The organism is Flagellimonas aequoris (genome assembly GCF_003584165.1).
GTDB lineage: Bacteria > Bacteroidota > Bacteroidia > Flavobacteriales > Flavobacteriaceae > Flagellimonas > Flagellimonas aequoris.
In genome coordinates, this window is sequence record NZ_QXFJ01000011.1 from 1 (window position 1) to 57,671 (window position 57,671).

General features: G+C 40.7%; 58 protein-coding genes (1 of these 58 running past the window's edge). 7 read left to right on the forward strand and 51 right to left on the reverse strand.

Translation table 11 applies throughout. From position 1 onward, the window contains the following. From D2U88_RS04630 to D2U88_RS04690, 13 genes are all read right to left on the reverse strand, one after another. The coding region (locus D2U88_RS04630) for a hypothetical protein (protein WP_147378526.1) at nucleotides 1-1,148 on the reverse strand (1,148 nt) is incomplete at its 3' end. A 320-nt stretch (nucleotides 1,149-1,468) separates the two neighbouring features. Then, a complete protein-coding gene (atpG, locus tag D2U88_RS04635; protein ID WP_119639144.1) occupies nucleotides 1,469-2,329 on the reverse strand; it encodes an ATP synthase F1 subunit gamma in 861 nt (286 codons plus the stop codon). A gap of 80 nt (nucleotides 2,330-2,409) precedes the next feature. Further along, a complete protein-coding gene (gene atpA, locus D2U88_RS04640) occupies nucleotides 2,410-3,990 on the reverse strand; it encodes a F0F1 ATP synthase subunit alpha (RefSeq protein WP_119639145.1) in 1,581 nt (526 codons plus the stop codon). Between the two features lie 2 nt (nucleotides 3,991-3,992). After that, a complete protein-coding gene (gene atpH, locus D2U88_RS04645) occupies nucleotides 3,993-4,532 on the reverse strand; it encodes an ATP synthase F1 subunit delta (protein WP_119639146.1) in 540 nt (179 codons plus the stop codon). Between the two features lie 4 nt (nucleotides 4,533-4,536). Beyond that, entirely contained in the window at nucleotides 4,537-5,037 is a 501-nt protein-coding gene (locus D2U88_RS04650) for a F0F1 ATP synthase subunit B (RefSeq protein ID WP_119639147.1), read from the reverse strand. Nucleotides 5,038-5,133: 96 nt separating this feature from the next. Further along, complete coding sequence (gene atpE / locus D2U88_RS04655) at nucleotides 5,134-5,325, reverse strand: ATP synthase F0 subunit C (RefSeq protein ID WP_182859102.1); 192 nt, start codon at nucleotides 5,323-5,325, stop codon at nucleotides 5,134-5,136. A gap of 32 nt (nucleotides 5,326-5,357) precedes the next feature. Continuing rightward, a complete protein-coding gene (atpB, locus tag D2U88_RS04660; RefSeq protein ID WP_119639149.1) occupies nucleotides 5,358-6,497 on the reverse strand; it encodes a F0F1 ATP synthase subunit A in 1,140 nt (379 codons plus the stop codon). A 119-nt stretch (nucleotides 6,498-6,616) separates the two neighbouring features. After that, nucleotides 6,617-6,856, reverse strand: coding sequence for a DUF6168 family protein (locus D2U88_RS19900; RefSeq protein WP_147378527.1), 240 nt, complete (start codon nucleotides 6,854-6,856; stop codon nucleotides 6,617-6,619). A 146-nt stretch (nucleotides 6,857-7,002) separates the two neighbouring features. Beyond that, nucleotides 7,003-7,236 (reverse strand): AtpZ/AtpI family protein, encoded by a 234-nt coding sequence (locus D2U88_RS04670; RefSeq protein WP_119639151.1) that lies wholly within the window; start codon nucleotides 7,234-7,236, stop codon nucleotides 7,003-7,005. Beyond that, nucleotides 7,214-7,642 carry a bactofilin family protein gene (locus tag D2U88_RS04675; RefSeq protein WP_119639152.1) on the reverse strand — a complete coding sequence of 143 codons (429 nt, stop codon included), beginning with the start codon at nucleotides 7,640-7,642 and terminating at the stop codon, nucleotides 7,214-7,216. Before D2U88_RS04675 ends, D2U88_RS04670 begins: the two co-directional genes overlap by 23 nt. Nucleotides 7,643-7,648: 6 nt before the next feature. Further along, nucleotides 7,649-10,171 carry a type IX secretion system periplasmic lipoprotein PorW/SprE gene (gene porW, locus D2U88_RS04680; protein WP_119639153.1) on the reverse strand — a complete coding sequence of 841 codons (2,523 nt, stop codon included), beginning with the start codon at nucleotides 10,169-10,171 and terminating at the stop codon, nucleotides 7,649-7,651. Nucleotides 10,172-10,303: 132 nt separating this feature from the next. Continuing rightward, the gene (locus D2U88_RS04685) at nucleotides 10,304-10,999 is read right to left on the reverse strand and encodes an ABC transporter ATP-binding protein (RefSeq protein ID WP_119639154.1); all 696 of its coding nucleotides are present in this window, start codon (nucleotides 10,997-10,999) and stop codon (nucleotides 10,304-10,306) included. A 26-nt stretch (nucleotides 11,000-11,025) separates the two neighbouring features. Further along, complete coding sequence (locus D2U88_RS04690) at nucleotides 11,026-12,495, reverse strand: DUF5687 family protein (protein ID WP_119639155.1); 1,470 nt, start codon at nucleotides 12,493-12,495, stop codon at nucleotides 11,026-11,028. A gap of 117 nt (nucleotides 12,496-12,612) precedes the next feature. On the opposite strand from D2U88_RS04690, the gene D2U88_RS04695 reads away from it, so the two are divergent. After that, complete coding sequence (locus tag D2U88_RS04695) at nucleotides 12,613-13,659, forward strand: ferredoxin--NADP reductase (protein ID WP_119639156.1); 1,047 nt, start codon at nucleotides 12,613-12,615, stop codon at nucleotides 13,657-13,659. Here D2U88_RS04695 and D2U88_RS04700 read toward each other — a convergent pair. Beyond that, on the reverse strand, nucleotides 13,656-14,438 hold the full coding sequence (locus D2U88_RS04700; protein ID WP_119639157.1) for a patatin-like phospholipase family protein: 783 nt from the start codon (nucleotides 14,436-14,438) through the stop codon (nucleotides 13,656-13,658). The two genes, D2U88_RS04695 and D2U88_RS04700, sit on opposite strands and share 4 nt — an antisense overlap. Nucleotides 14,439-14,600: 162 nt before the next feature. On the opposite strand from D2U88_RS04700, the gene D2U88_RS04705 reads away from it, so the two are divergent. The 3 genes from D2U88_RS04705 (at nucleotide 14,601) to arsS (ending at nucleotide 17,003) form a co-directional block, all read left to right on the forward strand. After that, nucleotides 14,601-15,158 carry a fasciclin domain-containing protein gene (locus D2U88_RS04705; RefSeq protein ID WP_119639158.1) on the forward strand — a complete coding sequence of 186 codons (558 nt, stop codon included), beginning with the start codon at nucleotides 14,601-14,603 and terminating at the stop codon, nucleotides 15,156-15,158. Nucleotides 15,159-15,476: 318 nt separating this feature from the next. Further along, nucleotides 15,477-15,812: an arsenosugar biosynthesis-associated peroxidase-like protein gene (locus tag D2U88_RS04710; RefSeq protein ID WP_119639159.1), complete on the forward strand. Its 336-nt coding sequence runs from the start codon at nucleotides 15,477-15,479 to the stop codon at nucleotides 15,810-15,812. A 102-nt stretch (nucleotides 15,813-15,914) separates the two neighbouring features. Next, nucleotides 15,915-17,003, forward strand: coding sequence for an arsenosugar biosynthesis radical SAM (seleno)protein ArsS (gene arsS / locus D2U88_RS04715; protein ID WP_119639160.1), 1,089 nt, complete (start codon nucleotides 15,915-15,917; stop codon nucleotides 17,001-17,003). Nucleotides 17,004-17,106: 103 nt separating this feature from the next. On the opposite strand, the gene D2U88_RS04720 is transcribed toward arsS, so the two are convergent. Further along, entirely contained in the window at nucleotides 17,107-17,394 is a 288-nt protein-coding gene (locus D2U88_RS04720) for a hypothetical protein (RefSeq protein WP_119639161.1), read from the reverse strand. Continuing rightward, nucleotides 17,395-18,318, reverse strand: coding sequence for a hypothetical protein (locus D2U88_RS04725; RefSeq protein WP_119639162.1), 924 nt, complete (start codon nucleotides 18,316-18,318; stop codon nucleotides 17,395-17,397). 397 nt (nucleotides 18,319-18,715) lie between these two features. Between D2U88_RS04725 and D2U88_RS04730 the strand changes: the two genes are divergently transcribed. Further along, nucleotides 18,716-19,333 carry a TetR/AcrR family transcriptional regulator gene (locus tag D2U88_RS04730; RefSeq protein WP_119639163.1) on the forward strand — a complete coding sequence of 206 codons (618 nt, stop codon included), beginning with the start codon at nucleotides 18,716-18,718 and terminating at the stop codon, nucleotides 19,331-19,333. Here D2U88_RS04730 and D2U88_RS04735 read toward each other — a convergent pair. From D2U88_RS04735 to D2U88_RS04745, 3 genes are read right to left on the reverse strand one after another with little or no spacing between them, the layout of a single operon-like run. Next, a complete protein-coding gene (locus D2U88_RS04735) occupies nucleotides 19,330-20,379 on the reverse strand; it encodes a glycosyltransferase family 9 protein (protein WP_119639164.1) in 1,050 nt (349 codons plus the stop codon). The genes D2U88_RS04730 and D2U88_RS04735 overlap by 4 nt on opposite strands. Continuing rightward, the gene (locus tag D2U88_RS04740; RefSeq protein ID WP_119639165.1) at nucleotides 20,363-20,968 is read right to left on the reverse strand and encodes a DUF4254 domain-containing protein; all 606 of its coding nucleotides are present in this window, start codon (nucleotides 20,966-20,968) and stop codon (nucleotides 20,363-20,365) included. Before D2U88_RS04740 ends, D2U88_RS04735 begins: the two co-directional genes overlap by 17 nt. A 36-nt stretch (nucleotides 20,969-21,004) precedes the next feature. Next, nucleotides 21,005-21,937: a DUF6427 family protein gene (locus tag D2U88_RS04745; protein WP_119639166.1), complete on the reverse strand. Its 933-nt coding sequence runs from the start codon at nucleotides 21,935-21,937 to the stop codon at nucleotides 21,005-21,007. 39 nt (nucleotides 21,938-21,976) lie between these two features. Here D2U88_RS04745 and D2U88_RS04750 point away from each other — a divergent pair, with 39 nt between their 5' ends. Beyond that, entirely contained in the window at nucleotides 21,977-22,198 is a 222-nt protein-coding gene (locus D2U88_RS04750) for a DUF6341 family protein (protein WP_119639167.1), read from the forward strand. On the opposite strand, the gene purD is transcribed toward D2U88_RS04750, so the two are convergent. The 8 genes from purD to D2U88_RS04790 form a co-directional block, all read right to left on the reverse strand. Continuing rightward, nucleotides 22,193-23,464, reverse strand: a complete 1,272-nt coding sequence (purD, locus tag D2U88_RS04755; RefSeq protein ID WP_119639168.1) for a phosphoribosylamine--glycine ligase — start codon at nucleotides 23,462-23,464, stop codon at nucleotides 22,193-22,195. The genes D2U88_RS04750 and purD overlap by 6 nt on opposite strands. Nucleotides 23,465-23,610: 146 nt before the next feature. Continuing rightward, entirely contained in the window at nucleotides 23,611-24,582 is a 972-nt protein-coding gene (locus tag D2U88_RS04760) for a UDP-glucuronic acid decarboxylase family protein (protein WP_119639169.1), read from the reverse strand. A 4-nt stretch (nucleotides 24,583-24,586) separates the two neighbouring features. After that, on the reverse strand, nucleotides 24,587-25,957 hold the full coding sequence (locus D2U88_RS04765; RefSeq protein WP_119639170.1) for a sugar transferase: 1,371 nt from the start codon (nucleotides 25,955-25,957) through the stop codon (nucleotides 24,587-24,589). An 11-nt stretch (nucleotides 25,958-25,968) separates the two neighbouring features. Beyond that, nucleotides 25,969-27,231 (reverse strand): glycosyltransferase family 4 protein, encoded by a 1,263-nt coding sequence (locus tag D2U88_RS04770; protein WP_119639171.1) that lies wholly within the window; start codon nucleotides 27,229-27,231, stop codon nucleotides 25,969-25,971. Then, nucleotides 27,228-28,427: an L-2-hydroxyglutarate oxidase gene (gene lhgO / locus D2U88_RS04775; protein ID WP_235855724.1), complete on the reverse strand. Its 1,200-nt coding sequence runs from the start codon at nucleotides 28,425-28,427 to the stop codon at nucleotides 27,228-27,230. Before lhgO ends, D2U88_RS04770 begins: the two co-directional genes overlap by 4 nt. Then, nucleotides 28,424-29,521: a DegT/DnrJ/EryC1/StrS family aminotransferase gene (locus D2U88_RS04780; protein WP_119639172.1), complete on the reverse strand. Its 1,098-nt coding sequence runs from the start codon at nucleotides 29,519-29,521 to the stop codon at nucleotides 28,424-28,426. Before D2U88_RS04780 ends, lhgO begins: the two co-directional genes overlap by 4 nt. Continuing rightward, nucleotides 29,518-30,252, reverse strand: coding sequence for a formyltransferase family protein (locus tag D2U88_RS04785; RefSeq protein WP_119639173.1), 735 nt, complete (start codon nucleotides 30,250-30,252; stop codon nucleotides 29,518-29,520). The genes D2U88_RS04780 and D2U88_RS04785 overlap by 4 nt, the downstream gene beginning before the upstream one ends. Nucleotide 30,253: 1 nt before the next feature. Then, complete coding sequence (locus D2U88_RS04790) at nucleotides 30,254-31,279, reverse strand: Gfo/Idh/MocA family protein (RefSeq protein ID WP_119639174.1); 1,026 nt, start codon at nucleotides 31,277-31,279, stop codon at nucleotides 30,254-30,256. 81 nt (nucleotides 31,280-31,360) lie between these two features. Between D2U88_RS04790 and D2U88_RS04795 the strand changes: the two genes are divergently transcribed. Beyond that, nucleotides 31,361-31,777, forward strand: coding sequence for an ankyrin repeat domain-containing protein (locus D2U88_RS04795; RefSeq protein ID WP_182859103.1), 417 nt, complete (start codon nucleotides 31,361-31,363; stop codon nucleotides 31,775-31,777). Nucleotides 31,778-31,787: 10 nt separating this feature from the next. Here D2U88_RS04795 and D2U88_RS04800 read toward each other — a convergent pair whose 3' ends face one another. The 24 genes from D2U88_RS04800 to D2U88_RS04915 form a co-directional block, all read right to left on the reverse strand. Then, the gene (locus tag D2U88_RS04800; protein WP_119639176.1) at nucleotides 31,788-33,176 is read right to left on the reverse strand and encodes a phenylacetate--CoA ligase family protein; all 1,389 of its coding nucleotides are present in this window, start codon (nucleotides 33,174-33,176) and stop codon (nucleotides 31,788-31,790) included. Between the two features lie 57 nt (nucleotides 33,177-33,233). Next, on the reverse strand, nucleotides 33,234-34,313 hold the full coding sequence (wecB, locus tag D2U88_RS04805; RefSeq protein WP_119639177.1) for a non-hydrolyzing UDP-N-acetylglucosamine 2-epimerase: 1,080 nt from the start codon (nucleotides 34,311-34,313) through the stop codon (nucleotides 33,234-33,236). A 15-nt stretch (nucleotides 34,314-34,328) separates the two neighbouring features. Continuing rightward, entirely contained in the window at nucleotides 34,329-35,444 is a 1,116-nt protein-coding gene (locus tag D2U88_RS04810; protein WP_119639178.1) for a glycosyltransferase, read from the reverse strand. A 28-nt stretch (nucleotides 35,445-35,472) separates the two neighbouring features. Next, the gene (locus D2U88_RS19390) at nucleotides 35,473-35,889 is read right to left on the reverse strand and encodes a hypothetical protein (RefSeq protein WP_147378528.1); all 417 of its coding nucleotides are present in this window, start codon (nucleotides 35,887-35,889) and stop codon (nucleotides 35,473-35,475) included. An 860-nt stretch (nucleotides 35,890-36,749) separates the two neighbouring features. Then, a complete protein-coding gene (locus D2U88_RS04820) occupies nucleotides 36,750-37,781 on the reverse strand; it encodes an O-antigen ligase family protein (protein WP_147833602.1) in 1,032 nt (343 codons plus the stop codon). Between the two features lie 288 nt (nucleotides 37,782-38,069). Then, a complete protein-coding gene (locus D2U88_RS04825; protein WP_147378530.1) occupies nucleotides 38,070-39,476 on the reverse strand; it encodes a hypothetical protein in 1,407 nt (468 codons plus the stop codon). A 43-nt stretch (nucleotides 39,477-39,519) separates the two neighbouring features. Continuing rightward, nucleotides 39,520-40,887 carry an MBOAT family O-acyltransferase gene (locus D2U88_RS04830; RefSeq protein ID WP_220473483.1) on the reverse strand — a complete coding sequence of 456 codons (1,368 nt, stop codon included), beginning with the start codon at nucleotides 40,885-40,887 and terminating at the stop codon, nucleotides 39,520-39,522. Between the two features lie 141 nt (nucleotides 40,888-41,028). Continuing rightward, complete coding sequence (locus D2U88_RS04835; RefSeq protein WP_119639183.1) at nucleotides 41,029-42,144, reverse strand: N-acetyl sugar amidotransferase; 1,116 nt, start codon at nucleotides 42,142-42,144, stop codon at nucleotides 41,029-41,031. A 16-nt stretch (nucleotides 42,145-42,160) separates the two neighbouring features. Then, nucleotides 42,161-42,916: an AglZ/HisF2 family acetamidino modification protein gene (locus tag D2U88_RS04840; RefSeq protein ID WP_119639184.1), complete on the reverse strand. Its 756-nt coding sequence runs from the start codon at nucleotides 42,914-42,916 to the stop codon at nucleotides 42,161-42,163. After that, nucleotides 42,917-43,525, reverse strand: a complete 609-nt coding sequence (gene hisH, locus D2U88_RS04845; protein ID WP_119639185.1) for an imidazole glycerol phosphate synthase subunit HisH — start codon at nucleotides 43,523-43,525, stop codon at nucleotides 42,917-42,919. A gap of 5 nt (nucleotides 43,526-43,530) precedes the next feature. Then, on the reverse strand, nucleotides 43,531-44,799 hold the full coding sequence (locus tag D2U88_RS04850; RefSeq protein WP_119639186.1) for a lipopolysaccharide biosynthesis protein: 1,269 nt from the start codon (nucleotides 44,797-44,799) through the stop codon (nucleotides 43,531-43,533). A gap of 4 nt (nucleotides 44,800-44,803) precedes the next feature. Then, nucleotides 44,804-45,715 carry a hypothetical protein gene (locus D2U88_RS04855; protein ID WP_119639187.1) on the reverse strand — a complete coding sequence of 304 codons (912 nt, stop codon included), beginning with the start codon at nucleotides 45,713-45,715 and terminating at the stop codon, nucleotides 44,804-44,806. Nucleotides 45,716-45,717: 2 nt separating this feature from the next. Further along, nucleotides 45,718-47,133, reverse strand: coding sequence for an MBOAT family O-acyltransferase (locus tag D2U88_RS04860; protein WP_119639188.1), 1,416 nt, complete (start codon nucleotides 47,131-47,133; stop codon nucleotides 45,718-45,720). 27 nt (nucleotides 47,134-47,160) lie between these two features. Next, nucleotides 47,161-48,111, reverse strand: coding sequence for a Gfo/Idh/MocA family protein (locus tag D2U88_RS04865; RefSeq protein WP_119639189.1), 951 nt, complete (start codon nucleotides 48,109-48,111; stop codon nucleotides 47,161-47,163). After that, nucleotides 48,108-49,202: a DegT/DnrJ/EryC1/StrS family aminotransferase gene (locus tag D2U88_RS04870; RefSeq protein WP_119639190.1), complete on the reverse strand. Its 1,095-nt coding sequence runs from the start codon at nucleotides 49,200-49,202 to the stop codon at nucleotides 48,108-48,110. Before D2U88_RS04870 ends, D2U88_RS04865 begins: the two co-directional genes overlap by 4 nt. Further along, on the reverse strand, nucleotides 49,192-49,782 hold the full coding sequence (locus D2U88_RS04875) for an acyltransferase (RefSeq protein WP_119639191.1): 591 nt from the start codon (nucleotides 49,780-49,782) through the stop codon (nucleotides 49,192-49,194). The genes D2U88_RS04870 and D2U88_RS04875 overlap by 11 nt, the downstream gene beginning before the upstream one ends. 62 nt (nucleotides 49,783-49,844) lie before the next feature. Next, nucleotides 49,845-50,378 carry a dTDP-4-dehydrorhamnose 3,5-epimerase gene (gene rfbC, locus D2U88_RS04880; protein ID WP_417935271.1) on the reverse strand — a complete coding sequence of 178 codons (534 nt, stop codon included), beginning with the start codon at nucleotides 50,376-50,378 and terminating at the stop codon, nucleotides 49,845-49,847. After that, nucleotides 50,378-51,247: a glucose-1-phosphate thymidylyltransferase RfbA gene (rfbA, locus tag D2U88_RS04885; RefSeq protein WP_119639193.1), complete on the reverse strand. Its 870-nt coding sequence runs from the start codon at nucleotides 51,245-51,247 to the stop codon at nucleotides 50,378-50,380. The genes rfbC and rfbA overlap by 1 nt, the downstream gene beginning before the upstream one ends. Nucleotides 51,248-51,253: 6 nt before the next feature. Continuing rightward, a complete protein-coding gene (rfbB, locus tag D2U88_RS04890) occupies nucleotides 51,254-52,315 on the reverse strand; it encodes a dTDP-glucose 4,6-dehydratase (RefSeq protein WP_119639194.1) in 1,062 nt (353 codons plus the stop codon). A 29-nt stretch (nucleotides 52,316-52,344) separates the two neighbouring features. Then, nucleotides 52,345-53,121, reverse strand: a complete 777-nt coding sequence (gene rfbD, locus D2U88_RS04895) for a dTDP-4-dehydrorhamnose reductase (protein ID WP_119639195.1) — start codon at nucleotides 53,119-53,121, stop codon at nucleotides 52,345-52,347. Between the two features lie 11 nt (nucleotides 53,122-53,132). After that, nucleotides 53,133-53,987 (reverse strand): hypothetical protein, encoded by an 855-nt coding sequence (locus D2U88_RS04900; RefSeq protein WP_235855729.1) that lies wholly within the window; start codon nucleotides 53,985-53,987, stop codon nucleotides 53,133-53,135. Nucleotides 53,988-54,146: 159 nt separating this feature from the next. Further along, on the reverse strand, nucleotides 54,147-55,835 hold the full coding sequence (locus tag D2U88_RS04905; RefSeq protein ID WP_119639197.1) for a DUF6909 family protein: 1,689 nt from the start codon (nucleotides 55,833-55,835) through the stop codon (nucleotides 54,147-54,149). 51 nt (nucleotides 55,836-55,886) lie between these two features. Continuing rightward, nucleotides 55,887-57,386: a GH3 auxin-responsive promoter family protein gene (locus D2U88_RS04910; protein WP_119639198.1), complete on the reverse strand. Its 1,500-nt coding sequence runs from the start codon at nucleotides 57,384-57,386 to the stop codon at nucleotides 55,887-55,889. Beyond that, a protein-coding gene (locus D2U88_RS04915) for a M23 family metallopeptidase (protein ID WP_119639199.1) crosses the window boundary here: on the reverse strand, nucleotides 57,387-57,671 show its 3' portion. It continues 585 nt past the right edge of the window; 285 of the gene's 870 nt are visible here — the last part of the coding sequence; the start codon falls outside the window, past its right edge; the stop codon is at nucleotides 57,387-57,389.

A 57,671-nucleotide genomic window follows, 5' to 3' on the forward strand; every position in this document is an offset into this window, starting at 1 on the left:
AGTTCCGCATCATAAATGATCTCTTCCTCAAAATCCACTTCTCCGTTATCCATCCATGCGCTTATGCTCTCCTTCCCAAATGCTTTTGCCTTTGCGGAGTTGGACTGATCTTGCAGGTACTGCTTCAGGTCCTCGACTTCACCGGAGTCCCTGTGCTGGAAATACCATACGAACTGTTGGGGCGTTAGGGAGAGGTCGTGTCCCAGGGAAAGGTGGTTCTTGGCCTTGAACATGGCCAGGTTGGTGACCCCGTTGTCGATCAGGTATCCGTCCACGATGTTCTTGATGTTGGAGTCGGAATTGTAATATCCCCTTTCTGCTTGGGACAGCTTTCCACTGGCAAATTCCTTGAGCTGAAATTCGTAGAGGGAGACATTTGTGGGCGCGGTGATGATATAGGGGTCCTCGAACCCGGCCCCGCCACCGTTGCCGCCCTCCCCATTTCCCAGATCAGGTTCCCCGGGAATGCCGCTACCGGATCCCCCAATCAAACAGACCATGGATTCCTTGTAGAAGAGCCGGTCGTCGCCCGTGAGCTGTGCCTCCAAAATGCACATCTCCCCTGCGGGGTGATCGGTCCCCCCAAAGTGGCACCATAATTCCACCACGTCATAGCAAGTGTCGTTCTTTTCAACAATGCCAACATCCAGTCTTTCCAGGTCCAAGGAGAACAGTTCCCTTCTCCCCTCAAAGGAAAAGGAGCCGTGTTCGGCAAGGGCACGGATACCATCCTTTAGGTGGTACCTGACCAGAAAAGCCTGCAGGTTGCCCGATGGATTCCGCTGTAGCACCAGGTTCTCGAAGAAACTGCCATCGTTGCGGTCCCTTTTTATCGGAAAAGTATAGGATGTCACATCATCGTGCGTAATGACCTTTACCATGGAAGTGTCCACGGTAAAACCATAAAGATCGGAACCCATGTTTTTGGAAGTCGTTGTCCCGCCCATTGATGACAAGCGGGAAATCGCCGTACGAACAGGTTCGTCATTCAGATCCTGCAGTGACATCTGTTCCAGTGAGATATCTAATGGAATGGAGTCCTGTTCTTTTGGGTCGTCCTCTTGGGGCGGTGTCTCCCCAGGGCTACATGCGTTCAACAGAAGAAGGAACATCAGCAGCCCGATGGGGTACAAGCATAGTCTTTTCATGCCTTGTCAGGTTAAGTTATCAAACAGTAAGGTAGTTGTGGGGTACAACATACAAGCCTGGCCCGAGATCGATCAGGGAACAGGGACATTAAAAAATTGGTGTATGGGGTATATTGCTACGGAAAGCAAGGACAATATAGCTTTTTATAATGAAAAATCCTTTGTTTTGTAAAATATCCTGATATTTTCACAGGGAAGAGGTACAAAAACTGAAAGAAAACGAAAAGGCCACCCGAAGGTAGCCTTATCTGTTTTATGCTTTCTTGGAATTATCCGTTCAAAGCCTCGGCATATGAATATTTGGCCTCATTACTATCGGCCTAATTGTTCAACGCCTCGGCTCCACCAACAATTTCCAAAATCTCGTTGGTAATAGCAGCCTGTCGTGCCTTGTTATAGGTCAATTTCAATTGGTTCCTAAGTTCTTTGGCGTTGTCAGTAGCCTTGTGCATGGCCGTCATACGGGCACCGTGCTCGCTGGCAAAAGAATCCCTGATGGCCTTGTACAATTGGGTCTTCAAGGATTTGGGGATCAATTGTTTTACAATTTCCACTTTAGATGGCTCGAAAATATAGTCGGCAGCTTTAGAAGCATCGCCTTCCATACTTACAATGGGCAAAAATTGCTCGGACATCACAATTTGGGTAGCGGCATTCTTGAATTTGTTGTATACCAATTCAATCTTGTCGTAATTCCCAACGGTGAATTGCTCCATCAAAAACTCGGCGATTTCGGCAACATGGTCAAAAGTCAAATCATCGAACACTTTGCTGTGGTTGGCCACAATGGTGTTCTTTTTGCGAAGGATGTCGTTTCCTTTTTTACCTATGGACAGGAAATCCACTTGCTTGCCGGCATAGGTTTCGGCAACCAACGTATTGCATTGTTTGATGATGTTGGAATTGAATGCTCCACAAAGCCCTCTGTTTGAGGTGATGGCTACCACCAAAACTTTGTTTACGGCCCTATTTTCGGCAAAAACGCTACCTCCATCGCCGTCCAAGCTGGCGCTCAGACCTTGAAGAAGTTCCGTTAGCTTATCCGCATAGGGGCGCATGGCCGTGATGGCATCCTGGGCCTTTTTCAACTTTGCGGCAGACACCATTTTCATGGCACTGGTAATCTGCATCGTTGAGCCGATGGATGAAATCCTATTCCGTATTTCCTTTAGATTCGCCATATAATTTTAGTAACTAGGTTCTAGTAGTTAGTATTGAGTTCGTGTTGATTTACTCTATACTAACCACTAAATACTTTAGACTAATTTTTGTACTTACTTGAAAGATCCTTACAAACAGCGGTCAAGGTATCGGTTACCTCATCGGTCAATTTGCCGGCCTTAAGGGCATCCAATACATCCCTGTGCTTGGCGTTCAAGAACTCCAAGAAGTCTTTTTCAAATTCTTTTACCTTGTTCACAGGAACATCCCTCAACAAGTTTTTGGAACCTGCAAAGATGATGGCCACCTGATCTTCTACGGTGTAAGGATCGTTCTGACCTTGTTTCAAGATCTCCACGTTCCTACGTCCTTTTTCGATTACGTTCAAGGTAGCGGCATCCAAATCGGAACCGAATTTGGCAAAAGCTTCCAATTCACGGAACTGGGCCTGGTCCAGTTTCAAGGTACCGGCCACTTTTTTCATGGACTTGATCTGTGCCGAACCACCCACACGGGATACGGAGATACCCACGTTGATCGCAGGACGAACCCCTTGGTTGAACAAATCCTGCTCCAAGAAGATCTGACCATCGGTAATGGAGATCACGTTGGTAGGGATATAGGCAGAAACGTCACCTGCTTGGGTTTCGATAATTGGAAGAGCGGTCAACGATCCACCACCTTTTACTTTAGATTTCAAAGATTCGGGAAGGTCGTTCATGTTCTTGGCAATATCGTCATCGGCAATAACCTTGGCGGCACGTTCCAACAATCTGGAGTGAAGGTAGAAAACGTCACCAGGATATGCTTCACGACCTGGAGGTCTTCTCAACAACAAGGATACCTCACGGTAAGCCACCGCTTGTTTTGACAAATCATCATAGATGATCAAGGCAGGACGTCCGGTATCCCTAAAATACTCCCCAATGGCAGCACCAGCGAAAGGAGCATATACCTGCATTGGTGCAGGATCGGAAGCGTTAGCGGCAACAATGGTGGTATAGGCCAAAGCACCTTTGTCTTCCAAAGTCTTGGCAATGGCAGCTACAGTGGATGCTTTCTGACCTACGGCAACGTAGATACAGTAAACAGGCTGACCTGCATCAAAAAATTCTTTTTGGTTCAAGATGGTATCGATACATACGGTAGTCTTACCCGTTTGTTTGTCCCCGATCACCAACTCCCTTTGTCCACGACCGATCGGAATCATGGCATCTACCGCCTTGATACCCGTCTGCAAAGGTTCGTTTACCGGTTGTCTGAAAATTACACCGGGAGCTTTTCTTTCCAATGGCATTTCAACAGTTTCACCAGAAATAGGTCCTTTACCATCAATAGGGGTACCTAGAGTGTCGATTACACGACCAACAATTCCTTCGCCAACGTTGATAGATGCGATACGCTCTGTTCTTTTCACAGTGGCACCTTCCACAATTTCTTTGGATGGGCCCAACAATACCACACCAACGTTGTCTTCCTCAAGGTTCAAAACGATACCCTGCATACCGCCTTCAAACTCTACCAATTCCCCATATTGGGCATTGGAAAGTCCATAGACACGGGCAATACCGTCACCTACCTGTAATACGGTACCTACTTCGTCCAAAGAAGCGGTCGCCTCGAAACCTGATAACTGTTTTTTCAAAATTGCTGATACCTCAGCGGCTTTTACTCCTGCCATTTTTATAGACTATTTGTAAATTCTCTTTTTAATCCGTTCAACTTGTTCGCGATGCTCGCATCGTACTGGGTGTCGCCCACTCTTAGCACAAAACCGCCGAGAATGCTTTCGTCGACCTTGTTTTCAATGGTGACTTTGTTACCCGTGGCCTTGGTCACTTGGGCTAAGATTTTCTTCTCCAACTCGGGCGTCAAAGGAACGGCTGTGGTCACGTAGGCCACTTCCTCACCTTTCATTTTTTCGTATTGGATGATGTATTTATAGGCCACTTCCTGCAACATCGCGATCCGTTTGTTGTCGAGCATGGTCTGCACGAGGCCTTTGGTGATCTCGTCGGCATCTTTGAAGACTTCCAACAAGACATTTTTCTTGATTTCCGATTTTACGATAGGGCTTTCCAAAAGACCTTGAAGCTCCTTGTTCTCGGAAATGGTGGCAGCAATGGTACGCATGTCCTTTTCCACGGCCTCTGCCGCTTTCTTCTCCACTGCGTAGTCCAACGTTGCCTTTGCGTAGCGTATGGCTGCCCTGTTCTCGTTCATGCGCTTAGTTCAATTTGATATCGCCCAACATATCGTCAACCAACTTAAGTTGTTTGTCTTTATTGGACAGTTCTTCCTTGATTACTTTCTCGGCAATCTCCACAGAAAGGTTGGCAACCTGGGCCTTAATGTCGGCAACTGCAGCTTTCTTCTCAGCTTCAATGGTAGCCTGGGCCTGCTTAATCATTTTGTCGCCTTCCAACTGGGCTTGTTCCTTGGCCTCGGAAATAATGTTTTCCTTGATTTCCCTGGCTTCCTTCAAAAGGGTGTCCCTTTCTGCTCTGGCTTCTTTCAACAACTTTTCGCTGTCGGCAGTAACGTTCTGCATTTCCTTTTTGGCTGCCTCTGCGGCTTCAAGGGCGCCTTTGATTCCTTCTTCCCTTTTTTCAACCGCTCCCAAAATAGGTTTCCAGGCATATTTGCGCAACAAAAGGAGTAGTCCTATAAAAAGCACCAACTGCCATACAAACAATCCCAAGGAAAACTGTTCAAGTAACTTTTCCATTTATCTCTACTGTTTTTTTGAATCTTTTTAAACTATACCATTTTAAATGAAGGGCCACAGCCAACCGCTATGGCCTTCACTTTTTCTTTCGGTGAATTACGCTGCAAAAAGAGCGGCGAAACCGATACCTTCAATAAGGGCGGCTGCGATCAACATGGCAGTTTGAATCTTACCGGAAGCTTCTGGTTGACGGGCAATGGCTTCCATTGCTTGACCACCGATCCTACCGATACCCAATCCTGCTCCGATTACGATCAAACCGGCACCTACGATGTCTGGAATTGTCATGATATATGTATTTAAATATTAAACGTTCTTTATTAATGATGATCATCTTCCACGGCCATCCCGAAATATAGGGCGGACAGCATGGTGAAAATATATGCCTGCAATGCGGCCACCAACAATTCCAATAAGGAAAGTGCAAATGCCAATGCAAACGATAATGGGCTACCTATCCAGTTCTTGAATATGAACATAAGCCCGATGATGCTCATCAGTACCACGTGGCCCGCCGTGATGTTGGCATACAAACGAATCATCAACGAAAATGGTTTGATGAAGGTCCCCAACAATTCAATCGGCGCCAATATGATCTTCATGGGAACAGGCACACCTGGCATCCAGAAGATGTGTTTCCAGTAGTTCTTGTTTCCAGAAAATGTGGTAATCAAATACGTAATCAATGCAAGGGCGAAGGTAACCGCGATGTTGTTGGTTACGTTCACGCCCAGTGGGGTAAGTCCCAACAGGTTGATGATCCACACAAAAAAGAACACGGTGAGTAAGTAACTCATATACTTTTTGTACTTGTGTTCCCCAATGTTGGGAACAGCAATTTCGTCGCGCACAAAAATCACCAAAGGCTCCAATGCCCTTCCAAGACCTCTGGGCATATTGCTCTTTTTGTAGTTTTTGGCCACAGCACGGAACATCAAAAACATCAATAAGCCGACAAGCGCAATGAAAACCACGTTTTTGGTAATGGAAAAATCCAACGGTTTTTCATTGGTCGGGTGCGCGTCCATAACCACAAGATTCTCACCAAATGCATCCTCCTCATGTGTCTCAGGCTTGTGGTGTTCATCAAAATGAATTGTTCCTTCCGCGTCTGTTTTATAAATTTTATTGTGATATAGGGCATAGTAATTTCCATCCACTTCGGCAACCCCTTCGCCATGCTCCAACTGGGCAGAAGAAAATACTTTCAAGCCATTGTCCCACAGAATCACTGGCAACGGAAACCCAATGTTCTTGTGTTCCCCTTCATCGGTTGTGTAGGAATAAAAGGTGAAATCATGTGAATCCAGAAGGTGGTGGTCGATATATTCCTTGATTTCGGTCTTCAAATCATGGGCGCCGGATTCAACTTCCTCTCCCTCATGGTTTTGGGCCGACACAAATCCCGTAATCATTATGAATACGGCAACTAAATTTCTACTTACAAAAGAATATCGCATATCACTGCAACTATGGGTGCTCAAAAATTGGTGCAAAAATACATTCCTTGTTCAAAAGAAAAAAGCTTTTTACACTATTATTTATGCCTTTGATTTTTTTGCCAAAATCTTGGGCTTTTTCACACAGTATTAAGCAGTTTCACCAAAAAGTAAGTTTCCAGAAAAAGGGAAAATAGGTACGGGACAAAAAAAGCTAGGGAATCCGCACGTTCCAAAACGCCGTCCAAGTTGTACCCCGGATAGAGAAAAATGAAGAAAAGCACAAATTTTATCAAACTCCCACCCAAGAAAAAGAAGCCAAGGAGGTCCCGGTATTTGTCCCTGAAAAAATAGATGGCAAAAAACACTAGGGAAGCCATGATCATATTTAACACATAACTTTTTACCAGTTGGTTGCCATACGGGTCAAGGCCTTGGTTTTGCAAAACCCAAGAATGGCCGAAAAAAAGGAGGGTCAGACCTACCAAAAGAAGGGTTAGAAAAAAGAAGGGGAACGACCTGATGTTCAATTGTTTATTCTTTTCAATTGCTGAATGACCAAATATATGGAAATGGCCACACCCAAAATGGTACAGATGGGCATAAAGACCTTTTCGGTCCCGAAATGGCCATCCAGCCATTTTCCCCCTTGTACCGCCAAATAAATAACAATGCCCATTTGAATGGCCGAACCAGACAAACGGGCTGCTGTATTTAAATTGTTCTTTATGTTCTTCTTAGGAGACTTTTGCTGGCTCATTGCTCTTAGTGGTCTCCAGTTTGGGAGAAGAAGCAGGAGCAGCGGCAGCTTTACCCATGGTACAGGCAGCATTGAAGGTAGCCCCTGGCTCTACGGCCAACTTGGCCACGCTTACGGTTCCTTCGATCACTGCGGAAGCTTTTAGGGAAAGAAGGTCCTTCACCATAAGCTCGCCGTTGAACTTGCCCTCGATATCGGCATTCACACATTCCACTTTCCCATGGATGTAGCCGTCTTTACCAATGACCACCTTGCCGGAAGTCTTTACGTTGCCTTCCAATTTTCCGTCGATTCTAAAATCGGCTTCGGAAGTGATATCACCTTTAATTTTCGTGTTCTTCTCAATTCTGTTGGGTTGTCCGCCAAATTCATTCATAGGTCGTGGTTTTTTGTTGTCAGAAAACATTGTGTTCTAAGGTTTTGGGGTTAAAATTTGTGCTTTGTATGATTCTAAGTTCTTGTGGACCTGGATGATTTTGTAGTTGTCCGATAAAACTACGAAATTCTCATCTTTAATGCGGTAGTCCTTATTGTTTTTTATAAGCTCGGCAAAGCCCAGGGCAAAGTCTTGCGACCTGAAACCATGCACCACCACAAACTCATCCTCGAGGTTATAGATGTCCTTGGAGACAATATTTTTATAGTGCAGTTCCTTGATGGCTTCTTCCAAACGGGTCTTGAGCGCCAACGCTTTTTCATCATCCCGAATCTTAAATGGGAACACCACTTTCCAATTGCCGGCACCTGTAGAGCCCGTCTCTGGGGAAAATTCCTTGTTCTCCAATTTCGGCAATTGTTCCTCCACAATCTGCTCCGCTTTCTTTCCTTCCGGATTGTTGGGATAGGTCAAGGCCACATAGTTCAACGCTTCCTTGAATGGCTCAAACCCTTGAAGACGGCCAATGGCATTTGCTTTCAACATTTCGAACTTGGGTACGATCGGGTCACCCGTAAACTTATTGATGTATTCTTGCGATTGCGTGATCACCCTGAGAAACTCCTGTTGCTCGTACAATTTGTAAAGGGCATCATACCGCGCATCGGGACTATCGGTATTCCCTTCCAACACCGCCTGTGGGTTCAGCAAGATTTCTGCATAACGGGTATCAGGATGGTTCAGGATGATGTCCTGCTTCATGTTCTGGGCCAATGGGCTACCGGATTCCTCATAAATCTTGTATAGATTATATTTGGATGGAAGGATAAGTCTTTCTTCGGGGTCAGAAGCTAAAACGCGCTCCAATTTGGCCGCGGCCAGCATATTGTCCTTGAACTTTTCCATATAGATCAGACCCAATTGATAGTTGGCAAAGTTCCGCTCGGTCTTTAAGCTATCTATGACACCAACATCCGTAGGGATTCTTCCCAAATAAAAGTCCAGGGAATATTTTTGGTCCTCGGTCAGGTTTTGGGGTTGGCCGTTCTCCGCAATTGCCTCGCCCGTTGCCTCGGAAACCAAGGTTCGGGATTTGTTGCTCCAGCGCCAGTCATCTTCCAAGGTTCTATTGCCCCATTGGGTCTTGAACTCATTTTTACCATACCCCAAACTGGTGATGTTGTAAAAATAAAACTTGCCCTTGTTCTCCTTGCCGCCCTTGCTGTTGGCAAAAGTGGCAAACCCGGCCGCAGCACGTTTCTGCTCTTTCTCGGCAGCGGCTTCGTCCTTGCGTTTCAGCTCGGCGATAAAATCTTCAAAATAGGCCTTTCGCTCCGCTTCCGGCATTTGATATAGGGTAATGATGCTGTCCGCATTTTGAACAATGTCCTCGTATTTGATCACATCTTCCAAGTTGTCCAACTTTTTCTTGATGTTGCGGTGTTGTCTTGTATTCTCAGCCAAGTTGGTCAAGGTGCTGTCATAATAGGCCCCTGCTGTTTTGTATTCGTCCTGGTCAAAATAGTAATCGGCCAAACTTTGGTAGTTAAGGGCGTTCAGTTTCTTTTCTCCTTGGGTAGCCCGAAGGGATTTGTTGTAATAGGTCAAGGCCAGACTATCGGATCCATTGGTCAGATGGAACTGGGCCACTTCACGATAAATCTTGTCCAAAAAGGGTCGGTTCTCCCGATTCTCTTCCAAATCGGTGAGGTACTCCAACATGTCCTCTTTATTGGAATCCGTTAGTTCGGTATTCTGGATTTTTTTCAAATGCGCATTGATCATGTACACCCTGGGAGACTTTCGGTTGAGCGCAATGACCTTATCAAAAGCATAGTTGGCACTGTCCTTATGCCCCAATTGGTTGTACAACTGCCCGATAATGAACAGGTAACGGCCCTTCTCGGGATTCTTTTTGGTGTATGCCTGTGCCACTTTCAATTTTTGGATGGCCGTATCGGGAGCGTTCAGGTTGATGTAGCATTGCGCCAAAACGGCATTGGCATCGGCATATTCCTGATCCTTCAAACTTTCATATTTGAACAACCTTTTTAGGTTTTTGATGGCCACTTCGGGATTGTCCAATCGCATGTTGGTCTTTTCCCGCCAAATGGTGGCTTCGTTCAATTTATCGCTTTGTGTATACTTTCTCAGGATATAGTTGAAGGATTCCAAAGCGGGAATATAGCGTTGGTCAAAATATCTGGCCTTGCCCAACAATAGGAAAGCTTCATCTGTTTGGGGATTCCGCTCTTCGTCCTTAATGTCCATGCTATGCTTTTGAATGGCCTTGGTGGCCTTCTCCTCCGCAATGATGAAGTTGGGGTTGTTGTCCTCGGAATCGAGTTTGATCTCATCGGTAACCTCCAAGCGTTCCACGGGAAGTATCTCCCAATAGTCATCGCTGTAACCGCTATTGAGTTCTTCGCGACCTTTTTCAAAGGCAAGATTCCCATTGTACAAAGTGTTGTACTTGGTGTTCAGTGCGTGCCAATTTCTGTTGATGAATTTGTCTTTTTGGGTGGAGCAAGCGTTAAATGCCTGTCCCCCAACAACCATGGCTATAAAAAGTGCGTGACGAAATTTCAAAATTATCGATAAACGTGTGTAACCTTAACTCAAAAAAGTTCAGATTATTATAAGGCTTATCGATAAAATACAAGAATTGTTTTTATTGTCCTTTTAAGGGCCTTATCCCCCAAAGAATGCTTCCAGTTCCTTCAAAGTTTCGGTAGAGGTATGGATGTCCTTCACGATTTCTCCTTTATTGAGCACCACAATACGCTCACACACTTCGGTTACATGAATCAAGTCGTGGCTGGAGACCAACACGGTAACCTCCTCTTTGGCGGCAAGATCCTTGATGATGCCCTTTAACCGGATCTGTGTAGTGGGATCCAAATTGGCAAAAGGTTCGTCCAAAATCACCACTTCCGGGTTGCCGATAAAACTTGCCACAATGCCCACTTTCTTCTGGTTTCCTTTGGAAAGGTCCCTCAAATATTTTTTCTGACCCAAAATCTCCCCATGGAAGAAATCACTGTATCCTTCCAAAAGGGCGTCCACATCGGCCTTGTTCCTGCCGCGTAGCTCTCCGATAAAGTAGAAATATTCCTCGGGAGTTAGGTATCCGATCAAAAAGGATTCATCAATAAAAGCCGAAGTAAAGGGTTTCCAAGCTTCGCTTTCATCCACCTGCACCCCATTGTTGATGATGTGCCCCGTAGTGGGCTGGATCAAATCCAACAACAAGCTAAAAAGAGTCGTTTTACCGGCCCCATTGTTGCCTACCAGTCCAAAGCTTTGTCCTTTTGGAATTTCCAAGTGGTCGATATTCAAAACGGTCTGTTCTCCGTATTTTTTTGAAAGGGTATGTGCTGTTATCATGTATTGTCTTTATTTAGGTCGATTTGTTATTTCTGTTTGTAAGCCAAAAGGGTCTTGTATTTTTCTTTTTTGTAGATGCCCTCTATCATTTTAAAAACCCGCTCCTTGAATACAAAGCCCAACAGTCCAAAAGCGGCTACAAAAAGGTAACCTGCCACAGGGCCAATCAACAATTGACCAATGGCAAAAATCACGATGGGCAACAAAATCTTGGGCAAGGTCAGCAACAAGGTTTTGGCATTAAAGGCCTGTTTGTCGCCAAAGGCTTTTTTATTCGAAGTGAGTTCAATAGGAGTCTTCACATAAGCCCCTCCCCAAAGCACCAAATAGCTGTTGATACCTACATTATAAATGGCCCCGACCAAAACCGCAGCGTAGGCCTCCCATCCAAAATACACATAGAAACTGGCCAAAATGGTAGAAATAATGGTCGCAATGATGACCAAATACCATTTGGAAGTCAAATATTCCCGGTACTTGATGTTTTGGCTCATCATGAGCGGATAATAGCTACTGTCCCAACTAGGCACGTATTGTCCAAAACTGAACAGAAAGCCTCCAGTGACAAAGATGCCAGCAAAAATCTTCCAGTACGGATTGTCGTATACCTCAATGGAACGGGTAAAAAAGAGCAATCCATAAAAAATAAAGAAGAAGCCCATAATCACGGCGGTACGCGAACGCTTGTTCCGTTTGATCAGTTTGATATCATTCTTTAAAAAGGTTCCCAAATTGCCAAAACGGTTGAGCCAATCCAGGTTTTCGGTACGGGCCTCGGTTTGCTTTTTGGCCAACCCCCCATCCAAGAACATATGCTTTTTGAAATAGGCAAAAGCGGAAAAATACAGGGCTACCACCAACATCCACGGTACAATGGCCGTCCAAGGCAGATCATACAAATAATCAAAAATAGGATGGGTGTAAAGGGTAATGTCGAACCAGGCGTAATATTGCGAGGCACCGGCCAAAATGAACAACGCGGCCAGCACATAAAACACCAAATCCTTATTGTTCACCATAATATTGATGAAGTTGTTGCAATAAATGAGGGCCATGATTCCCAAATGCCAGCCTATTACCTGCAATGGCGGGTAACCTTCCACCAACAATATCACACTGAAGGGAATAAAGAAAAAGGCATGGGCAATGTTAAAGAAGGAAATCACGGTTTTCCCCAAGGAGAAGTTCACTACTTGACTTTTCTTGATGGGTAGGTACAACATCGGTTTAATGTTGGTCACCGGCATTTTCTGAAGCATGTATCGAAACACCAGATCAAAGGCCAGATAGTAGACCATAAAACGGTTCACTACACGCAAAGGGTCGCCCAAGCCGGATTTCTCGATCAAGTAAAAGGCCCCAACACCCATACTTAAGAATATCAAGGTAAAATATAGGGCTCCCAAAGCCATCAAAATCTTGAACCAGATCTCGGTCTTAAAGGATGCCGATCTAAAAAAGGATTTCCACTGGAGTCCAATGAAGTGTTTGAACATGGTCGGTTTTTTTTAGTTGGTATCTAAATTATCGGATTTGTTACAAAAGTTCTCCTTTTTTCAAAAATACCTGTCCAAAAGATGGTTAATGCTTAATTTTGCAGCAAATTTTATTTCATGAGCGATTTTCATGCCCTAAAAATAGCCTCGGTAGATACCTTGACCCCCAATTCCGTGGCCCTTACCTTCGAAATTCCAGATAACCTAAAAAATGTGTACGCCTTCAAGGCCGGACAGTACATCACCATAAAATACAATGCGGGCGACAAAGAATTGCGTCGCGCCTATTCCATTTCATCCCCCCCATCTTCTGGCAAGTTGACGGTGGGCATCAAGAAAATGCCAAACGGTACATTTTCGGTCCACGCCAATGAAAAGCTGAAAGCCGGAGATGTTTTGGAAGTAATGCACCCTGAAGGGCGTTTCATTTTTGATGCAGAAGGTCCACAGCACATAGCAGCCTTTGCTGCCGGAAGTGGCATTACCCCGATCATGAGCATTGCCCAAACCGTTTTGGAGCGACATCCGGCCAGTACCTTTGTTTTGGTCTTTGGCAATCAAACACCGGAAGAAACCATGTATTTCAAAGAAATACAAACACTTAAAGAGAAATATTCCGAACGGTTTTTTGTTCAGTACGTATATAGTCGATCACATGAAGACGATTCTTTATTTGGCCGCATTGAAAAATCGACCGTCAACTTTGTAGTCAAAAACAAATTCAAGGAAACCGCCTTTGATGGTTTTTACCTGTGCGGACCCGAAGAGATGATCCATATGGTTTCCGATACCTTGAAAGGCAATGGTATTGCCGAGGACAAAATCCATTTTGAGCTGTTCACTACCACCGAAACCGAGGATACCTTGGCCGAAGACCTGGAAGGCATGACAAAAGTGGAGGTGATTTTGGACGACGAGACCTACAATTTGGTGATGGATCGTAAACATTTGGTGCTGGATGCCGTACTCAAGCAGAAAATCGATGCCCCATACTCTTGCCAGGGTGGTGTTTGCAGTAGTTGTATTGCCCGTATCAAGGAAGGTTCGGCCCAAATGGTAAAAAACCAGATCTTGACCGATGGGGAAATTGCCGAAGGCTTGATCTTGACCTGCCAATCCCATCCAACCAGCCCCACTTTGGTCATCGATTACGACGACGTTTAGGAACTTGCTGGTTTGGTCATTATTTTTTCGATAGCCCGGCTGCCGTGGTCGTAGCCAATAAGAAACGCATTTTCGATGCCCTTTTTGTCCAACACCCCAATCTTATCCAATTCTTTGGGTTCGATGTACAGGTCGCATTCATGCAATTTCTCATCATTGGAGGCATGGATCATTAAACTGGTCACCCGCCCTGTCAATTGAATGGAATTCCGGAGGTCTTTTTTCTGCATAGGCACCGTGATGGACACATTGCTCCCAATGATGAACCCCGTGCGTTCTTCCAGATATTCCTTTGGAAAGTTGTTCATAATGCCACCATCGGCATAAAGAATGCCATCAATATCCACCGGACTGAAAACAGGAGGCAATGCCGCAGAAGCCAAAAGCGGTTTGATGAGTTGGCCCGAATGGAACATCGTTTCCTTCCCACTCAATAAATCCGTAGCCGCTATGAACAATGGTTTTTTCAAGCTTTCAAAAGCATTGTGGGGAAAATAGGCCTTGAAAATGGCCGCATACCGTTCGGTGTCGATAAATCCGGGTTTGTTGATGGTAAAAAAACTGTACTGAAAGATCGGGGTCTCCTTAAAAAAGGTAAGCATTTCATCCACCGTATTGTTGTTGGCATACAAGGCCCCTACCAATGCCCCGATACTGGTTCCAGCCACCATTTGGGCTTCCACTCCGTGTTCCCTCATCGCCTTGATCAACCCGATATGGGCCATGCCGCGAACGCCTCCGCCAGATAGTACAAGTCCTATCGATTTATCAGTGAGCATTTTACAAAAGGTATATCAAATCTTGTAAAGGTACATTATTGCTCCCTTCCGTGGCCCCAACTACCATTACTATTCGATTAAAAAATCATCAATCTTTTCAAAAACCAAACCCTTGGTGGAAAAACTCCGTAAGTGAAACTAGAAACTTAAAATTCAATTTTTATGAAGACTTTTAAATCATTGACGTTTATTCTATTTCTAACAGCCTCCATGACCGCTACTATCGGGTTCGCCCAAGTAAAAATGGTCGGTGGAGCCCCTATGTATCCAACAAAGGATATTGTTTCCAATGCGGTGAACTCTAAAGACCATACCACTTTGGTAGCTGCAGTAAAAGCGGCCGGTTTGGTGGAAACCCTACAAGGAGACGGTCCCTTTACCGTTTTTGCTCCAACGAATAGTGCTTTTGAAAAGCTTCCCGAAGGCACCGTGAACACCTTGTTGATGCCTGAGAACAAATCAAAATTACAAGCGGTGCTTACCTACCATGTGGTTGCAGGCAATTACAGCTCTAAAGATTTGATGAAACTCATCAAAAAAGGAAAGGGGATGGCCACGCTGACCACTGTTAACGGGGACACCCTTACCGCTATGATGGATGGTGACAAAATAGAGATCAAAGATGGCTCTGGGCATGTTGCTACAGTGACCATTGCCGATGTGAACCAATCCAACGGGGTGATCCACGTTATTGACACCGTGGTATTGCCTTCTGCGTAGCTATATTGCCAAAAGATGGATAATGAGGGCGGTCAAAAACCGCCCTTTTCCAATTTTAAAATCATGAAGGTTACCGACCCATCGGTCGGTTTTAGGTCTGATCCTGCTCAAAAACAAACTTTTAACGATCCTTCTCTTTTCCATATCGAGGTTTTCGTAACCTCCTCATAATCAAAACCGACTTGGCAGTCTGTTGGCAAAATTTTGCTTTCAGACACAAAAAATGTAATCTTCACCATGTCCTTTCGACCAAAATCCCTAGTAATAATTGTCGTAGTTTAGGAACACGAAACGGTTTTTACCACAAAAGAAGCAATTATGGCCAATTCATATTACGACCCAGCGGATCTAAGAAAATTTGGAAACATAACCGAGTGGAGCGAAGAGCTTGGGAAAAAGTTTTTTGATTATTACGGAAAGGTTTTTGAGGAAGGTGCTCTGAGTGCCCGTGAAAAATCCTTGATTGCCCTGGCCGTCGCCCATGTGGTGAAATGTCCCTATTGCATTGATGCCTATACCAAGGACGGATTGCAGCGGGGCATTACCAAAGAAGAAATGATGGAAGCCGTACACGCTGGTGCCGCCATTGAAAGTGGGGCCACGTTGGTACACGGGGTCATGATGATGAACAAGTATAACAAACTTTCCATGTGATTTGGACTCACTTCGTTTTTGGACATTGGACCGCTACGCTGTTAGATGTTCAAAGGAAGCAATACATGGGAGTAATAAATCAATTGTGATTGTAAGATTAAAATGGAGCAAAGCATACTGACGGAGATAAAGAACGCCGCTAAAAAATCCTTGAAGGCCCGGCACAATGAACTGGCCGACACCCACAGGCAGATGGATATCCTGAACGGGGACCTTTTTGCCGATGGGGAACTTCCCTATTTTAAGGACAAAATCGCCCAAACGGGACAGTTTCCACTAAAACCCAGAAAACTGGAGATCCTTCAGATCAATGTGGGGTACATGTGCAACCAGGTGTGCGAACATTGCCATGTGGATGCAGGTCCGGACCGCAAGGAGATCATGACCCGGGAGACCATGGAGCAGTGTTTGGAGGTCATCCGGAATACTGGGGCACATACTTTGGACCTTACGGGGGGTGCACCCGAAATGAACCCCGATTTTAGGTGGTTTGTGGAAGAAGCCTCCAAGGCGGGCATCCGGGATTTTATCGTGCGCTCCAACCTCACCATTATTTTGGCGAACAAGAAATACCACGACCTGCCCGATTTCTTTAAAAAGCACAATGTGCATGTGGTATCCTCCATGCCGCACTACACCCGTAACAAAACGGACAAGCAACGGGGCGATGGCGTTTTTGATAAATCCATCCAAGCGTTGCAGGCCCTCAACAAGGTGGGTTATGGCATGCCCGACAGCGATTTGCGGTTAGATCTGGTGTACAACCCCTCCGGGGCCTTTTTGCCCGGGGACCAGACCGCTTTGGAGCACGACTTTAAAAAAGCCCTGAAAGAGGATTTTGATATCGATTTTCATAATCTATTTGCCATTACCAACCTGCCTATTTCCCGATTTTTGGACTATCTGTTGGCCTCGGACAATTATGAGGACTATATGTATTCCCTGGTGGAGGCCTTTAACCCCTCTGCAGTGGCCAATGTGATGTGCACCAACACCATTTCGGTGAGTTGGGACGGATGGCTGTACGATTGCGACTTTAACCAAATGCTCGACCTAAAGGTCGCCAGCAAAGTAAAGCACATTAAGGACTATAATGAAGAAGTGCTTAACGACCGAAACATTGTGATCTCCCAACACTGTTATGGCTGTACCGCCGGAGCGGGCAGTAGTTGCCAAGGGACGGTGGCTTGATAATTTCAGAATATAGCCTAAGTGGTTTTATTTATTGGTCTTTTTTAGGACTAGTTATTGACTTTTACAATGGTATTTCGAGTCCAATTATTGTTGCTAGCAATCATTCTATTTCCCCTATTTCTATAAGTTTCTCTATATACTTTTCGGCAGACAAAGGACAGTTGACCAAATCAGCAAAATCTTGTTTTGACAATTTACATTGAGTGGCCATTTGTTTAATTAGATAATTATTTAAGTCTTTTTTACTACCGTGACTTAACTTTGTGTAAAGTATCATTTTTCCCTTGTAATGAAACTCTAAGTATTTGTGGTCATTACTATGGTCTTTCGAGTCCTCAAAGCCCTTTTTTTTGAGGTTTTTATATGCTTTTTTGCTATCCAAAACCATCTAAAACACCTCTTTTACAAAACTATTCAGAACGTTCTTGATTCTCAATAATCTCTTATTTAATTGATTGTCATTTAATGAATTTAATCTGTTATATAAATAGTCAAATTCCTCATTAAAATTTTTTTCGGCGTCATCTTGAGTTTCACCTGTTCCGATAATGTCTAATTGCTCATTATTAATTACGTAATAATCTTCTTCTTTCTCAAAAAGACAACGAAGAGGAAAGTTTAGTATATATTGTTTTTTATTGACGTTAATTATTTCAGGTGAATACGATAATGAATGTTGAGCGGTTGAGATTACTTCTTCAATACGCTTTCTTGTCTTCCCTCCCTTTTTTGTCACCTTTATTCTTGCAAAAGCCTTTTCTTCTTGTTGTTCTTCTGTTACTTCTTCTATTTTTACTATGAGACTTTTCTTTGTAGACGCTTTGAACTTTTTTGGTCTATATTTTGCACTTTCTTCATTAATATTCCCTTTTTCATAAATTGAAACAGGTGAATTTTTAAAGCTTGAAGTAAAACCATAAAGTTTCTCTACAATTTCATTTCTTTTAAAATGTTCTGGATATAATACCTTCAAATCTGCATAATTTCCTTTGTCAGAGATTTCAAAGATCGTATTTAGTCGCTTTGTTACTTCCTCCCTTTGGTTTTGATAGTCTGAGGTAATTACTGGTTGTACCCTTTGAGTTAATACGAATGAAGGAATTGCACTTCCCTTCTGAAAATCGGTTAGCTCGAGTTTAAAATTGTTTAAATCAATCGCTTCATTAGCAGGCAAGTCATATTTTGCAATGGACAATATAAGTTCTTGTAAAGATTCAGCAATCTTTATCAATGACTCGATCGGAAGAGTTTGGAACTTCCCAAGTTCTCCCTCTATTTCTAAACTTATTCCTTTATGTAAGTCGATTGCCATCAGTCAAATGTAAAGATGTTTTTCAATTCCATAATGGTTGTTTCTTATTTTTCTGATTATTAAGGTTTTGTGTATAATTATCCACAACCATAAGGATATGGGTCAGTTTTAATGCTTCAGCTGCATTTTGTATGAAGTGATTTATAGCCAATAATATGTTAAGTTAGGTTTTTTTGTTTTAAATATAAGGCCCAATTGATTCCTTCTACATACTCTTCAACGAGTCCAACAGTTCATTTAACCGACCCGCAAGTCGGTTCTTTTTTTCGATTTTCGGTATTTGGTCGGTTTTTTATCCTTTCACCGATTTTTAAGGCAACTACATCTTGAATTGTTTGGGTTGGTCGGTTTCCGCCAAATCTTTGTCACAGACTCAACGGTCTAAAACCCAAATCTTATGGAAACCACTCTTAAAAGCAGGGAGACCATGCACCGCTTGTGTGGCAAGGGCCTCGAAATCTTCAACGAAAAAGGCTATTACAATACTAGCCTTGACGATATTCTAAAACAACTGTCGCTTTCCAAGGGTGCCTTTTACCATCATTTTAAATCGAAGGAAGATTACTTTATCAGCATTGTGCAGAACCTTATCGTACAAAAGGTGTATGCCTTGTTGATCGAACCCCTGAACACCGAAGAAAATCCGTTGCCCATTATTGTGGAAAGTCTGGAGAACGCCTTGGAACCTGGTAAGAAGAATGAAATGGCCTACGGCTTTATGCTGAACGACTTTTTAACGGAGTTCAACAAGCGCAACGAGGAAATCAGTGGGTATTTAAAGGACATCCTGAACGTTTGGGAGGTAAACCTGGTTTCCGTACTTAAAAAAGGCAAATTGGATGGGTACATTGCCCGCCATGTGGATTGTGAGGGCGTGGCCACCTACATTATTGCTTCCTATTTGGGGATGCGCTCGTTGATGATGGACAGTAGCAACCGCCAGTTGAAATACCAATACGTACAACAGTTGAAGCACTACTTTAAGTCCTTGGAGCCACAGCCCGTGATGGCTTAAGCTTCCAAAATTTTCAAAAGTTGGTCCACCACCTGTTGGGGATCTATGTTTTCCATGACATTTTCGTACCCTTTGGGTACTTTGTTCCCATACACCGATGTAGGAATCAAGGGATACTGCTCCCGATCTGCCAACAACGCATTTTCCATAGGTTGATGAAAGGGGTAAAACCCAGCATACGGATGCGTAACCCCCCAAAGGGTGACCACAGGAATGCCATAATTGGCCGCCAAATGGGCATTGCCACTGTCCATGGAAAGCATCACATCCAAATTGGAAATTAGTTGCAGTTCTTCGGATAAAGTGAGTTTTCCTGCCATGCATTGGGTGTTGGCATACTCGGCCGAAATCCTCTCCAACTGCTGTACTTCTTGTTCCCCTCCCCCGAAAAGCAAAATTTTATACTTATCGGTATCTGTAAGGGTTTTGATGACTTTTTCCATCAAAAATAACGGGTACATCTTTCCGGAATGCGCTGCAAAAGGCGCAATACCCACCCATTTTTTGGTATCCTGATGCACCAAATCCAGTATTTTTTCAGAAAGCGGTAAACGTGCCAAAGGTTTGGCATCGGACATGTCTATAGGGAATCCCAATTGTGCAAAAACATCGGCATAGCGCTGCACCGTAGTCCTTAATGGCCTGAAATCCTTGTTTTTGGCCCGAGTCAATGCTTTCTTTTCCTTTCTACCTTTATCGAGCTGTACAAAAGCAACGCCACTTGTGGCAAAATACTTCTTCAAAATCCTGCTACGAAGTACATTGTGCAAATCGGCAACGGCGGTAAAATGAAATGGTTTCAATTCTTGATAAAGTTGCCATAACCCCATCAGGCCTTTGTGGCGTTTTTTTACATCGGCCTCCAAGACATTTACGCGTTCCAAACCTTCAAAAATGGGCAAGAAGGGTCTCTTGGTCAATACCGTTACGTGAAGCTCTGGGTATTTTTTTAGCAACGTACCAATAACCGGAACTGCCATCGCCACATCGCCCATGGCCGACAAGCGGATGACCAACAAATGGGGGTTGCTACCCTTTTTGTCCACGGAGTACTGGGTTTAGTTCCTCGTCATTGTACATTTTCATCTGTTTGTAGACTTTCATGTACTTGTTGCCTGCCTCTATATCGGCCAGTAATTGATCAATGGCAGTGGATAGGTCCCTTTTCTGTTCCAACAACACGGCCAGTTTAGCGCTGCATTTTTGGATGTGGTCCGCCGAAGCATCGGTACGGTTCACCTCTTCCTGCATATGATAAATTTTCAAGGCCAAAATGGACAGTCGGTCAATGGCCCAGGCTGGACTTTCGGTATTGATGGTGGCATTTTCCTTTACTTGTACCGATTGGTATTTCTGAAGGAAATAGCTGTCGATATATTCTACTAAATCCGTACGGTCTTGGTTGCTGGCGTCGATTTTGCGTTTCAAATCCAAGGCATCCACCGGGTCGATGGCCGGATCACGGATGATATCCTCGTAATGCCATTGTACGGTATCTATCCAGTTCTTTCGGTACAAAAGATGCTCAATCTTATCCTTTGGATAAGGGTTTGAGAATTCTTGGTACACATCATCTTTAATGTGGTAGGTGTCGATACTTTCCTGGAATATGCCAAAAGCAAAGTCGCTGAACATGGTATTGAAATTTCGTCAAAGATATTGCTTTATGACTTAACGATTAAGCTCCAAGGCAAAAAGCAGGAACGAGAGCAGCAGGCAAAGGATCAACACAACTTCCTGAAGTTTTGGTCTTTTGATGGCCTCAAAGTAATTGGCAAGGAAAACCGAAGCAGGAAAAAAGGTAATCAACACTGGAGATTCGTCCACGGGGGTGAACAAAGTGATCAGAATACCGAACACCAAGGCCAAAAAAAGGATTCTCAGGTGCAATAGCTTTCCCCCACCCACGCTTCGCATCCGCAGAAAGACCAGAATGGCAATGATCAGAACCAAAATAAAATATACCAAAGCCTTAACGTTCAACACCTGCAGAAAGGAATAGGCCTCCAAAAAACTCAATGTAAATTGATAGTGTCGTTCAAAAAAATCTAGCGAACCCAACACTTTAAGGGTGGTAAAGGTCAAAACAAATATGGTGGCCACACCCAGTAGGGGAACCAACCAGTTTTTGAAGGTCTTGCGATCGTACATATTGATCACCACAAAAATGAGCACCAAGAACACCAAGGCCCAATCATAGAACAAGCTGGCCAGTGCAATTAAAAGGGAGGCATCAAAAATCTTGTGCTTTACATTTTTGACCGACTTGATGGAAAGCAGTCGCCATAAGGCAAGCAACAGGAACAAATTGGTGAAAATGGCATTTTTCTGTTCAAACTCCTCGGAAAAAGCAATCGCCAAGAGCGCAAAAAAAAGCATGGCGTAGGAGTTAAAATCCGTCAACTTCTCCGTTCTAACGATTTGGTGGATGATAAAAATGACCAAGAGAAGCACTCCAAAGGCGAGTAGTTCCCACGGAAATTCTTCGAAGAAACTTTTCTCCCCGGCAATAAAAAATATCCTGCTGAAATAAAAAAGGAGCAATAAAATACCAAGGACGAAATGGACAATGGGTTTTGTTTTTCCGAAAAAGCTTGAAATCATCCTTTCTTTTGCTACTTTTGTAAAGTAAATATAGCCAAGATGAGCAAGTTTTTTTACGGTATAGAAGACTTATTTGTAAACTATCTTTTTGCCCCTTACGATTTTTTCCGCTTTTTGCATAGCTGGTGGGCATCCAACACCATGAACTGGATCTTTTTTGTCATCGGACTGATCGCTGCAGCCTATTGGATGAATCAATTGAAGATTTTTAATGACAATGGTGAAGAGGACAAGAGCATCAGCTCACACTCTTACCTATAGATCGAACCCTAGATCTTTTCTGTAATACATGCCATCAAAATGGAGTTTTTCCATGCTTTGATAGGACTTTTGTAGTGCCTCTTTAAAATCTTTTCCGAAGGAAGTGATCGCTATGACGCGCCCGCCATTGGTAACCACCTTGCCATCTTGCAGCTTGGTGCCGGCATGGAACACGATTGAATCCTCAATGGTATCCGCACCTGTAATTTCCTTCCCTTTTTCATAATCTTCGGGATAACCTCCCGATACGGCCATAACCGTTGTAGCTGCCCTTTCGTCAATTTGAAGATCGATTTGATCCAAAGTACCATTGGCCATCGCCACAAGTACCTCAACCAAATCACTTTTTAGCCTAGGGATGACCACCTCGGTCTCTGGATCTCCCATACGCACATTGTACTCGATTACTTTGGGTTCGCCATCTACTTTGATCAAGCCTATGAAGATGAACCCGACGTAGGGCAGGTTATCCTTTTTAAGGCCCTCTACCGTCGGTTTCACGATTCTGGACTCAACCATATCCATAAAAGCAGGATTTGCAAAAGGAACGGGCGAAATGGCCCCCATGCCCCCTGTATTGAGTCCGGTATCCCCTTCGCCGATACGCTTGTAATCTTTTGCGGTGGGAAGGATCTTGTAGTTGGCACCATCGGTGAGCACAAAACAGCTCAGTTCGATTCCGTCCAGGAACTCCTCAATCACTACTGTGGCACTCGCAGAACCAAATTTGGAATCCAACAACATGGATTTCAGTTCCGTCTTGGCTTCTTCCAAATCCTGAAGGATCAACACTCCCTTACCGGCGGCCAATCCATCGGCCTTGAGCACATAGGGCGGCTTTAGGGATTCCAAAAAGGCATATCCCTTCTCCAAAGATTCACCGGTAAAACTTTCATAGGCAGCAGTAGGGATGTTGTGCCTCATCATGAACTCCTTGGCAAATTCCTTGCTACCCTCTAAAGCAGCAGCGGCCTTTTGTGGGCCAATAACAGGAACGCCTTTTAATGCAGCATCGCTTAAGAAAAAATCATGTACCCCGTTTACCAAGGGGTCCTCGGGACCCACAACCACCAAATCGATGCCCTCCTCCAACACGAGTTCCTTTAGCGCATCAAAATCATTTACACCGACCGGTACATTTGTGGCGATGGCTGCAGTACCCGCGTTGCCTGGTGCAACGAACAATTTTGAGGTTTTAGGACTTTGTGAGATTTTAAGGGCAATGGCATGTTCACGTCCGCCAGAACCCAGTACCAGGATATTCATGATTCAAAGTTTTGGCAAAAGTAACCCAATTCGTTTTTAATCTAGGATTAAAATATCTTTTTAAGGTTAATCCATCTGGACACGAATGTCACGAATAGCCTAAATTTTCATCAATCCAATATTGGAGTTCTTAGAAAGTAATGTACTTAGGATTGAAAGTCGCGGTGCGCCTGGTATAGTTCGTCGTGGGAAAGGGATTTAAAGTATTCGTATACTCTTTTAAGTCCTTCGGAGCGATGTACCGTAGGCTCCCATCCCAAAATTTCCTTGGCGCGGGTAATGTCCGGCTGACGTTGCAAAGGGTCATCCTTTGGCAAAGGCTTGAAGACTATTTTCTGGTCGGTCCCTGTTAATTTGATGATTTCCTCGGCAAACTCAAGAATTGTGGTCTCATCAGGATTTCCAATATTAATGGGCTCTACATAGTCGCTCAGTAGCAAACGGTAAATACCCTCCACTTGATCATCGATATAGGTAAAGGAGCGGGTTTGGGAACCATCGCCAAAAACCGTAAGGTCTTCACCACGCAATGCTTGGCCTATAAATGCGGGAACCACTCTACCGTCATTCAATCGCATGCGGGACCCGTAGGTGTTGAAGATGCGCACAATCCGGGTGTCCAACCCATGGTGCCTATGATAGGCCATGGTAATGGACTCCATAAAGCGTTTGGCTTCATCATACACTCCTCTGGGCCCTATGGGACTGACGTTTCCGTAGTAATCTTCATTTTGGGGGTGCACCAAGGGGTCACCGTATACTTCGGAAGTAGATGCAACCAATATTCGTGCTTTATGGTCCCTTGCCAATCCCAATAAGTTTAAAGTGCCCAAAGACCCCACCTTTAGGGTTTCTATGGGAATTTTCAAATAATCAATAGGGCTTGCAGGGGAAGCGAAATGAAGGATATAATCCATTCGACCGGGGACATGGACAAATTTGGTGACATCGTGATGAAAGAATTCAAAACGTTCCAAATGGAACAAATGTTCAATGTTTTTTAAATCACCGGTGATGAGGTTGTCCATGCCGATGACATGGTGGCCTTCGGCGATAAACCTGTCACAAAGGTGTGATCCCAAAAAGCCGGCCGCCCCGGTGATGAGTGTTTTTTTCATTTTTTTATACTCCCCTTGAAAACAAAACAGTCGTTACCGTTTTGAATATAATTCTTAAGTCAAGTGTAATCGATCTGTTTTTGATGTAATATAAGTCATACTCCAGTTTTCTGATTGAATCCTCCAAATCCTCCCCATATTTATACTTCACTTGTGCCCATCCAGTAATTCCAGGCTTGAACAAGTGTCTAATCCCATAAAAGGGCAATTTATCATTTAATTGATCTACAAAGACTTTTCTTTCTGGGCGAGGGCCAATAAATGTCATTTCTCCCCGAATTACTGAAATTATTTGTGGTAGTTCATCTATTCGAAAAACTCTTAGTACTTTCCCGAAAGGTGTTATTCTGGCATCATTTTTTGTGGCCATTTTTGCCCCTGACCTTTCGGCATCCACCACCATTGACCTAAACTTATAAATCTTGAACTCTTTCCCATATTGCCCCACTCTCAACTGGGAATATAATATGGGGCCACGATTAAAGAACAGGTTTAAAAACCAAACAAACGGAAAAACAATAACAAACAAAAGACCTACGAGGAAGGAAAGAATGAAATTAACCAAATAACTAAAAATTACTTGGAGGTATCTGATCTTTCGATTGCGCAACTGTAATAGTTCATAAAAACTATGGTGATGTGATTTAATTGGCATGGCCTCATAAACATTCTCGTAAAATGAAGAATATGAGATAACCTCTTTCTTGTTTAGAATGGAATCGAGCATTAAAACCTCCAAATCCTTTGGTAAATCGTCATAATTTCTGAGGTTCAATATCCAAGAATCAATTTTATCGATGGCCTTCAGAAAAGTCCTTTTCTTAAGGAACGAAGCTTTGTTATCAATGCAATATGTTAGCTTAACTCTATAAAAAGTGTTTTTTCCATCACCGTTGATATATTCCAAGTGTTCCTTCAAATTGTCCATTGCATTTTCATCATAGACATACAACACATTTTTGGTGGTAGGGATAATCTTAAAAACGTTACTGAAAAAAAGTCTCCACAAGCCAACTTCTATGGGAGTCAACAACAAAAATGATAACAATGGGATTCTCCAATAGCTTACATCATAAACAAAGACTGTGAAAAGGAATACCCAGAAGACAAAAAACACTGTTATGTAGACCGATTGGGACAAAACATATCTTCTTCTCGAAACCTTTTCCAAATTATAGAAATCGAGAATATAGGAAAGCGCAAAAAATGTCAAAATTCCAAAAGTAACAACGGAAACCTTAAGATTGGACGACACATATTGTTTGTCAATTGCATGATTGATGAACAAGTTCAGCGAAGCTAACACAATCAACGTATCTCCTATTAGAAGAATAAATTTCCTCTCAACTGAATTCAGAATAGATACCTTTGGCATGAAAATTCGCTTTAAGTCCCTTTTTGCGAAGGCTGACCAACTAAATCATTGATTACTTTTTGGTATCTTAAATTAATACTTTTGTAAGTACAATTTTTCATCAGGTAATCATATCCCTTCATACCAAAATCTTTTAACTCTTCTTGGTTAAGTCCCATGAAATAGCTAATTCTTTCCTTTAGCTCTTTTTCATTTTCCGGCTCAACCACAAAACCTGCTCCTGCATATGTCACTGGGTTTTCCAAAGAGTCCAACGCTTGCAAAATAGGTTTTTTGGCATAGAAGTAGTCAAATGTTTTTAATTGTGATGTCCCATATTGATATACCTTGGAGTTTTTTCTTCCCTTACCCATAAAAAGTAAATCCATTTTTTTTAAAAATTGGGATACATAGCCTTTTGGAATCTTGTCCAAAAAATAAATATTGTCAAAAGGCTTTGCAACCTTCATAAGCCTTTCTTTTTCAGGACCATCACCCAAAATATATAATTTTAATCTATTATCCCCAAAGTTTCCAACAACATTGATTACAGTGTCCAACGGATTTGCTACCACCAAAGTGCCTGCATACCCAATTTTAAAATCACTTTCATTAAAATCGATTGCCAATACATCCTTTAGGTTCAAATCGGGATTGTCTTCGCTCAGGGAATAGCCATTTGTAATCCATTCATATTTGAAATTGGAATGGCCCAACACCTTTTGAATGTGTTTATCTGCCCTAGGCAATACGGATATTATTAGATCACAGTTGGAATAAGCCCATTTTTCCAATCTGGCTATGAATTGTATAAATATGTTATCCTTTTTGTAGCCACCAAACTCTATTGCTGACAATGGCCATAAGTCCCTGATCTCAAATACTAATTTGGTCTTGGGGTATATTAATCTAAAAAAAGCAAGGTTGATTATTGGTAATATTGGAAGTGAAGACAACACGATAACATCTGGCTTTGGAACCTTTTTTTTTGATAGTACCGGCAAAAGAAAAAGGTTCAGCATAAACATTATCCAGTTCAAGATCCTACCTATTCCTCCAGACTGTTTATACTTATTCGTTTTCAATATCAACGTGGGAACACCATTATGTACATACTTGTATAGTCCCAAAAAACTATTATGCCTTTTGGGTGCATGTGAAAAAGATCCCGTAATCAATAACGGTTTTAAATCAGTTTCGCTATTAAAATATTTTGCAATATAATAATGCCTGTATCCTTCGCCCTTAATTTCTGGACTGGTTATATATTGATTTATGAACCAAATATTTTTCACTGAAACCTGCTAATTAACTCATTACATATAGTACTGCCAATTTGCAATGATGATGTTGCTGCTGGCGACGGAGCATTTATTACATGAACTGCGTTTTGAGAATACTCAATCAGGAAATCATCGGCTAGTTTTCCATTGTCAAAACAAATTTGAGCCCTAATCCCGGAATTGCCAACTTCCAAATCTTCCGCATTAATCTCGGGTATGAGTCTCCGCAGCGATTTGACAAATGCCTTTTTGGAGAAGGACCTGTACATTTCAAAAATTCCAACTTTCCAGTATCGTAAGGCCAATCTTAAAAAACCCCTGTAAAAAACACTTTCGGCCAATTCTTGAAAATTAACTTCAAATTTACCATATCCTTCTCGCCCAAGGGCCAAAACCGCATTAGGGCCCGCATCTATCTCCCCATTGATTCTACGGGTAAAATGAACTCCAAGAAATGGGAATTTGGGGTTTGGTACTGGATACACCAAATTTTTTACCAGATATCTTTTATTTTTCTTGAGCATGAAGTATTCTCCTTTGAATGGTACAATCTTTGCCCTAAGCTTTACTCCATTCATTTTCGCTATTTTATCTGAATAAAGTCCTGCGCAATTCACCATATACTTACTTACAATACTGTTATTCCCAAAATCAAGTATAAGTTTTTTGTTTCCTGATATTTTTTCAAGAGCATTTCCGAAGAAAAAACGAGTACCCATTTTCTCAAGGCATTCCTTTAATTTATTGGCTACTTGACCATAATCCACTATTCCGGCTTGGGGTACAAAAACAGCTTTGGTCCCCCTTACATGCGGTTCAATGACCATAATTTCTGCCGAATTCAGGATTTTTAGTCCCTCCAAGCCATTTTCAACTCCTCTTTGATAAATGGTGTTCAACCCCTCCTCTTCTTTGGCATCCGTGGCCACAATTAATTTGCCGCATATATCAAAATCAATACCATGTTCCCTACAAAATTGGACAAGTAGGTCATACCCTTGTCTGCAATTTTTTGCCTTGGCACTTCCAGGCTTGTAATATATCCCCGAATGTATAACACCGCTATTTCTACCTGTTTGGTGTTTCGCTATGTCTTTTTCCTTTTCAATAATAGCAAGTTGTAGTCCGGGTTGTGCTTTCTTAAGGAAGTATCCAACCGAAAGTCCAACAATTCCACCACCAACGATTGTCACATCATATTCCATCATTCAAAAAAGGCTTTGATAGCATTCGCTACTTGCCAAGCGTCCTCTTTGGTCAGATGTTCCCCCATCGGCAAACTCAGTAGTTCTGCATCGTTGTTATATGCGAAATAGGTGCTACAATCTTGTTTTAAATAATTATAGGCTTCCAGTTTTGGAAGGGCAATTGGGTAATGAACACCTGTTTGAATGCCGTGTTCGTTTAGATAATTTGCCAGCTCATCCCGTAACTTTGTTCGGATTACAAAAACATGATAGACTTGTTTTGCCCATTCCTCTCTTTTTGGTAATGAAATTTCCTTTACCCCTAATAGGCTCGACAGATAAAAATCAGCTATCTCGATACGTTTATTGGTCCAATTGTCCAAGTATTTCAACTTTACATTGAGAATAGCTGCCTGCAAATTATCTAGCCTACTATTTCTACCTTCAAATTGGTGATTGTATTTTTCAATTCTTCCGTGATTCGCTATCATCCTACATTTGGTGGCAAGCTCACTGCTATTAGTCAATATGGCACCACCATCACCATATGCGCCAAGGTTTTTTCCGGGATAAAAACTAAAGGCACCAATAGTTCCGATTGCCCCTACTCTTGTGCCTTTGTATTCAGCACCATGCGCTTGCGCACAATCTTCAATGATAAATAGGCCATGTTCATCAGCAATTTCCTTTAAACCGTCCATATCACAGGGATGCCCATAAAGGTGTACTGCAATAACAGCTCTTGTATTCTTGGTCAGTACACTCACCACGCTTTTTAAATCAATAGTGTAATTGTGTGGGTCACAATCACAGAAGACGACTTTATGTCCAGCTCTTGTAACAGCTTCCGAGCTTGCCACAAAACTGTTAGCGGGAACAATGATTTCTGAATTGTTTGGAAGACCCAAAGCCTCTATTGCAATCTCAAGTGCATCTGTTCCATTTGCCACACCTATACAATAATTGGCATCCTGATAGGATGCAAAGTCCTTTTCAAGTTGTTTTATTTGTTCCCCTCCAATAAAAGTTGCCTTTTCAATAACATTGTGAATAGCTGCATCCACCTCAACTTTGATTTGGGAATATTGACTTTTAAGATCGAGAAACTTTATCATATGGTTTTTGTAAAATATATTTTTTGATCACCTATTTGTGTATAAGGTGGTTCAAAGCCCGGAAAGTATGTTGCCCTTATATGACTTCGTATCTTTTCAGAATTCCAGTTCAAATCTATTCTTTTAATATCTTCAATCTCTTTTCTAAAATGCAGCGTAGTTCCTCTTTCTGACATAAGCGCTTTTTGAGGGGTGCATTTGTACTCATTATCCAAAATTTTTGGCAAAGATTCTTGAAATAGTTCTATGGAGGCCTTGAAAGTCTTTTCATATAGTTGATCAACCCATATTCCTTGCTCTATGGGAAATCTTTTTTCAAATAAAATATCGCCTGAATCTATTCCCTCATCCAATCTGTGCAGGGTTGTACCAAATTCTGTTTTTCCGTCAATGATTGCAAATGAAAACTGGTTGCAGCCTCTATATTCAGGCAATGGTGCCATATGGAGATTGATAGTAATATCCTTGGCCTTATTTATGTGCTCTTTTTTTAAAATTAAATGGTATTGCACTGAAATTGCAATATGGACTTCTTCTTTAAGGGCCAAAAAAGCATCCAAATCACTTAATATGCGTATTTGGGACTTTTGGGCAAGAGCTTTAATGTTCTCTCCTCTATTGTTTGTTAAAACACCCAGAATGTTATAATCTAATTCTTTGGCATTTTCAACCAAATATTCCAAACATTCATATCCGATTTGTTTTGAGCCTAAAAAAACTATGTTCTTCATCTCATTTCAGTGCTTTATTACGATTTGGCATTTTATTGTAGATTTTATCAATAATCTCAACTGTTTTAAGGCCTTCAAAACCGTTGGCAGAAATAACCCCGTCATTTGTAAGTACCTCAACCACATTTGCATAGACCTTATCATGATTAGACATGGATCCTTGATATTGTCCATAGTTGTTTGCGGAGTTTCCTTCAGGCAAGTTATCTATGACCACTCCATCAATATTTTGATACTCCAGCTCATTTAGGTATTGACCACCTATTTTCACAGTACCCCTTTCACCAAAAATAGTTAGGGAGCCTTCCATATTCTTACCAAAACTATTAACCGTATAATTAATTGTTCCTATGGCCCCGTTATAAAATTCCAATGCAATAACACCATTGTCATCAAACTCCGCAATACCTTGATGATTGAAATTACCCCCAAAAGCTTCTACATTTTTAACGTCGCCTATCATCCAATATAGCAAGTCAATAAAATGACTGAACTGGGTGTACAGTGTCCCGCCATCCAACTCCAAGGTTCCTTTCCAAGAATTGTTGTAATAATCTTCGTTCCGATTCCAAAAACAGCTTAACTGTACAGATAGTATATTTCCCAATTTTCCTGAATCAATCAAGCGTTTTATGGCTTCAACAGGTGGATTAAATCGGTTTTGTTTTACGATCATCAACCTTTTGTTGGCACTCTCTGCGGCTTTGATCATTTCGCCACAATCATAAACACTTGTGGCCATAGGCTTTTCACAAAGCACGTGCATTCCACTCCTTAATACTTTTATGGAGTGTTCTGCATGTAGACCGTTTGGCGAGCATATGGCTACAAGGTCTATCTCTTTTTCATTTGCGAACATGTCCTCAAGGGATGAGTAGGCAGTAGCTCCATATTCTTTTGCTAATGCTTCGGACTTTTCCACATCCACATCACAAACAGCCTTTAGGATTCCGTTGTTGGCAATATGTTTGGCATGCCTGTTTCCAATCCGGCCACACCCCACTATGGCAAATTTCAATAATTTCATAATTTATTTTATGTTGGACAAAGGTAGTTTTATTTATAAAAATAAACTTACAATTGATAAATGCTATATTCGCATTTAAAAATGAATCACGACATTGCTTTTTGGAAAGCCTGCGAAAGAGGAGACCAACAAACCATTGTGCGTGTTTTGCCCCAAATAAAACATGTTGACATTGCGAATGAAAAAGGCTGGACAGGTCTTATCATGGCGGTGTTCAATGAACATTATCAAGTGGCGAAATTCTTGGTGGCAAATGGGGCCAATGTAAATGCAACCAACCTCAAGGGTACCACGGTGTTTATGTATGCCAAGACCCCGGTATTGGTATCTAGAGATACCAAAATATTGGATTGGTTGCTAAATATGGGAGCAAATATCAATGCAAAGGACAAAAAAGCTTCTTTGACCGTTTTGGACTATGTAAAGCAGCAAAATGCACTTTGGTTGGAAAAATGGCTAAGACAAAAAGGGGCGAAATTGGCAAGTGAACTTGAATAATCCAATACGTCTAAGGAACTTTTGAGATTACGGCCCTGAACTTACCATTCTTGTTTCTTGGGATTTCCTTTAATTGATTGAACTGTACGGATACTTCACCTACCTGGCTGCAGAGTCTTTTTTTCATCTCCTCTTCCTCAAGCCTTGAAAAACCGTCCTCTACAACAACATTTATGGTGTAATCTTCTGTGGTGTTTTGTATGAGTTGGGCCACCACAAGTTTTGGAATATCAACAAATAGGCCATGAAAGCGTACCATTTTACGGCCATCCTTAGCTGTTACAACATCTTCTGTCCTACCTTCTATTTCATCAATTTTGGGCATGTGGAGACCGGATACAGTCTCTTGGTTCTTTGATAACTTTACCCTATCTCCAATCCTGTAGCGGATTAGAGGTTGGTCAAAATTTAATAATCCGGTTGAAATGACCTCTCCTGCATCTCCATGGGCAACATCCTTTCCTTCATCATCCACCACTTCCATAATCCCCGTGTCTGGGCTAAAAAGCAATTCTCCATGGCTGTTCTCGGATATCAACCCGCAAGACTCCACTCCACTGTATGCGTCATATACTTTGCAGTTGTAAACTCTTTCCATGGTTGACCGCATTTCCTGTGTCAGTTTTTCACTTGAGGTCAAAACCGCTTTAAGTTTTGGTGCTTGCAGTTCTTTTTTTTCTATAAATTCGGCCAATAGGTAGTTGCTCATGGCATACCCTACCATGTAGTCCAGTTGGCTGTCCTTGATTCCTTTCAAGTAGTTGGATGCAGTTTCTGGTGATAGGTGATATGCTGAAAAATAGACCTGTTTTTCAGCATAATTTTTACGGAAATAAGGTGGTTTTGCATCGGCATCCGGCAGAATTCTTCTTCCCCCTATCATTCCCCTACTCATGGTGTGGTCCACTCCGGCCCAATTTCGTATACGGGCCTCATAAGCTGCACTCCATATCTGATGTGCCTCTTTGGTGAAAAATGCTTTGATAGGTGTTCCTGTACTACCACTACTGGACAGAAAAGTTCCTTTTTTACGCTTTGTGGAGAGCAATGTAGTGGTGCCATATTTTCTAAGTTCCTCTTTTTCAAGGCATGGAAGCTTCTTTAAATCCTCTATCTCAAACTTTTTAAAATCTTCGGGGCCAAACCCATGTTCGGCATAAAGCTTCTTATAATATGGTACTGTATCAAAGGCATGAGCCAATAACTTTCTTAGTTCTTTGGTCTGGTATTCCCGCCATTGATCCTTGGTGAACTTTTCCCTCCTTTTAAATTCATTTACGTGCGTTTTAAAAACCCCTCCAAGTCTTCTGCTTTTCCAATAGAAGCCATAAGCCGAAATGAGAAGGTTTTGAATAAATACAGGGGATTTTTTGTAGGCCGTTTGTATTTTATTTTTCATGTATTAAAAATCTTGTTGGAGAGCCTTAATTATTTATCCAAATCAATCAAAAACGGTTCAATTACTCAATAATTCTTTTAAAATCGTTTCTCGAGTATTACCATTACCATAAAGGTTTATATCAAAATTCATCGTATTTGTGACTACTTTATGATAAGCCTCTAGAATTTTATTCTCATCAGACCCTGTTAAAAAGTTTACATTAATTTCAACGAGTTCTATCCACTCTGTTTCCTCTCGTACTGTAATACAAGGTTTCTTAAAAAAATAAGCTTCTTTCTGCACCCCACCACTATCGGTAACCACCATACAACAATTGGATAACAACCAAACCATTTCCAAATAACCCACAGGGTTAATTATTTTGATCTGGGGGCTTAACTCAATATCATATTTTTCAATATAATGTTTGGTCCTAGGGTGTAGGGGAAGGACCACCTGTTTTTGTGAAGCGATCTTCGAGAGTGCGGAAAATATATTTTTAAGTTTTTCCTTGGAGTCCGTATTCTCCGCTCTATGAATAGTTGATAATACAAAATTCGTGCCGAGCACTTCTCTTGGCTGAACAGCATAGTTGCTATAAACCTTAGCTGCATCCAACATGATGTCACCTGTTTTTACGATTTTAATGTGCATGTTTTCAAAACCTTCAGCGGTAAGATTTTCCATGGCCGTGTCCGTTGGACAAAAAAGAACATCGCTAATTCTATCTGTCAAAATTCTATTAACCTCTTCGGGCATATGCATATTAAAAGATCTTAACCCAGCTTCAACATGTGCTACTTTAATATGTATTTTTTTTGCGGCCAATGCCCCTGCTATGGTAGAATTCGTGTCTCCATAAACCAAAACCCAATCCGGTTTCTCCTTGATTAACACTTTTTCTATTTTTTCCAACATTTGTCCTGTCATTGCTCCATGGGTCAAAGAATTAATTCCTAAGTCATAATCTGGTTTTGGTATTCCCATTTGATTAAAAAAAATGTCGCTCATGTTAGCATCAAAATGTTGCCCAGTATGAATGATAATTTCCGAGATTTTTCCTTTGCCCTCTTCATTATGGTCTTTTATGGCCTTGCTTACCATCGCCGCTTTAACAAATTGAGGTCTAGCTCCTATAATAGTAACGATTTTCATAGTGACAGTGTGCTCTTATTCATCTAGTAATTTAGCATACAACGCTAACAATTTTTTTTTCTCAATTGACCAATTATAAACTTCTTCAACCGCTTTTCTGGCATTTTCCCCCATTTGTTTTGCTTCTTTTGGATTGTTTTTGATTTTTTTTATCGCTTCTGCTACCTCAATGGGATTTTCAGGGTCAACACTGATGCCACACGCGTACTTATCTGTTATCTCCTTCCAATATTCAAAATTCGACATGATTACAGGCAAAGAAGCGGACATGTACTCGAATAATTTATTGGGTTGAGAATTTATATGGTTTGGGTAGGCTTGAAACAAAACCAATCCAGCCAAGGACCTAGACATTACCTCTCCCACTTTTTCCCTGCTGGAGAAACCATGGTCTATTACATTGTTCCATCCGGCCAATTCCATTGTTTCCTCTTTAAGCCCTGAATTTGGAAACTCTCCACATATATTCAACTTTGTATCACCAAATTCCAATGCCTGGACCATTTCAATTATTCCCCGGACCCTTAAAATCCCGCCAACATAACAAACCTCATTCTTCTTACTTGAGTAGTCTTCTTTTTGTGCTGCCAACTCGTTCAAAATCGGAAAATTATTAATAACCCATGTATTGTCATTAAGTTTTCTAAATCTTTTACCTATGTGTGGTGTGGCTGTTATCAATGCAGAAAACCTTTTGGCTCCAAAATTTTCAAACTTCTCCAGAAAAAATTCCATTGTTTTTCTTTTGAACTTACTCTTGTGTTTTTGAACAAAAAGCTGACGTGGCAGGTCCTCATGGATGTCATAAATTACCTTCTTTCCTTTTAATCTTAAAATCAATCCAATAATGATCAGTTCTGGATCGTGAAAATGATAAAGGTCGGCATTTAACTGTATCGCTTTTCGAAGAATTCTGAATGGTGTTATAAAAACCCTAACCAACTTGTTCTTTGGCGCTTTAATTCCATGAATATGAATTTTATCAACACTTTCTTCTGCTTCCCCGTCAGCAACAATCAAATCAACTCTATAGCCTTGGTCAGCCAAGGAAGAACATTCTTTTCGAAATATTCTGGTATCGTATCTGGGATGTGGTGAAGTAAAATGACATATTTTTTTTGAGGTAATCATAGTAATCGTGGCATATTAAGATTATCTTTTATGTTAATGAGTATTTTGTGTTTCTTAGTACGAACATGCTAACCACGAAAAGAATCAAAAGACCATGGGTTAGTATGGAGCCCGTCAAGGAGGCATTTGTAAAAGTAAATATCAGTACGATAAACAATCCGTAGAACTTGGGACTAATTCTAAAGCTATTTAACATCCCTAGATATATTGATACAAAAACAATATTAATAAGCACCCCTATAATCCCTGCATTTTTATATCCATTTGCGATAATTCCTGAATTGGCATTTACATTTGGATTGCTCAAGTATTCCTTTCCTATTAAATGGGAAGGCATAAGTTCATAAGGATATTGAATAGACGAAGCCAAGAATGAATCTGCCCAATATATAGGCTTATCCCTAAAGAAATCAAAAAAACAATAATCTAATAGGGCATTCAACATGAATATTCTATTTAGTGTTATGGTCCAAAAATAATCCCAATTAAAAAAAAGCTGTAACAATAATCCCAATACGGCAATTGTACAAAGAACTTTAAGTAAAAAATAAGTTTTTTTCAAATAATCATACCTGTAGAAAACAAGCACTGCAAATGTTCCTAAAAAAACAGTTTTATGAGCACCACATAAATAAAAAAACATGAGGAACCCAAAACTAATTATCAATCCAAGACGACTCTTAAAGTGAATAAAAAAAACAAGAATTATGGGTAAGATAATCTTGGAATACCATGAATAGGTATATGCAGTATATGTGTTATCAACATTCTCTGTTACCAGTGCGCGTGTCTCATAAACATCAATTAGCAACAGATTTTTTAAATTAATATAAGGAGCATACAAGTATATGAAAGGAATAATCCCAACAGCTGTTATACTTATTAGTAACTGAGCGGCCTGACCCCCATTTATAACGGGTGTAGGTATGTTTACTTTTATTGACAGAAATAGCCCAGAAACATAAAACAATAAGTTATTGAAAATGAAAATATCGCTAAGGATTATTCGATTAGATGCATAAATCAATCCTGCTGGAATTACGAAAAAAATCAATATCAATAATAGAACAGAATATGCGAAATCACTGATTTTATGAAAACTCAGAACTATACAATTAATTAGAATAATTGTTGTCACAAAAAAAAATCTATATGGTAAAAATTCAAAAACACTTTCTGTATTATATGCAACATAAACAAAGGAATTGGCATGAATAATATAGTTAAAGTTCAATATAGATAACAGGATGTAATAAGCCAATGTAAACTGTAAGCTCTTATATTTATAAAATGTCAACCTCATAATTAATTCAAATCTTCATTCATTGTTAAAATTAAGCACAGAAAAAATGAAAAAAATGAAATTCCAATATATCTGTTCAAGAGATTTTCAAATAAAAAATTAACCGTCAGGAGAAGTAAAAAGACCATCCCTATTTGTTTTTCCGGTCCAATTCTTTTCTTCAAAGTTCTGAAAACCTTATACATTATCATTAACAATAAGGTTAATCCTATTATACCACATTCCAAAAGTGTCTGCAAGTATTGATTGTGGGCATTCAAATTTTCATTCACACCCCGTTCAAAACCTATATAATCATAGTGTTTGTTCAACTCTTTTTGGGCATTGCCCAGTCCTACACCAAAAGCCCCATTCTGTGCAACTGCCCTTGTTGCTCCTTTCCATGCCAATAGTCTAGGTTGTTTGGGGTATTGGGCAGAATTATCGTTAATAAGAGTTTTGTAGGTGCCCTTTAACGTTGTGTTGATCCTTGGATGGTATTTGGCGCTTAAAGCAATAAAGGCCGCAAAACCAATTATTACAAGAACTTGTAGTTTTCTGTCTTTCAAAAGGCTCCACAAATAAAAAGAGTAAATCATTATAAGATTTACGACTCCAGCCAAGCTTGCCGTTTGGACAACACCGAGGGTGAGAGCAGCCACAATGGGCCATCTTACTTTGAGTGGCTTTGAATAAAATAAAACTATCCCAATAGCAAAAGACAGATATAATGCAAAATAAGATATCTGCTGGAGTTGTGAAAAATGGCCGCCAAAAAAGTAGTTCCCTTCATATACCATGGACTCAAAAAACCCCCTATTCGGGTTCAACAACGGGTTAAATTGAATCCCTAATTCCGTAATGTGTAACGAACTCTTTAATGCAAGGAAAAAACATATGAGATATGCCAACAAACAACCATAGACAAAAGATTTAAATATTTTTTGGGGATCGATTTTATGAGTGGATGAAAACAATAAGGGTATAAAAAGCAAAGATGCCTTATGCTCAACCCATTTAAAATCGAGCTCACCTGATGCAATGGTGGATACCACAATATAGGTTAGAAACAAAAGGGGCAATGGCACCAATTCTTTTTTAAAACACAATCTTTCATTCCCTAAGACTAAATCAGTAAAAAAAAACAATAGACAAACAATAATCAGTATCGTGGAGGCCTTCTCATGAATGGGGAGGGAAAAAGCGAAAAGCAAGAGTACGTTCTGGTATTTAAGAATATTCAACGTCTATCCGTATTTTTTTATAATCCTTTTATATATTGTTGTGGTCGGGCCAAGCTTTCCATTTTGTCTCACTTTACTTTTTCATTATAAAGAATAACTTTAATCTGTCTCCTTGGTTAGCTTGATGTTCTCCAGTGTAAGTCTTTCACTTCTAGACCCCGATTTAAACAGCCCGAAATCAATCTTTGCAACGTCAACAATTTCGGTTTCAATTTCCCTAATTATGTAATAGTTCTGTCTGGTCCTTGGTAATACAACCGGTATGAAATCAAAATTTTCATAGCCAAATTCTTTCCTGTCATCCCTAATATTAGTGTCCTTCTTATCTGGGTATAGATGTACATAAAATTTGTGTTGCATCAATTTTTCAACATCCAGGTTTTTCTTAAATTGAAGGATGACCTCATATACTCCGTTTTGCTTCTTAATGATGTCTAACTTATCTACAACAATGGAGTCTAAAAATTTAAAGTCTACCTCTGAACTGTACAGTGTTGTTTTAGAAGTTTTGGGCCTGCTTTCATTAAAAATTATATATTCTGGCTTTGTCCCCATTCTGGCAATCCATTCCTTGTCCTTACCTTCATGCCCTTTGTGGATTAAGTTTTTATCTTTCAGGTGCTGAGCTAAATGTTTGCTCACCTGAACCGCTCCATAATAACTTGTATGTTGGTATTCAATGAATCCATTTTCAAAACTTCTTGGGAGAAGACCAATTGAATCAGCCAACATATTATAGTCTATGTATTCGTGGCCTAAATTTGAAATTTCTTTTTCCAATACCTTATGCTTGGATAGGTATGTTGGATTGATAATATCAGGATATTTTGGACTCATGGCATAAATTACCTTGAACCCTTTTTTAAGGGATAGTTTTTTAATTTCCCCCATGTAGTGCAGGTCTAATCTTCCTAGTTCAAAGCTAGAGTAATCTGTTTTCTTGGCATTATCAAATTGTCTCATTACTTTTGGGGTCATTTCGCTAACTCTAGGGGAAAAGCCCCTATAATCGTCTTTTTTACCAGATTCCTCCCTTGCTAAGTTTTCACCTATCAATTCTGTACGTTTCCAATTATTATGATTGCGCAACAAGGGAAACAAAGTACCTACATAATCTTCTGAAGGTCGTTGAGCACTTATTGCTTTCAATTTGTTCCATGAAAACTTCATTCCCATCAAATTTGAATATACACGATAATCCCCCGTTTCGGTCTTCCAACTATCCCCAGACAAAACTGTAGCTTGTATAACTACTACCCGAGGGCTTTGATATTTTAGGGCCTCTTTAAGATTGTAGTAGGTCTGTTCCATCTTTTGGGAATTACCTGCCAACAAGTAAGAATCTATCCCACAAACGGCATCTATTACATCGGGTGAATAGGTAGAATAGGCATGTGAATTCCCGAGAATAAGTACCTCCAAGCTGTTTTCCGGCAAGTTATAAAAATACTCCCATCTTTGCTGAACATCATCATATTCATTTAATAGAACTCCAAATCTATTCACCAACAGTGTAAATAGAAACAAAAATAAGCACCCACCCAGGGCCTTAAAACTGAAAATATATAAACTGGGCCTCTTTCTGCTCTCCATAATATCCAAATATCAAAATTATCAAAGCCATTCCAATGTATATGCTCCAACGTATAGGCATCCACTGGTTAAAAACCCATTTTGATAGAGATGTTTTCCTTTGTAGCCCATGTATTAACAATAAAAACAAAACTGAAATTACAGCAATGGAAAAATCTTGCTTATCCAATCCCATTGTGTAAAGTTCATTTCCGAACAGCTTACTAAAATTGTTGACCAGAAGGTTCTTGACAATATAGAAAGAGTCGCTTAGCGTATTGGATCTGAAGAAAATCCAAGCAAAGGTTACAAGCATGAAATTTAGTGCAACCTTAAGTATTTTGCTTGAGAAACCTTTGTTGTTCATAATTGTAAACCTATATTTTATCCATATGCCATTCATATAGTCTTCAATAACCAAATAGGACCCGTGAAGTGCGCCCCAAACGACAAAAGTCCAATTTGCACCATGCCATAGTCCACTTACCAAAAAGACTATCATAAGGTTTCTATAAACATAAAGCTTAGAACCTCTATTTCCCCCAAGTGGGAAATACAAATAATCCCTAAACCATGTTGATAAGGAAATATGCCATCTCCTCCAAAACTCTTTTATTGATTTTGAAAAGTAGGGGCGTTCAAAATTCTTCATTAAATCAAATCCCAAAACTTTTGAAGCTCCAATTGCTATATCCGAATATCCTGAAAAATCACATAATATTTGAAAAGCAAAAAAGACAGTGGCCAATCCAAGCTGAACACCTTTAAAGCTTTCAGGATCATTGTAAACCGTGTCCACCAAAACCGCCAATCTGTCCGCAATAACGACCTTTTGAAAAAATCCCCACATCATGAGCAATAACCCCTCCCTTATTCGATTGTGGTCAAACTTTTTGTGTTGTCTAAATTGAGGTAGCAAGTTGGTGGATCTTTCAATGGGACCCGCCACTAGTTGAGGGAAAAAAGAAACGAACAGGGCATATCTTCCAAAATGTTTTTCCGGCAATATTTTCCCTCTAAAAACATCCATTGTATAGCTTAGAGCCTGAAACGTATAGAATGAAATCCCAACAGGCAACAATACATTAAATCTGGAGCCATGTACTTCTATTCCTAGCAACTGTGCTACTTCAACAAAACTTTCATTAAAAAAATTAAAGTATTTAAAAAAAAATAATATTAGTAAGTTCGATGAAAAGCTGATACTGACATACAGTTTTTTCCTTCTTTTTTTCACTTCATCAGATAAAGGTAAACTATCCACTTTGCCCAAATACACTCCGCTTAAATATGTAATTACCGTGGATATAAGAATAAGAATCGCATAGGATGGATTCCAACTCATATAAAAGTAATAGCTTACCAACAAAAGCCATAACCACTGTAGTTTTTTGGGAAGCAAAAAAAACAAAAGTGTTACGGTGGGGAAAAAAATTAAAAATTGTTCCGAATTAAAAAGCATCTGATGATATAAGGAAAGGAGGGTTTAACTGAAAAATTTATCCCTAATCTTAAAACCTAATTTAAACAGCCCTTCTACATTTGGGTAATCATTGTAGGATTTGTTAGGCATTGCTATAATGTCTTGAAACTCCCTTAGAGAAATCCCAAGTTTTTTGGCTACATATTCCATATCTTCCAAATGGGAATCTCCAGGGTATATTTCAAATTGCACCTCGGCCAAGGCTTGGTCCCTATTCATCTGGCCAGAGACAATTAAACTGGACAAATGTGCCCTTCTTTTATCATACCCAAACTTATGAGGCAAAAAATAGGCCTGAAAAAACTTGGTAAACCTGGATTCATGATGTTTGCCCCCATAATACTGCCAATCTAGTTTATTCTTCATGATCTCTATAGCTTCTTCCTTTCTATAGGACATAAAGTTTAATGGTTTAACAATAACCATTTTACGTATCATGGGAAAATAAATATACCTTCGAAAGAAAGAAACTTTCGGATACTTCTTAAGTTTCCTTTTTCCGAATCTTTTATGGATGCTTTTTAGATTTTTAGAATCCAACGCATTATAGCCCCATGCTTTGGGCAATATGCTCTCCGTGGCAAAATTTCCCCCATTAAAAACATATTTAATGTTGTTCTTGACCGCATAACTGTAAAGCGCCGCAAATATGGCATGATCCTGGGGTACGTCTTGGTTGGCCACATTGGCCCTGAAATAGGCCAACTGAAGATCTTTCATTTCTTGCCAGTCCACCACATGGGTGTGAAGGTCAAGATTGAGTTTTTTTACAATGTTCTCCACATTCTTAACTGCCATCTCGGAGTTCCAGCCACAATCGACGTGAACAACCAAGGGCCTCAATCCCAACTCTACAACCTTATAGGCCAGATAAGAACTGTCTACCCCGCCACTTAGCCCGATGATACAGTCGTATTCCTTGTTCTTTTGGGAGGCTTTTATTTCATCTACAATGGCAAGAAGCCTCCTTTCTCCTTCTTCATTTGGAAACCATATGGTTTTGGCCCTCTCTATCGCATCTGTACAATGATTGCAAATTCCATTTTCATCAAAGGTGATGTTAGGATCTGTGGTGTCCATAATGCACCTTTTGCATATTTGGTATGGTCTCTCTGTCATCTTGCTCGTTTTGGCTCTATGTTAAACTATTAATCTCAGCAGGTTCCAAGTATGATATGAGAACCCCTCTTTTCTTGCCCTGAAAAACAAATCTGCTACCAGCAGCAGCTGAAACACCTTCTATTTGAAGTACTTTTTTAAAATCTTGAAGGTCATTGGCCCCTCCACATGCAATTATCGGTATAGACACCGCATTGGCAATGTTCTGTACCGTTTCAACATCATATCCTTCCATGGTGCCATCCCTTTCAATGGAATTGAGAAACAGTTCTCCTGCACCAAGCTCTTCCATTTGGATGGCATAAGAAACTGGGTCTATCTTGGTGCTTTTTCGCCCACCTTCCACGAAAACCATCTTTTTGCCGAAAAGGTTCTTTTTATAATCTATGGAAACAACAATTGTGGAGCTACCGAAAAGTTTCGCAGCTGTCGAAATTAGTTTTGGATCATGAAAAGCAGCACTGTTTATGGCCACTTTCTCAGCTCCGGAAGCAATTAGCCTTCTAATTTGGTCGATATTTTTTACCCCTCCCCCATAACAAAATGGCATAAAGCATTCCGAGGCTATATCCTGAATCAATTGATAGGATGGTTCTTTTCCGTTCCTGGTTGCATCAATATCCAAAAAAACCAGTTCATCGACTTCTTTCTCATTAAAAATCTTGACCGCATTTATAGGATCTCCTATATAGGTTGATTTCTTGAACTTTACCGTTTTAACGAGTCCATTATCTCTCAGCAACAAACAGGGAATAATTCTTTTTAGAGCCATTTAGTAATTATCAACAAAATTTTTCAGCAGCTTCATTCCAAATTTATGGCTTTTTTCAGGATGAAATTGTGTGCCCAAAATATTGCCCTTTTCCAATGCAGAATCGAAAGTTACATCATAAGTGGTTTTGGCAATGCTGCTTGTATCGTTTGCCAGTGCGTAAAAAGAATGGACAAAATAAAATTTGGGGTCCGGGTGCATCTCTTTAAAAAGTTGACTTTCTGGAGATGTTTTGGTATAGTTCCAACCCATGTGAGGTGTTTTGAATTTCTTTTCCGATGGTCGAAAACGGACAACATCAGCATCAATCCAACCGAGCCCTTTTTCTTTTCCTTCCTCGCTACCATTGCACAGTAATTGCATCCCCAAACAAATTCCAAGAACCGGTATTTTGTCTTTCAATACTCTTTCATTGAGAGCTTCCCATAAACCAAGTTCTTTTAAACTACAGATTCCAGAATCAAATGCTCCAACGCCCGGAAGGATGATTTTTTCGGCGGACCTTATTTGATCCGGGTCCGAGGTCACCATCGATTGTACTCCAATCTTTTTAAGCATGTTTTGAATTGACCCCAGATTACCCACCTTATAATCTATGATTGTAACCATATGAGTTATTTACCTTTTGAAAATTGATAAGACAAATACAGATTGATCATATACAAGAGGGAGTATGATCCTGTAAAACAAATTAAAGCCAATCTTATACTATCATAAGACACCCCCACCGCAAACGAAGTTACAGTTACCGCAAACAGGCCAATTTGCCATATTAAATCTATATGCTGCTTCTCTGCAATATTAAACATATAACTCAAGGGGCTTGCGATAAACTTGAAGAAAAAGAGTATGGCCATAATCTGTGCGAACTCTCCTGCAATGGCCCATTCCTTTCCAAAGATCAATTCGAACAAATATGGGCCAAACAAAAATAATGTCAAACAAGGCAATATGGCAAGAACTGCCAACGTCCTAAAAGTTTTTACAAATATTTCCCTGCAATTCCCCTGTGCAATATAATCTTCACTTGCTTTTTGTTTAAAAACATCCAAAACCGACCTGCCCAATAAACTTATCGGGGCGTTGAGTACCCGCTCCATCAATGAATAGTTGCCAAGGATCGCTGCGTTAAAATAATTGCCCAGCAAAAAAACTGGTAGTTGGTTTGATATAACGTTCACAAACTCACCAGGTAAAGTAAATATGGGAAATCTTTTATACCGATTGACCATTTTGTATATTTTCAACTTATCATAATGAAGAAAAAAGTTGGCTTTCCCGAAGTGTATTCGCCTTGTTAAATAAACTACCGAGAAAAACCTTCCAAAAATGAACCCGCTAATTAGTCCAGGGCCAATTTGGCCAGTGGCTCCAAGTAAAAGTTGGGTCCCCGTCATTGAGCCACTGTTTACAACTTTGCTCTTTGCCATTGTCTTGTAGTCGCTTTTCCTATTTAACCAGAAACTAAGCGCATTAAAAACCCCCATTAAAAAAACAGACAATGGGACGAAATAGAGCCATTTTGCCACTTCGCTCTTTAATGCCGGTTCAGATGTCAACAATCCCGCAATTTCAATGTTGAAAAATATGATGATGAGCAGTAAAACTATGCTTATCAAAGCTGCAATAAATAGCGCCAATAAAGCAACATTAGCAGCCTCTTCATCTTTGGTCGGTAAAATTATGGCCAAATCATATTTCATGGAAACCAATACTGTTCCAACGGCCACAACAGACATATAAATTGCAAATACGGCAAAGTCATTAGGACTAAAAATTCGGGTCAAGACAGGGGAAAGCCCTAAAGGAATTGCTTGGGCAATCGCGGTGCCAGAAACCAAGGTCAAAACATTTTTCGAAAATTTGGAGTTTAATGAAAACATATTTTCAATTCATGCGCTTTTGAATTTCATTTCCTATATAATCGGAAAACCTAATTGCTGACTTTCTTTCCAAATGGCTTCCGTCGTATGATTCATATCCATACCTGTCGTCGATGTTTATCCATTCCCCTCCTGCTTTTTCGAAATTCATCCTGATTTCATTTTCTTTATATCCGCTAATGCTGTCTTCGAGTCTTTCCATTGCCTGAGTCGTTGGCATCCTAAAAGCAAAAACTTGAATCCCTTGCTTTTTCCATTCCTTTACCTGATCGTAAACTTTGTCTAAGACATCTTGACTTACTTTATTGTCCCTAAAATCATTAACGTAAACTTTTAAGGCATACTCCGGATTGGACGGAATTTTATAGGATTCTACCCAGCCATCAGGCCTAAATATCTCATGGTAGCCTTGTATGGTATCATTGGATTGAAAAATTTCAGAGGGCTTTACAGGGTCAAAAAAGTCGAAGAACGGGGCGATATACCTTCTATTGAAAACATCCTTCTTGTTTCTTTCTTTTTCTTGGTTAAAATGGCTGTTTTCCTGTGCTTTTGGAGTTAATGAATAGGGCGATAATACCAATACCACCGCCCTTGTTTTATCAGATTCAACAAACCGTTGACTGATTTCATTGAAAATTACCTCGTTGTGTCCACCTGAACTATAGCCAAAGTTTAAAACCTTTAGCCCTTTCAATGTTTTAGAAACGGTCCTTGGGTCAATTCCTCGGTACAGTCTTGAATCTCCAATAAAAATTACATTGTATTTGGAGTTCGAGTGTGTCTTATCTGCCCAAAACTTTTCTTTTTGAATGGTCGAACTGATTGGTTTAGGTTTGTAAGCACCCACAAAATATACAAGTGCAATCGTTAAAGCTGCCATCAAAAAAAACCTATTTAAATATGCTTTCCCCATTGTCAGAATTGAAAATATATAAATTCCTTTTCTGGTCCTCTAAGAAATAATATTGCGCAAATCAAAATTGCATACGTCAATGTTTCAACCACCGGGGTCTTTAATAGACTATTGAGAATTCTACTGTTCTTTGAGAACATAAATAGACTTTCAACAAAAACTGCAATGACGAAAAATAGCATTGGGTCTTTATACTTGTCCAGAAAATCCAAGTCCATGTTGGGTGTGAACATTCCATTTATAACAAATGTTATTTGATCAATTGATGATGCTCTAAAAAACACCCATCCAACCAGAACGGCCAATAGTGTGAGGGACCATTTTAATATCGATAAGTTGAATTTAAAAATTGGGCTTAAATACTTGTTTGCTATTCTCTCAATGGAGAGTGCGACTGCGTGATACATTCCCCATAATATGAAATTAATTTGTGCGCCGTGCCACAACCCAGAAAGGGTCATGGTAACCCACATATTGGCATGGGATCTAAACTCTCCCTTTTTTGAACCTCCCAGCGGGATATAGACATAATCGCGAAACCATGTGGATAATGAAATATGCCATCTTGTCCAGAAGTCTTTCAACGATAATGCAATATAGGGATGATTAAAATTCATTTTAAAATGGTATCCCATCAGTTTTGCCAACCCTCTGGCTATTTGGCTATATCCGTTAAAATCAAAATAAATTTGAAATGCAAAACAAGACATGACAACCCACCAATAAATTCCCACACCATTGTCCATTCCGGCAAATGCATTATCCACCAAAACACCTAAATTGTCTGCTAATACCGTTTTTTGGAAATAGCCAATAATTATCAATTTGATTCCGTTCCAAAATTCGATTGCGGACACTTTACGGTCAACTTTTAACTGAGTTAAAAAATCCTTGGCTCTAACTATTGGACCCGCAACCAGTTGTGGAAACATTGCCAAGTAAGAAAAAAAGTGCAAAATATTCTTCGTTGGCTTTAACTTCCCCCTATAAACATCAATGGTGTAACTCATTGATTGAAAGGTATAAAAACTGATGCCGACCGGAAGGATTAAAGCAAACTCCGGAATTTTATCCTTCAAGGTGACCGGATAGGATATAAATTGGAATATGTTTTCAATTTGTTCGGCAAAAAAGGAGCTGTACTTAAAAACACCCAAAATACCAACGTTGACCAAAACAGACAGTGCCAAAAGGATTCTTGCCTTATTTCTATATCTGTTGATTAAAATTGCTGAAACAAAATCGACCAGACCACTGAAAACAATCAAAAACAAAAAACGCCAGTCCCACCACCCATAAAAAACAAAGGAGCTAATGATTAGTAATGTGAACCTTTGGTTTTGCCTTTTTTTTAAAAAAGGCCAAGCAATGAAGAAAATGGAAATAAAAACAATAAAAGGAAATGAATTGAATGACATTAGCGGCCCTTATATTGTTTTAAAAAATTAATTGTACTTGCCTCCAACAAAAGGGTGGAAATCTCCTTTGATTCGCTCTGGAATTGAATTCCTTATATCATGCACGATTTCAATAGCGGTCCTGGCCGCTTCCAACCCATAACCTTTGCCATCCAATATGTCCTTATAAACCATGGTATGCAAATCCGTAAAGCCTCCACTAAACTCTAACTCCTCCCCATTTATAGTTATTGACCTAAATGTAGTCTGTCCCTTTTCTTTCACTTCTTTTGGAAGATATTCCGAATTTATGGACAGAAACCACCTCACCCTGGCGTTTTCAAATTCCAAATACCCCGCAGCTCTATCCTTTTCATGAATATGTACTACATTTTCTTGCACATCTCCAAATATCCATGAAAGCATGTCATAAAAGTGTACTCCAATGTTGGTGGCAATACCTCCTGATTTGCTCACGTCTCCTTTCCACGAAGTCTGATACCAATGGCCTCTGGAGGTCAGGTAGGTCAAATCAACATCAAATTTGGTGTTCCTGTCAGCCTGGGCAACCTTTTCCCGCAGGGCGATAATACTTGGGTGCACCCTTAGCTGGAGAATATTATAGACTTTTTTTCCGGTGTTTTCTTCAACTTTTTTAAGCTTGTCAATGTTCCAAGGATTTAGAACCAAAGGTTTTTCACAAATGGCATCCGCACCACTCCTCAAAGCAAATCGAATATGGGCATCATGTAGATAGTTCGGGGAACATATACTCACATAGTCCAAGAATAGATTTCTTTCATACTTCAGTTTTTCGATATGACGATCAAAGCGCTCAAACTCAACAAAAAAATCGGCATCGGGAAAATATGAGTCAATAATACCGACGCTGTCTCCCTTGTCATAGGCGGCAAGCAGATTGTTCCCTGTATCTTTTATCGCCTTCATATGTCGTGGAGCTATGTATCCGGCAGCACCAATCAATGCAAAGTTCTTCATATCAATGTATTAAGTTTTGATGTTATATAATCTATTTCAGCGTCATCCAAATAAGGATTCATAGGAAGGCTCATCACCTCCTGCGCACATTGTTCGGAAATTGGGAAATCTCCTTTATCATATTCTAAGTAAGAAAAGCACTTTTGAAGATGCATTGGGATTGGATAATGAACAGCGGTAGGGATTCCATGGTCTTTCAGTTCTTTCTGGACCCTGTCCCGTTCTTTCACCCTAACCGTATATTGCGCCCATACCGAAGTCCTATCCGCTTTTATGGTTGGTTTTATGATATTGTCAGAAAGTTTGTCGGAATACTTCTTTGCTACCGCCTGTCTTCTTGAAATATCATTTTCATAGGTTTTTAGCTTTACATTCAAAATTGCAGCTTGGAGATTGTCCAGTCTACCTCCCATTCCAATATAATGATGCGTATATCTTTCAACTTGGCCATGTACCCGCATGGCCTTTATTTTTTGGTAGTCCTCCTCATTGGATGCAAAGATTGCCCCGCCATCCCCAAAACAACCCAAGGGTTTTGCTGGAAAAAAACTAGTACATCCGAATGTGGATACATTACAGCTCTTTTTTCCTTTGTAGGTTGCTCCAAAGCTTTGGGCCGCATCTTCTATAACGACCAAGTTATGTTTATTTGCTATGGTATTGATTTCATCCATATCTGCCATTTGTCCGTAAAGGGATACCGGTATGATGGCCTTTGTGTTCTTTGTTATGGCCTGTTCAATTTTTGAAACATCAATATTGTACGTTTCTTCATCAATGTCAACAAAAATGGGTTTGGCCCCTAGGCAGGCAATGGTTTCCGCTGTGGCAATGAACGTAAAAGGTGTGGTTATTACCTCATCGCCTGATTTCAATCCCATGGCCATCATGGCCAAAAGAAGGGCATCCGTTCCAGAGGAACAGCTCAGAGCATATTTATTTCCAGTAAATACCGATAAGTTTTGTTCAAACTCTTCTGTTTCCTCTCCTAAAATATATCTTGCAGAGGACATTACATTTAGTGATACCCTTTCAAATTCCTCTTTGTGTGCCTCAAACGCTTTTGTAAGGTTGGCAAAATCAATTTTCATATAGCTTTTTAATCTTGTAATTCTCAAGAATATACTTTTCATTGCTCTCAGGGCATACGGCAATCCCATTATCATTAAAGTACAGCCGATGTCCATATTCACTTACCCATCCAATTTGTTTGGCTGGGTTTCCTACTAATAGAGCATAGGCCGGAACCGATTTTGTAACTACCGCACCGGCTCCTATTAATGCATATTCTCCAATATCGTTTCCACAGACAACGGTTGCATTGGCGCCTATGGTGGCTCCTTTTTTTACCGCTGTTTTCATATACTCACCTCTCCTATTAATGGCGCTTCTTGGGTTGATTACATTGGTAAAAACCATGGAAGGGCCTAAAAAAACGTCATCCTCACAAGTTACCCCGGTATAAATGGATACATTATTCTGGACCTTTACGTTATTGCCCAGAACAACTTCTGGAGAGACTACAACATTTTGTCCAATATTACATGATTCCCCTATCTTACAGTTCGGCATAACATGGGAAAAATGCCATATTTTGGTTCCTTTACCAATGGTACAACCCTCGTCTATTATTGCAGTTTCATGAGAGAAAAAAAGAGGTTCACTGACCATTATACTTACTTATATGTTACTATTAATTTGTTCGATTACCATACTACCTCTTTCATAATTGCCTAGTTCAAAAAGGGTAATTCTTTATCTTTTTCAGAAAGCATAAAATCCTTTGAATTTGCCCTCCACTTAATGTCTAAGACACCATCATCATATCGAATGCCGTCCTCAGACTCCTTATTGTAATAATTATCGCACTTGTAAAACACTTGGGCGGACTCACTCAATGTCAAAAACCCATGCGCAAAACCTTTCGGCACAAACACTTGTTTTTTATTTACGTCATTTAATTCAATTGACAGATATTGTCCAAAAGTAGGGGAATCTTTACGCAAATCTACCACAACATCTTGGATTCTTCCCTTTAAAACAAAAACCAATTTTGCTTGGGCATGTTCCCCTGTTTGAAAGTGCAAGCCCCTAAGAACACCTTTTTTTGAAAGGGATATATTGTCTTGGACAAATGTTATCTCTTGACCTATTGCCTCACAAAAATCTTTATGATTATAACTTTCAAAGAAATATCCTCTTTCATCTTCATGTATAATGGGCTCCAAAACAAAACAGCCTTTGAGCTTGGTCTCCGTTGCTTTAATCATACCTCTTTGTTCAAAATACCCAACAACCTTTTGCCGTAACCACTGTTCATTAATGGTTGTGCCAATTGTCTAAATTGATTTATGTCTATATATCCCATTTCGTAAGCGGCAACTTCAATGGATCCTATAATCGTTCCTTGGCGTTCTTCGATTACCTCAACGAACTGTGATGCCTGCATCAAAGCCTGAAACGTTCCGGTGTCCAACCACGCGGTTCCGCGGTCCAAAATACTTACATGGAGCTTCCCTCTTTTCAAATATTCCTTGTTGACATCGGTGATTTCCAGTTCCCCTCTTTTGCTGGGCTTTATGCTTTTGGCGATGGATACCACGTCATTGTCATAAAAATATATCCCAGGCACCACATAGTTGGATTTGGGTTCTTCTGGTTTCTCCTCTATGGTGATTGCTTTACCTTCCACATCGAACTCTACCACCCCATAGCGCTGTGGATCATTTACACGATAGGCATAAATAATGCCCCCGTTAGGGTCATTGTTGGCTTGTAATAGTTTAGCTAGGCCAGTACCATAAAAAATATTGTCCCCAAGGATAAGGGCCACTTTATCATTGCCTATAAATTCCTCGCCAATAATAAAAGCTTCCGCCAATCCATTGGGACTTTCTTGAACGGCATAGGAAAACGAGCAACCATATTTTACCCCATCTCCCAAAAGTTGTTGGAAAAGGGGGAGGTCTTTTGGAGTGGAGATGATCAAGATTTCCCTGATTCCAGCGTACATCAATGTGGAAAGGGGGTAATAGATCATGGGTTTGTCATAAATAGGCATCAACTGTTTGCTCACCGAGAGGGTCAATGGGTGCAATCTACTGCCGGTACCTCCTGCTAAGATGATTCCCTTCATGGTATTTTAGGATTGATATTGTTTTTTATAATATTCCATATAATCTCCCGAGGTAACATGATCTAACCACACGGTATTTTCCAAATACCAATCTATCGTTTTCTCCAAACCCTGTTCAAAGGTAACTGAAGGTTTCCATCCCAATTCTTTGTTGATCTTGCTCGCATCGATGGCGTATCTCAGGTCGTGGCCAGGTCGGTTTTTCACAAAAGTCATCAGTTTTTCCGAAGACCCTATCTTTCTATCCAGTTTTTTGTCCATTAGACTGCATAACAACTTGGTCAGATCTATATTCTTCCACTCGTTAAAACCTCCAATGTTGTAGGTTTCCCCGGTTTTTCCCTTATGAAAAATCAGGTCGATGGCCATGGCATGATCTTCCACATAGAGCCAATCCCTGGTATAATTGCCATCACCGTAGAGCGGTAATGGCTTGTTCTGGATAATGTTATTGATGAAAAGGGGTATCAACTTTTCGGGGAATTGGTTAGGACCATAATTGTTGGAACAGTTAGAGATAACATAAGGCAATCCGTAAGTTTCTCCATAGGCCCTTACAAAATGGTCTGAACTTGCTTTGGATGCCGAATACGGTGAATTGGGGGAATATGGAGTGGTTTCGGTAAAAAAACCCGCTTCTCCCAAGGCTCCGTATACCTCATCGGTACTGATATGATAAAACCTAAAGCTGGGGTTCTGGTTTACCAAGTCCAATGAAGCATTCAAAAGGTTCACTGTTCCCAGTACATTTGTCTTTACAAAGGACAAGGGGTCTGAAATAGAACGGTCGACATGTGATTCGGCAGCAAAATGTATAACACCGTCGAACTTTTTTTGAAAAAACAAGTCGTTGAGAAACTCATCATCGGTAATGTCCCCCTTGATAAATGTATAATTGGGGGATTTCTCAACATCCTTCAAATTTTCAAGATTGCCCGCATAGGTAAGGGTATCCAGATTATAAACATGATACTGCTTATGGGTTTGGACAAAACGCCTGACCACATGGGAGCCAATGAATCCGGCCCCTCCGGTTATTAAAATTTTCTTTGGCGTTTTTTGTCCCATTAAACCTCATGTTTCATGGCAATCCTTGATCAGGAAAGCACACTGTTCCTTGGCCTTTTTGCGAAAGTACGATAATTCCTATCCAAGACAAGATTGGCCTTGTTGGTCAATTCGTTTTCCTTTAATATATGCTTTGCAAAACCATACCAAGTCATTGGTCTTCCATCGGTAAAGTGATGCGTACCATATGGCAGGTTCCCTGTCAATACTTCCATAAGAATAAATCTTGTCAGACTTTCTGTATCTGTCGGACAACCTCTTTGAGTATCGGTAATTCTCAATTCTTGTCCTTCCCGTGCTTTTTGCAAAACCGTTCTGTAAAAATTATGCCCATACTTTTTACTGTATAGCCAAGATGTCCGAATAATGTAATGGTTGGGTAAAATGTTATGGATATATTCCTCCCCCATTAGTTTTGACCTTCCATATTCATTTATGGGGTTTGTTTTGTCTTCTATAGTATAAGGGGTTTCTTTTTCACCGTCAAAAACATAATCTGTAGAAATATGGACCAATGTGATTTGATGGGCCTTACATGCATTTGCCAAATGCTTAGCTCCTTCTGCATTCACTTTAAATGCAATCTCAGGCTTTTTTTCTGCTTGCTCTACATTGGTATAGGCTGCACAATTGATGCAGAAATCATACTGGCCATCTCGAAATGCTTCTTCAATACTGTTAAGGTCTGTTATGTCTAGACTTTGGGAGGTCTTATAATCAAAATGACAGTTTGTGTAGTCTGATGCCAATTCATGAAAGGTCAGCCCCAGTTGTCCCTCTGATCCTGTAACGATGACCCTCTTCATTTAAAAAGATGCTAGATTTTATTGCTAACTTCAAATTCTGAGGCCTTTCTATTAAGGTATCGAATAATGGAGAACAAGAAGAACATTCCCAACAGAACAATAGGAATCATAATTATCTTCTTTCCAAAGAATGCTTTGCTGACCTGATGGGGCTTTCCAAAATTAATAATGCCTATAGGGCTTGTTAGCTCTTTTAACTCCATTTTTCTATTCTCTATGTCCTCTATTAAATTTGATTTAAAACTTAGTAGCCCCGCCACATTTAGCTTTTCTTCATTTTGTAATACTACCTTTCCTGTTTCATAGGTTTTGTCCGCATTGCTCAAATTCTTGGAGTAACTCTGGATAATGGTATCTATCTGAGCTATCAACACTTCATTTTGCTTGATTCCTTCAATTGAATTTTCAATATGTACCGCTAAGAGTTCCTTAAAATAACTATTGGAATTGATATAATCAATGAGCTTTTTTGCAATGACATCACCTTCTGGATTTATATATTTGAAAGATATTCTATGATTGAGTTCCGTATTCTTAAGCAGCTCCTCCCTTAAAACGTCAGAAATCAAATCCGTGTTTTGAAATTTTTGAAGTATTTCCAAATACTCCAATTGTTTTTCGGCAGCTTTTTCTGTGTCTTTTTTTACAGGTTCTATAGAAACTTCAAATCCTACCATGTCTTCAACAGAAATCCCCATTTCCTTAAAAAAGGATTCATTTTTGGCCTTGATGTTGGATTCTATTTCAGAGATTACATCGTACAGGTAATCCTTACTTTCCAGATTGGGCCGCACTATTACATCAACCTGCATTTTTTCAGATGTGATGAATTTTAACCCATATCCGATTGCTCCTCCCAAAACCACCAATGCAGCAAGGATTATGGCATTCTTTTTTAGATACAGAAAAACTTGTAAAAAGAAATTTCCTAGCTTATTGAACCCCCTTCCTATCATCTGAAACAGTTGTCCCAAATCTATTTCATCCGATGATGTATTCTGATTTACTGGTTGGTCTGCCATACCTTATGAATTGAATATCTGTTTTAAAATTCTGTCCGTAATCAAATAGGTGGGTTTTACCCCTGTTGTTCCCAATCCTCCCGAAGCCAAGGTACTCCCTGTTTCCAAGGGATTGTCCGACGCATAATACGCGTATCTTACCTTTACATCCTTTTTAATGCTCTTTCTGATCCTAGACGCCGATTGTATCGCCTTTTGGTAGTGGACCCCTTCCATTTCCAGGCCGATCACGTTCCATGTGGATTCGTGAAAGAACTTGAGCACATCCTTGTTCTGCAATGATGTCCCCAACACGGTCACCATGGTACCCTCCAAAACTTTCAGTCCATTGCCTTCAAAATCGGAAGCACTCAATTCGTTGTTGAATGGATAGTTGTCCGCCGTCCCTTCAAAAATATGTGCCGATGGAATCATCAAATCGCCTTTACCCCCTTCCAATATGCCGGCCTTTCCCATGATGGACAATGAATCCACGGTCAAAAAATATTTTTCTCCATCCTCTTCCAATGGCTTTAACAGCTCATCAATAGTCTCATAGGCTTGTTCCCCAAAGGCATAGTCCATCACAAATATAACGGGTTTTTGTTCCTGTGGCATGTTTTCGGGCAATTCATAGCAACACGTGTCCTTGCCAAATTTTGCCGTATCAAAAATTTGAATGTCAATATTGGTTCCCGATTTATCATCCATAAAGATCATCCCGTTCTTTCCGGCAACGCTCTTTACCTTTTCATTGAGCTTCTTGTTCTTTTCCGAACTCAAGGCCTCGTAAATTTTTAGGGAATTACTTTCAGGAAACTCCTTGGCCAAAGCCTTTTTCGCAAAAAGGGAATTCATGACACTGTGCATGTTGGCGCTGATGATGTGTAACGGTCTTTCCAGCAGGCCCTTTTCCTTAAGGGTCTGTTTGATGGTTTGGGCCCATTTCTCGCCATGGAGGTGGTGTCCCAAACGCTCCCTCAACAAAGGACTGAAAGTGATGGTCCTTTTATTGCCCGTGGTTTCCTCTTCAAGGGCCAATTTGCCTAACCAATAGATCACGTTCAGGAACCGATCGGGATCTTCCGGGGTTTTGAGCTTGTTCTGTATATCCCCGACCTCATCAAAGGTTCTGCCCAAAATATTCGCAGCGTGGATAAGTGCTACTTCCCGCTCATCATCATTCTTTTCCTCGCTCAAGACAAACTCTGTAAGCTTGTCCCAATCCCGAATGGTGGCGCTGCCACCATCTACAAGGACCCTTTTACATATTTTTCCGGATTCGATGAACAAAAAGGTAAGGTGGGTCAAAATATCGTAAATATCACTGCGGCCCCGGGTAATCTCAATGTTCATCTGCTCATCATCGATACGGTAGCAGTTTCTGCGTCGTTTGGGAGGAACGATGGCCTTTAAATGGGATTTGGAAAAGCCTTCGTCCGAAGTCAAATTGATAAACCGGCATTCTTCAATGCCTTCCGGTAGTCGTTCCAACACATAAATCAGTCCGTTGAGTTCTGCCTTATCCTCGGCAATGGTCCCATAAATTTCGGGGCGTAACAATAAAAGTGCACTCCTTAGGGCATTACCTGATACGCCGGAAGGTTTGTAAAAACCCCTGTTGAGCAAATGCCTCATGGTGATGTACAATCGCTCAATAGCATTGGTGGACTCCTGTGCCCTGGTGGTCTGTTTTACTTCTGTTGCCATCATTACTTCTTGGCAAAAATAAATGAATTCCTACGAAAGTACGGTGGTTCCGGCTCAACTAATTTTGAAGGCTTCCAAACCATCGGCTACTTTACGGTCGTTGGAGAGGCGCTGTACCTTGTTCTGGCCGCCCAGTTTGCCTAGGCTCTTCATATAATCCTGAAAGCCACCTGGTTTGATCATTGTAATCTTTAAGGGTTGAAGGATGTTCCCGGCAATCAGATCATAATAGTAGCTGTTCTGTTTTTTCATGCTCTCTTCCATGATCCTTGAAAATTGGGGCATGTCCGAAGGCATTCTTTCAAATTCTATGAACCACTCGTGATAGGGGAGTTCCCCGTTCTCTGGGCTGGTCTGCGGAGCTACCGTAAATTCGTTCACCAAGGCATCGGTCCCATCCACGGCCAGCTTAAGGGCCTCTTCCACCTCTTTGGCAATCACATGTTCCCCGAAAGCAGAAATAAAATGTTTGATCCTTCCTGAAACCATGATCTTATAAGGGTCTTTGGAAATAAACCGAACGGTATCCCCAATGTTGTAGGCCCATAGTCCCGCATTGGTGGAGATGATCATGGCATAGTCCACATTAAGCTCCACTTCGGAAATGGTCAGCCTTTTGGGGCTTTCATCGAAAAATTCATCAGCCTTGATGAACTCGTAAAAAATGCCGGAATCCAACAAAAGGAGCATCCCTTTTTCCCTTTGGGAATCTTGGTACGCAAAAAAGCCTTCGCTGGCAGGGAACAGTTCAATGCTGTCTACTTTTCTCCCGATCAAATTCTCAAACTTGGCCTGATAGGGTTCGTAGTTCACCCCACCATAAATGAACAGTTGGAATTCCTTAAAAAGCTCTCCTACCTTTTTGCCGGACTTGGTATAGAGCTTTTCAAAATACATCTGTACCCAAGAGGGAATGCCCGCAATCACTGTCATGTTCTCTTTTTCTGTCTCCTCTACGATTTTGTCCACTTTGGTCTCCCAATCCTCTATGCAGTTGGTCTCCCAGCTGGGTAAACGGTTCTTTTGCAGATAATTGGGGACATAATGGGCCGATATTCCGGAAAGCCTTCCAAATTTGATGCCTCCCTTTTCTTCCAATTCGGGGCTCCCTTGTAAAAAAATCATCTTGCCATCTACAAAATTGGCATGGCCGGTTTCATGAATATAGTTGAGAATGGCATTGCGCGATGCCTCTACTTGATGTTTGATAGATTCTTTGGTGATGGGAATGTACTTGGCCCCAGAGGTGGTTCCCGAGGTTTTTGCAAAATATAGGGGTTTTCCAGGCCAAAGGACATCATTTGCACCTGCGATTATCTTGCCCACATAATCCTTGATCTCCTCATAGTCGCGGATGGGCACCCGCTGTACAAAATCGTCATGGGAATGGATGCCGACAAAATCATGGTCCTTTCCAAATTGTGTGTTTTGGGCAGTTGAAATCAATCCCCTAAAAACTTTGTTCTGGGTCTGTATAGGATTATCTACCCATTTTTTGGTCTTTTGGGCTATCCTATTGGCGAAAATTTTTGCGGCAAATGCTTTTAACGACATTTAATTAAAGTCCATATAGTTTTGGGGATCCACCGGTTTGCCCTTTCTCCAGAGTTCAAAATGCAAATGGGGACCTGTGGTGAGTTCTCCCGTGTTCCCTATAGATGCGATCACTTCACCGGCCTTTACTTGATCCCCCTGGGATTTGGTCAACGATCCGTTGTGCTTGTACACCGAGGTAAAACCGTCTTGGTGCTCTATGATGATCACATATCCCGTGTCCGAGGTCCATTCGGCAAAGAGTACCGTACCATCTGCGATGGATTTTACCGGAGTATCCTTGGG

Bases quoted from the DNA above. Each gene is read 5' to 3' on its own strand.
- D2U88_RS04690 (WP_119639155.1), bottom strand. From the start codon at position 12,495: ATGTTCAAACACTTCATTGGACTCCAGTGGAAATCCTTTTTTAGATCG.
- porW (WP_119639153.1), bottom strand. From the start codon at position 10,171: ATGGTTGTTGGGGGACAGGCATTTAACGCTTGCTCCACCCAAAAAGAC.
- D2U88_RS04840 (WP_119639184.1), bottom strand. From the start codon at position 42,916: ATGGCTCTAAAAAGAATTATTCCCTGTTTGTTGCTGAGAGATAATGGA.
- D2U88_RS04720 (WP_119639161.1), bottom strand. From the start codon at position 17,394: ATGGTTTTGGATAGCAAAAAAGCATATAAAAACCTCAAAAAAAAGGGC.
- D2U88_RS04685 (WP_119639154.1), bottom strand. From the start codon at position 10,999: ATGATAACAGCACATACCCTTTCAAAAAAATACGGAGAACAGACCGTT.
- hisH (WP_119639185.1), bottom strand. From the start codon at position 43,525: ATGGTTACAATCATAGATTATAAGGTGGGTAATCTGGGGTCAATTCAA.
- atpG (WP_119639144.1), bottom strand. From the start codon at position 2,329: ATGGCGAATCTAAAGGAAATACGGAATAGGATTTCATCCATCGGCTCA.
- D2U88_RS04670 (WP_119639151.1), bottom strand. From the start codon at position 7,236: ATGAGCCAGCAAAAGTCTCCTAAGAAGAACATAAAGAACAATTTAAAT.
- D2U88_RS04855 (WP_119639187.1), bottom strand. From the start codon at position 45,715: ATGGGGAAAGCATATTTAAATAGGTTTTTTTTGATGGCAGCTTTAACG.
- atpE (WP_182859102.1), bottom strand. From the start codon at position 5,325: ATGACAATTCCAGACATCGTAGGTGCCGGTTTGATCGTAATCGGAGCA.
- D2U88_RS19900 (WP_147378527.1), bottom strand. From the start codon at position 6,856: ATGGCTTCCCTAGTGTTTTTTGCCATCTATTTTTTCAGGGACAAATAC.
- D2U88_RS04785 (WP_119639173.1), bottom strand. From the start codon at position 30,252: ATGAAGAACATAGTTTTTTTAGGCTCAAAACAAATCGGATATGAATGT.
- atpH (WP_119639146.1), bottom strand. From the start codon at position 4,532: ATGAACGAGAACAGGGCAGCCATACGCTACGCAAAGGCAACGTTGGAC.
- D2U88_RS19390 (WP_147378528.1), bottom strand. From the start codon at position 35,889: ATGTTGAATGCCCTATTAGATTATTGTTTTTTTGATTTCTTTAGGGAT.
- D2U88_RS04865 (WP_119639189.1), bottom strand. From the start codon at position 48,111: ATGAAGAACTTTGCATTGATTGGTGCTGCCGGATACATAGCTCCACGA.
- D2U88_RS04725 (WP_119639162.1), bottom strand. From the start codon at position 18,318: ATGGCAATCGACTTACATAAAGGAATAAGTTTAGAAATAGAGGGAGAA.
- D2U88_RS04830 (WP_220473483.1), bottom strand. From the start codon at position 40,887: ATGAGTTGGAATCCATCCTATGCGATTCTTATTCTTATATCCACGGTA.
- D2U88_RS04790 (WP_119639174.1), bottom strand. From the start codon at position 31,279: ATGAAATTATTGAAATTTGCCATAGTGGGGTGTGGCCGGATTGGAAAC.
- D2U88_RS04695 (WP_119639156.1), top strand. From the start codon at position 12,613: ATGAGCGATTTTCATGCCCTAAAAATAGCCTCGGTAGATACCTTGACC.
- D2U88_RS04760 (WP_119639169.1), bottom strand. From the start codon at position 24,582: ATGAAAAAAACACTCATCACCGGGGCGGCCGGCTTTTTGGGATCACAC.
- D2U88_RS04835 (WP_119639183.1), bottom strand. From the start codon at position 42,144: ATGACAGAGAGACCATACCAAATATGCAAAAGGTGCATTATGGACACC.
- D2U88_RS04800 (WP_119639176.1), bottom strand. From the start codon at position 33,176: ATGAAAAATAAAATACAAACGGCCTACAAAAAATCCCCTGTATTTATT.
- D2U88_RS04745 (WP_119639166.1), bottom strand. From the start codon at position 21,937: ATGATTTCAAGCTTTTTCGGAAAAACAAAACCCATTGTCCATTTCGTC.
- D2U88_RS04870 (WP_119639190.1), bottom strand. From the start codon at position 49,202: ATGAAAATTGATTTTGCCAACCTTACAAAAGCGTTTGAGGCACACAAA.
- D2U88_RS04650 (WP_119639147.1), bottom strand. From the start codon at position 5,037: ATGGAAAAGTTACTTGAACAGTTTTCCTTGGGATTGTTTGTATGGCAG.
- D2U88_RS04765 (WP_119639170.1), bottom strand. From the start codon at position 25,957: ATGCCAAAGGTATCTATTCTGAATTCAGTTGAGAGGAAATTTATTCTT.
- D2U88_RS04810 (WP_119639178.1), bottom strand. From the start codon at position 35,444: ATGATTACCTCAAAAAAAATATGTCATTTTACTTCACCACATCCCAGA.
- D2U88_RS04860 (WP_119639188.1), bottom strand. From the start codon at position 47,133: ATGTCATTCAATTCATTTCCTTTTATTGTTTTTATTTCCATTTTCTTC.
- atpA (WP_119639145.1), bottom strand. From the start codon at position 3,990: ATGGCAGGAGTAAAAGCCGCTGAGGTATCAGCAATTTTGAAAAAACAG.
- purD (WP_119639168.1), bottom strand. From the start codon at position 23,464: ATGAATATCCTGGTACTGGGTTCTGGCGGACGTGAACATGCCATTGCC.
- D2U88_RS04905 (WP_119639197.1), bottom strand. From the start codon at position 55,835: ATGATGGCAACAGAAGTAAAACAGACCACCAGGGCACAGGAGTCCACC.
- D2U88_RS04740 (WP_119639165.1), bottom strand. From the start codon at position 20,968: ATGTTCAGCGACTTTGCTTTTGGCATATTCCAGGAAAGTATCGACACC.
- D2U88_RS04710 (WP_119639159.1), top strand. From the start codon at position 15,477: ATGGCCAATTCATATTACGACCCAGCGGATCTAAGAAAATTTGGAAAC.
- atpB (WP_119639149.1), bottom strand. From the start codon at position 6,497: ATGCGATATTCTTTTGTAAGTAGAAATTTAGTTGCCGTATTCATAATG.
- rfbB (WP_119639194.1), bottom strand. From the start codon at position 52,315: ATGGGACAAAAAACGCCAAAGAAAATTTTAATAACCGGAGGGGCCGGA.
- rfbD (WP_119639195.1), bottom strand. From the start codon at position 53,121: ATGAAGAGGGTCATCGTTACAGGATCAGAGGGACAACTGGGGCTGACC.
- D2U88_RS04910 (WP_119639198.1), bottom strand. From the start codon at position 57,386: ATGTCGTTAAAAGCATTTGCCGCAAAAATTTTCGCCAATAGGATAGCC.
- arsS (WP_119639160.1), top strand. From the start codon at position 15,915: ATGGAGCAAAGCATACTGACGGAGATAAAGAACGCCGCTAAAAAATCC.
- lhgO (WP_235855724.1), bottom strand. From the start codon at position 28,427: ATGATGGAATATGATGTGACAATCGTTGGTGGTGGAATTGTTGGACTT.
- D2U88_RS04780 (WP_119639172.1), bottom strand. From the start codon at position 29,521: ATGATAAAGTTTCTCGATCTTAAAAGTCAATATTCCCAAATCAAAGTT.
- D2U88_RS04705 (WP_119639158.1), top strand. From the start codon at position 14,601: ATGAAGACTTTTAAATCATTGACGTTTATTCTATTTCTAACAGCCTCC.
- D2U88_RS04875 (WP_119639191.1), bottom strand. From the start codon at position 49,782: ATGGTCAGTGAACCTCTTTTTTTCTCTCATGAAACTGCAATAATAGAC.
- D2U88_RS04675 (WP_119639152.1), bottom strand. From the start codon at position 7,642: ATGTTTTCTGACAACAAAAAACCACGACCTATGAATGAATTTGGCGGA.
- wecB (WP_119639177.1), bottom strand. From the start codon at position 34,313: ATGAAAATCGTTACTATTATAGGAGCTAGACCTCAATTTGTTAAAGCG.
- D2U88_RS04850 (WP_119639186.1), bottom strand. From the start codon at position 44,799: ATGTTTTCATTAAACTCCAAATTTTCGAAAAATGTTTTGACCTTGGTT.
- D2U88_RS04750 (WP_119639167.1), top strand. From the start codon at position 21,977: ATGAGCAAGTTTTTTTACGGTATAGAAGACTTATTTGTAAACTATCTT.
- D2U88_RS04795 (WP_182859103.1), top strand. From the start codon at position 31,361: ATGAATCACGACATTGCTTTTTGGAAAGCCTGCGAAAGAGGAGACCAA.
- rfbA (WP_119639193.1), bottom strand. From the start codon at position 51,247: ATGAAGGGAATCATCTTAGCAGGAGGTACCGGCAGTAGATTGCACCCA.
- D2U88_RS04700 (WP_119639157.1), bottom strand. From the start codon at position 14,438: ATGCTCACTGATAAATCGATAGGACTTGTACTATCTGGCGGAGGCGTT.
- D2U88_RS04730 (WP_119639163.1), top strand. From the start codon at position 18,716: ATGGAAACCACTCTTAAAAGCAGGGAGACCATGCACCGCTTGTGTGGC.